The sequence below is a fragment of the Butyrivibrio proteoclasticus P6B7 genome (assembly GCF_000622085.1).
Lineage (GTDB): Bacteria > Bacillota > Clostridia > Lachnospirales > Lachnospiraceae > Butyrivibrio > Butyrivibrio proteoclasticus_A.
This window is the reverse complement of record NZ_KK211396.1, coordinates 52,374-99,088: the sequence shown is the minus strand read 5'-3', so window position 1 is coordinate 99,088 and position 46,715 is coordinate 52,374. Positions and strand designations below refer to the sequence as shown.

Annotated in this window: 36 protein-coding genes; 8 read left to right on the top strand and 28 right to left on the bottom strand. The window is 42.9% G+C overall.

From position 1 onward, the window contains the following. Nucleotides 1–288 precede the first annotated feature (288 nt). Complete coding sequence (locus tag T541_RS0117730) at nt 289–693, top strand: hypothetical protein (RefSeq protein ID WP_026653909.1); 405 nt, start codon at nt 289–291, stop codon at nt 691–693. Nucleotides 694–809: 116 nt separating this feature from the next. Here the strand turns inward: T541_RS0117730 and T541_RS0117725 are convergent, their stop codons facing one another. The 3 genes from T541_RS0117725 to T541_RS20290 form a co-directional block, all read right to left on the bottom strand. Beyond that, entirely contained in the window at nt 810–2,057 is a 1,248-nt protein-coding gene (locus tag T541_RS0117725; RefSeq protein ID WP_026653908.1) for a DUF6591 domain-containing protein, read from the bottom strand. A 432-nt stretch (nt 2,058–2,489) separates the two neighbouring features. Then, nucleotides 2,490–5,222 carry a hypothetical protein gene (locus tag T541_RS20945; RefSeq protein ID WP_026653907.1) on the bottom strand — a complete coding sequence of 911 codons (2,733 nt, stop codon included), beginning with the start codon at nt 5,220–5,222 and terminating at the stop codon, nt 2,490–2,492. Between the two features lie 63 nt (nt 5,223–5,285). Then, entirely contained in the window at nt 5,286–7,397 is a 2,112-nt protein-coding gene (locus T541_RS20290; RefSeq protein WP_051538346.1) for an efflux RND transporter permease subunit, read from the bottom strand. Between the two features lie 240 nt (nt 7,398–7,637). On the opposite strand from T541_RS20290, the gene T541_RS20285 reads away from it, so the two are divergent. Further along, nucleotides 7,638–8,288: a TetR/AcrR family transcriptional regulator gene (locus T541_RS20285; RefSeq protein ID WP_051538345.1), complete on the top strand. Its 651-nt coding sequence runs from the start codon at nt 7,638–7,640 to the stop codon at nt 8,286–8,288. Between the two features lie 62 nt (nt 8,289–8,350). Here T541_RS20285 and T541_RS0117705 read toward each other — a convergent pair whose 3' ends face one another. The 7 genes from T541_RS0117705 to T541_RS0117675 all read right to left on the bottom strand — a co-directional run bounded on the left by T541_RS0117705 (nt 8,351) and on the right by T541_RS0117675 (nt 15,997). Then, on the bottom strand, nt 8,351–10,411 hold the full coding sequence (locus T541_RS0117705; protein ID WP_026653906.1) for an FAD-dependent oxidoreductase: 2,061 nt from the start codon (nt 10,409–10,411) through the stop codon (nt 8,351–8,353). Next, nucleotides 10,395–11,135 (bottom strand): hypothetical protein, encoded by a 741-nt coding sequence (locus tag T541_RS0117700; RefSeq protein ID WP_026653905.1) that lies wholly within the window; start codon nt 11,133–11,135, stop codon nt 10,395–10,397. Before T541_RS0117700 ends, T541_RS0117705 begins: the two co-directional genes overlap by 17 nt. A gap of 17 nt (nt 11,136–11,152) precedes the next feature. Beyond that, nucleotides 11,153–11,320, bottom strand: coding sequence for a hypothetical protein (locus tag T541_RS21535; protein ID WP_155839578.1), 168 nt, complete (start codon nt 11,318–11,320; stop codon nt 11,153–11,155). Between the two features lie 17 nt (nt 11,321–11,337). Next, on the bottom strand, nt 11,338–12,132 hold the full coding sequence (locus T541_RS0117690; RefSeq protein WP_026653903.1) for an acyl-CoA dehydratase activase: 795 nt from the start codon (nt 12,130–12,132) through the stop codon (nt 11,338–11,340). Between the two features lie 110 nt (nt 12,133–12,242). Next, on the bottom strand, nt 12,243–14,018 hold the full coding sequence (locus T541_RS0117685) for a 2-hydroxyacyl-CoA dehydratase family protein (protein WP_242840804.1): 1,776 nt from the start codon (nt 14,016–14,018) through the stop codon (nt 12,243–12,245). After that, nucleotides 14,018–15,214, bottom strand: coding sequence for a 2-hydroxyacyl-CoA dehydratase family protein (locus tag T541_RS0117680; RefSeq protein ID WP_026653901.1), 1,197 nt, complete (start codon nt 15,212–15,214; stop codon nt 14,018–14,020). Before T541_RS0117680 ends, T541_RS0117685 begins: the two co-directional genes overlap by 1 nt. A 21-nt stretch (nt 15,215–15,235) precedes the next feature. Further along, the gene (locus T541_RS0117675; protein ID WP_026653900.1) at nt 15,236–15,997 is read right to left on the bottom strand and encodes an AAA family ATPase; all 762 of its coding nucleotides are present in this window, start codon (nt 15,995–15,997) and stop codon (nt 15,236–15,238) included. A 279-nt stretch (nt 15,998–16,276) separates the two neighbouring features. On the opposite strand from T541_RS0117675, the gene T541_RS0117670 reads away from it, so the two are divergent. The 5 genes from T541_RS0117670 to T541_RS0117650 all read left to right on the top strand — a co-directional run bounded on the left by T541_RS0117670 (nt 16,277) and on the right by T541_RS0117650 (nt 20,168). Further along, nucleotides 16,277–17,506 carry a 2-hydroxyacyl-CoA dehydratase family protein gene (locus T541_RS0117670; protein WP_026653899.1) on the top strand — a complete coding sequence of 410 codons (1,230 nt, stop codon included), beginning with the start codon at nt 16,277–16,279 and terminating at the stop codon, nt 17,504–17,506. Further along, nucleotides 17,503–19,188, top strand: coding sequence for a 2-hydroxyacyl-CoA dehydratase family protein (locus T541_RS0117665; RefSeq protein ID WP_026653898.1), 1,686 nt, complete (start codon nt 17,503–17,505; stop codon nt 19,186–19,188). Before T541_RS0117670 ends, T541_RS0117665 begins: the two co-directional genes overlap by 4 nt. A 199-nt stretch (nt 19,189–19,387) precedes the next feature. Beyond that, nucleotides 19,388–19,615 (top strand): hypothetical protein, encoded by a 228-nt coding sequence (locus T541_RS0117660; protein WP_026653896.1) that lies wholly within the window; start codon nt 19,388–19,390, stop codon nt 19,613–19,615. Nucleotides 19,616–19,669: 54 nt separating this feature from the next. Beyond that, complete coding sequence (locus T541_RS0117655) at nt 19,670–19,885, top strand: hypothetical protein (protein WP_026653895.1); 216 nt, start codon at nt 19,670–19,672, stop codon at nt 19,883–19,885. Between the two features lie 94 nt (nt 19,886–19,979). Beyond that, entirely contained in the window at nt 19,980–20,168 is a 189-nt protein-coding gene (locus tag T541_RS0117650) for a CooT family nickel-binding protein (RefSeq protein WP_026653894.1), read from the top strand. 462 nt (nt 20,169–20,630) lie between these two features. Here the strand turns inward: T541_RS0117650 and T541_RS0117645 are convergent, their stop codons facing one another. The 13 genes from T541_RS0117645 to T541_RS0117585 all read right to left on the bottom strand — a co-directional run bounded on the left by T541_RS0117645 (nt 20,631) and on the right by T541_RS0117585 (nt 39,566). Next, nucleotides 20,631–22,190 carry a sodium:solute symporter family protein gene (locus T541_RS0117645; RefSeq protein WP_026653893.1) on the bottom strand — a complete coding sequence of 520 codons (1,560 nt, stop codon included), beginning with the start codon at nt 22,188–22,190 and terminating at the stop codon, nt 20,631–20,633. Between the two features lie 254 nt (nt 22,191–22,444). Beyond that, nucleotides 22,445–24,754, bottom strand: a complete 2,310-nt coding sequence (locus T541_RS0117640; RefSeq protein WP_197025190.1) for a glycogen/starch/alpha-glucan phosphorylase — start codon at nt 24,752–24,754, stop codon at nt 22,445–22,447. 188 nt (nt 24,755–24,942) lie between these two features. Continuing rightward, nucleotides 24,943–25,932, bottom strand: coding sequence for a LacI family DNA-binding transcriptional regulator (locus T541_RS0117635; RefSeq protein ID WP_026653891.1), 990 nt, complete (start codon nt 25,930–25,932; stop codon nt 24,943–24,945). 209 nt (nt 25,933–26,141) lie between these two features. Continuing rightward, a complete protein-coding gene (locus tag T541_RS0117630; RefSeq protein ID WP_026653889.1) occupies nt 26,142–26,708 on the bottom strand; it encodes a hypothetical protein in 567 nt (188 codons plus the stop codon). 55 nt (nt 26,709–26,763) lie between these two features. Beyond that, entirely contained in the window at nt 26,764–28,017 is a 1,254-nt protein-coding gene (locus T541_RS0117625) for a sensor histidine kinase (RefSeq protein WP_155839577.1), read from the bottom strand. Further along, nucleotides 28,018–28,680 (bottom strand): response regulator transcription factor, encoded by a 663-nt coding sequence (locus T541_RS0117620; RefSeq protein WP_026653887.1) that lies wholly within the window; start codon nt 28,678–28,680, stop codon nt 28,018–28,020. Between the two features lie 37 nt (nt 28,681–28,717). Next, nucleotides 28,718–29,485, bottom strand: coding sequence for an ABC transporter ATP-binding protein (locus T541_RS0117615; protein WP_026653886.1), 768 nt, complete (start codon nt 29,483–29,485; stop codon nt 28,718–28,720). A 72-nt stretch (nt 29,486–29,557) separates the two neighbouring features. Then, a complete protein-coding gene (locus T541_RS0117610; RefSeq protein ID WP_026653885.1) occupies nt 29,558–31,930 on the bottom strand; it encodes an ABC transporter permease in 2,373 nt (790 codons plus the stop codon). Nucleotides 31,931–32,383: 453 nt separating this feature from the next. Then, nucleotides 32,384–33,190: an MBL fold metallo-hydrolase gene (locus T541_RS0117605; RefSeq protein ID WP_026653884.1), complete on the bottom strand. Its 807-nt coding sequence runs from the start codon at nt 33,188–33,190 to the stop codon at nt 32,384–32,386. Between the two features lie 71 nt (nt 33,191–33,261). Further along, nucleotides 33,262–34,095: a hypothetical protein gene (locus tag T541_RS20280; protein WP_034467909.1), complete on the bottom strand. Its 834-nt coding sequence runs from the start codon at nt 34,093–34,095 to the stop codon at nt 33,262–33,264. Nucleotides 34,096–34,460: 365 nt separating this feature from the next. Continuing rightward, on the bottom strand, nt 34,461–37,307 hold the full coding sequence (locus T541_RS0117595) for a SpaA isopeptide-forming pilin-related protein (RefSeq protein ID WP_081780020.1): 2,847 nt from the start codon (nt 37,305–37,307) through the stop codon (nt 34,461–34,463). A 189-nt stretch (nt 37,308–37,496) separates the two neighbouring features. Then, nucleotides 37,497–38,351 carry a sugar phosphate isomerase/epimerase family protein gene (locus tag T541_RS0117590; RefSeq protein ID WP_026653881.1) on the bottom strand — a complete coding sequence of 285 codons (855 nt, stop codon included), beginning with the start codon at nt 38,349–38,351 and terminating at the stop codon, nt 37,497–37,499. A gap of 60 nt (nt 38,352–38,411) precedes the next feature. Then, the gene (locus T541_RS0117585; RefSeq protein ID WP_026653880.1) at nt 38,412–39,566 is read right to left on the bottom strand and encodes a Gfo/Idh/MocA family protein; all 1,155 of its coding nucleotides are present in this window, start codon (nt 39,564–39,566) and stop codon (nt 38,412–38,414) included. 255 nt (nt 39,567–39,821) lie between these two features. Here T541_RS0117585 and T541_RS20940 point away from each other — a divergent pair, with 255 nt between their 5' ends. After that, nucleotides 39,822–40,664: a helix-turn-helix domain-containing protein gene (locus T541_RS20940; RefSeq protein WP_026653879.1), complete on the top strand. Its 843-nt coding sequence runs from the start codon at nt 39,822–39,824 to the stop codon at nt 40,662–40,664. A gap of 54 nt (nt 40,665–40,718) precedes the next feature. Here T541_RS20940 and T541_RS0117575 read toward each other — a convergent pair whose 3' ends face one another. The 5 genes from T541_RS0117575 to T541_RS21750 all read right to left on the bottom strand — a co-directional run. Next, nucleotides 40,719–41,294: a hypothetical protein gene (locus T541_RS0117575; RefSeq protein ID WP_026653878.1), complete on the bottom strand. Its 576-nt coding sequence runs from the start codon at nt 41,292–41,294 to the stop codon at nt 40,719–40,721. Between the two features lie 762 nt (nt 41,295–42,056). Then, nucleotides 42,057–44,636: an ABC transporter permease gene (locus T541_RS0117570; protein WP_026653877.1), complete on the bottom strand. Its 2,580-nt coding sequence runs from the start codon at nt 44,634–44,636 to the stop codon at nt 42,057–42,059. Then, on the bottom strand, nt 44,633–45,328 hold the full coding sequence (locus tag T541_RS0117565; RefSeq protein WP_026653875.1) for an ABC transporter ATP-binding protein: 696 nt from the start codon (nt 45,326–45,328) through the stop codon (nt 44,633–44,635). Before T541_RS0117565 ends, T541_RS0117570 begins: the two co-directional genes overlap by 4 nt. Nucleotides 45,329–45,460: 132 nt before the next feature. After that, nucleotides 45,461–46,528, bottom strand: a complete 1,068-nt coding sequence (locus tag T541_RS0117560; protein WP_026653874.1) for a sensor histidine kinase — start codon at nt 46,526–46,528, stop codon at nt 45,461–45,463. After that, nucleotides 46,498–46,715: hypothetical protein (locus T541_RS21750; RefSeq protein WP_034467905.1), on the bottom strand; the 218-nt coding region annotated here is incomplete at its 5' end. The genes T541_RS21750 and T541_RS0117560, both read right to left, overlap by 31 nt.

Genomic DNA, 46,715 nt, shown 5'->3' with positions numbered 1-46,715 from the left:
GATTCTGAACACTCACGTGTTAGGCACAGAAATGCCTAAAATGAGGTGGCTCAGGGACCTCATTGACCAAAAGCTTGCATAAAGAAAGAAACCAGAGGCTGGCGTTCCATGACAGATAAAGTAGTCATTAAGCAGACCAAGGGTCAAAAGCGAAACACCGGGACTTTCGCTTTTTCCAACGGAATTTAGGGTCATATGTTGGATGATGGACAGGCTTGGTGTATAATTACGGAAACAGATCTGATCTTAAATGATTCCAGGTGAACTCCACCCTTTTGTTTCCGAATTTTGATTTACGCTATCCAGTTGGATAAAGCCCTTGAACAGTTTTTGAACAAAAACTATAATGAAGATGAAGATTTGGAATTGCTTGCTTTATTTGCTGCAATAGCAGATATCAACAACGAACAGGTCAGAAAAGAACTGATGGATTCACCTCTCATTCAAGGCATTTATAAAGACGCCAAAAAGTTATCTTTAGATAAGGAGGCTCAGCTTATGTTATTTGGAGAAGAATTAGAAATAATGGATAGAAATACTGATATTCTTTATGCAAAAAGAGAAGGGCGAGCCGAGGCAGATGAAGAATACAAAGAGATTATCGCTGAGAAGGACTCTATCATCGCTGACAAAGAAGCTATTATTGCTGAACTTCAAGCAAAAATCAGACTTTTAGAAAAAACTCAGCATTGAAATAATTCAAAAATTCAATAAAAGCAAAAATGAGCATTTCACCATACGTTGGTAAAATGCTCATTTTTTACTAAGAACATTTTTTCAACAACTCTTACCAATAAAGAGTGCTACGTTTATTCTGTGATTTCCAATAGTTTTTTGTTTACCCTATTCATGACCTCCATATAATACTTAGCATCATCCTTAGACATCTCATCGGCATCATATTTTTCAACAGTCTCAGAGAAATCCATATATTTCTGCATGATTTCCGTATAATCTGCCAACAATCCGATGTCTGAAGGATTGGCATTATACTTTTTCATAAACTCAACATACTCATCCATAAATGCTTCGTAGCTATCTAAAAACTCCTTTAACTCAGGATCTACGCCATCATCATTACTCGCTTCTTTTTGCAAATCAACGTGTAATTCGTCTGTTGTAGAATCATAGCCATTCCCTATATACTTCACCGATTTAACAATATCCTTATATACCTGAAGATTATCATTTGTGTTCTCAATAAGGAATACAGTGACAAAACCCAAAAGCGTTTCTTCATCATAATAAACTGTATAATACTTGTTATATTCATCCCCATCAACTTTTGCAGTTTTAGTTTTTAAAGAATCATTGGAAATGTTAACAATACTAACGCCATCAGATTGCAAATCTATTTCTTTTTCAAAACTAGCCAATACTTTTTCTAAGCTAAATTCCAAGTATTCATCAAATGCGCCTCTAACTGTTTCCTTAGTATCTTCTGAAGCTCCAGACTCGTTAAGCAATTTAGTAACAATGACCAACCCCATTCCGTTTTCTTCATCCGAATATACTACAGCACCTTGATTTTCTTCCCCTTTAACGAATGATCCAGGATATTCGAGTGTAAAGCCTGAATACTCGGCTATTTTTGTCTCGTCCGCATCTACTCTATCAAGTTTTACATTAAGTTGCTTTTCTATAAGTCCAACATATTCATCAACACTTTTATTACTAGTATCATCAGAGATTTTTACGAACATCTCATCTTGCCAATCTGTATCCCCAACGCCCATAAAATTCAATGTAGAACTATTATTTCCTGAGATGTCAGCATAAATATCATATCCAAGATTTGTGCTATGAAAAACTATTTTATTGTCAACATATTCCCATGAATCACCAACTTCTACATTAGACCAATCTTTCCAAAAATACTCAGCACTTCCATCAGAAAACAATGTAATACCACTACCATGTAAGCCTATGTAAGTTCCTGCAAAATTCAATTCTTCAAAAACTATACTAGTATCGGCTTTCTGTCCTGAAGTATCACCACCCTTGCCACATCCAACCAAAAGAATTAGCACAATAACAAGAGCAAAACTCTTCTTCATAGTATTCACCCTTTCTATAACGCAATTTCATTATCCAGTATTATTGTATCGGAATATAGTAAAAGCATCATAAAAATTGAATTAAAAAACACAGAAATGTTTTACAAAACACGTTTTTAAAGACTGTTTTTCTTGGATATTTGCAGGAAGTTAAGGCGCAAGCGAATTAGTAATATAGTTTTTCATAAATAGCATAGCCCAAAGGTGTACGTTCGGAAATGCGCTGTTCTCGGACGAGGATGATGATTTTCAAAATGAATAAAAAAGCAAATGCCGATTTCTATGAGCAACGTCGAAATGAGGCATTTGCTTTTTTATGAGTTTTAGAAAATCACACCGCAGACGAAAACAAGTATTTCCGAATGCACACCTTTAGGGCTATTCGTAATGAAGGGCCGTCGCACTAATATGTGCGACGGCCCTTTCTATCTATTACATTTCCTTAGCTTCAACAGCCTCAGTCTTGATAATGAACTTAACGCTGCTATCTACATCTTCATCTGCACCAGCAAATGTTTTGTAGTTGCTGCCTGCTTCCTGAACAGCCTGAACTCTGTCAGTAAAGTCTGTAAGATCTCCGTTGAATGCCTCATAAAGCTTCTTAATACCCTCTTCGTCAAGCTTTACAACACCATCAAGAAGTTCCTGAACACCGTCATCAAGTTCAACTACGCCGCTATTAAGCTCAGATACACCATCATTGAGCTCGCCAGCACCATCATTGAGCTGTCTTGCGCCATCGCTAAGATCATAAGCACCGCTTACAAGAGCATCATTGTTAGATGTAAGCTGCTGTGTTCCGTCATAGAGCTGTGAAGCACCACTGCTAAGATCACCAAGTCCGCTGTCAAGAGCTACTGCTCCGTTGTAGATTGTCTGAATACCACCAGCAAGCTTAGCATTTCCTTCTGCTACAGTAGCAGCACCCTCAGCGAGGATCTGAAGAATTGTCTGACCAGCAATATTTGCAGGTGCATTAAGCTTAGCAAGATCAGATCCAGCAAGGCCAGCATATACAGAATGGATTGCTGAATAAGCACCACCAGCTGCACCGGCAACCTGATAGTAATTCTGAGCATCAGTTAAGTATCCACTGAACTCTGCAGCTGAATAGCCTGGAGCTGCACTTACTGTAACTTTCTTCTCCTCAAGACCTGTTGATGTTAAGTCATCTCCAAGAAGTGAAAGGTCAAGGCTTGTTGTCTCAAATTCCTCATCTTCCTCATCTTCCTCTTCTTCATTATCAAGGTCATCATCATCTAAATCGTCGTCATCTATGTCATTATCAGAAGCGCCATTTCCTGCTCCTGTAGAACCTGAATTTCCAGCAGATCCTGAATTTCCATTACCACTGTTGTCTCCAGTGTTTCCGTTTCCACCTTCATCACCGGTATTACCGTTTCCGCCTTCGTCTCCAGTGTTTCCATTTCCGCCTTCGTCACCAGAACCACCATTATTTCCAGCTCCGCTGTTGTCATCAGTATTACCATTTCCGCCCTCGTCAGATCCGGCACCAGCATTGTCATTAGCTGGGTTAGTAACTGTTCCAGTTTCTACATCAACTGCATTCTCACCACTATCTTCTGATGGAATGGTAGATGCTGTAGTTGTAGTAGTTGTTGGAGGTGCTATAGTTACAGTTCCATCAGATATCTTACTAAGCATATACATAGACTTTAAGCATCCCTGTCTCCATGCATTTGCATATGCAACATTTGAAGGAAGTCCAAGAGATGCAAGGCAAGCACCAAATGTTTCTACATCAACTCCCTCAGGCACAGACAGAGAATAATTAGGGTCTGTGCTGGAAAGCCAAGCAGATATAGCCTTATAGGAAGCATCCTTTTTAGCAAGATCCTGCATCATAGTAGGAAGTGTGCTAAGTCCCTGTGCAAGCTGGCTAACACCTGCGCTTACCTGAGCAGATCCCTCAGCCAACTTATTCGCACCATTCACAAGATCAGCCTCATCCATACCGTTCTTAAGCTGGTCAGCGCCCTCTTTAGCAGCCTTAGCGCCATCAGCAAGAGCCTTTGCACCGTTATCTACCTGTGAAACGCCGTCTGTATATGTAACTACGCCATCATAGAGATCCTGAGTTCCATCATAAAGAGTGCTTGTACCATCAGCCAGCTCCTGAGTTCCGTCGTAGAGCTCGCCTACACCATCTCTAAGCTCTGTAGTACCATCCTTAAGCTCCTTAGTACCATCTACAAGCTCTGTAGAACCGTCATTGAGATCTTCCATATCTTCCTTAACTTCATCAAGCTTCTCAGAATCAGCCACATCTGAAAGGCCGAAATCAGAAAGAACATCTGAGCTTGCCATTGTGATTGTCATTCCAAGCTGGAAGTCTGTTGTATCTGCAGTAACCTCGAAGGAATCAGAAAGCTTAGTCTCAAGCTCACCGGACTCCTCAAGCTCATCAAGCTTCTCCTCATCAAGATCAAGGCTTTCCTTAAGACCAGGAGTTGCAACACCCATAACGATGTAGCTTCCGCCATCAGAAATAACCTTACCATTTGAAATCTCTACATTTGAGAACTTATCAGCATCAAGCATAAGCCCTGAAACCATAGCAAATGGTGTGTAAACCTCGATGTCCTTGCCATCTACATTAACTGTCTGCTTGCAGTTGTTGGTATATTCGAACTTGATTGTTACTCTTCCGCTCTTACCAGCCAGATCTGCAGGAGAAATCTCTTTTCCATCAAGTGTATAAGTAACCTTCATGGATACTGGAAGCTCCTTGTCTGTTGTGCCCTGATAATAGATATCAGAACCACCTGCGTTCCAAGTAACTGTTCCATCCCCGTTATCTGTGAAGGTCTCATTGCCCTTTACATTGACGATATTCTGAAGTTCTGTTGTATCACTAAGCGCTGCAGCAGCGTTGGCATTCTTGAGCCACTCGCTTACGATTACGTCGTTAACAGCACCGTTTGCATCAGCTGTAACATAAACTGTCTCAACCTTGCCAGCCTCTGAATCTCTTGATGAAGAAGCTGCTGCGCTTACAAGGCTCTCCTCCAGCTCTGCTTCCTGAGCTGTCTCCTGTGCTGCCTCTGTGTCCTCTGTCTTAACTGCACCGCAGGCAACTGTCATAACTGCCAGCATTGTAGCCATTATTACTGAAAGTGATCTAAGTAAATTTTTTCTAATCATACCTTTGTCCTCTTTTCTTAATCTATTGTCATAGCTCTTTTTACAGTTAAAAGAACTAGCTCCTTAGGCTGCCTGATGCTTGTGGAAGCCGTGATGTCCGTGATTATCTGTGTTAATGCCCTTCATGCCAAATGTGGTCTTCATGATCAGCTTATCGAAGATCATGTACATGGCAGGAAGTACAAGAAGTACAGTAAACATACTGATGATGGCGCCTCTTGCCATAAGGTTACAAAGTGAACCTATCATATCGATACTTGAGATAAGGCCAACACCGAAGGTTGCAGCGAAGAATGAAAGGGCGCTGACAACTACTGACTTCATGCTTGTAGAAAGAGCTATGAGTGTAGCTTCCTTCTTGTCATGGCCTGCGTTACGCTCTGTCAGGTATCTTGTGGTCATAAGGATCGCATAGTCTACTGTTGCACCAAGCTGGATAGTTCCGATTACTACTGATGAAATGAAAGGAATTGTTGTATGTGTGTAGTAAGGAAGACCCATGTTAATGAATATCGCAAACTCAATAACTGCCACAAGAATGAATGGCAATGATACTGACTTAAGTACAAATGCGATGATCAAAAATACCAGACCGATTGAAACTACGTTAACAACCTGGAAATCATGGTTAGTAATTGTGATAAGGTCCTTAGTACATGGTGCCTCACCTACAACCATCGCCTTAGGATCATAGCTCTTTACAACGCTGTCTACCTGCGCAATCTGGTTGTTGATCTCATCAGAAGCGATCTTATAATCTGTTGTCAAAAGAACCATCTTCCACTCGTCACTTTCAAGCTTGGAGGAAAGATCCGCTGGAACAAAGCTCCTTGGAACAGCTGGTCCTAAGATTGAATCTGTACAAAGAACTGAAAGGATTCCGTCTGTATCCTCAAGCTCGTGAATCATCATATTCATTGAAGCACTGCTTAAATTCTTATCAACAAGAAGCATGTAGGCTGAGTTCATATCGAACTTCTCATCAACTTCCTTTGCTCCCTGAACACTTTCAAGCTTATCTGGCAGAGTCTGTGTCAGATCGTAGTAAACGCTTGTGTGGTTGTTGCCGTAGATAGCTGGGAATAAAAGAGCTAAGAACAGCACGAAGAATACAACATAGCGCTTAGCAACAAACTTAGGAATCTTGTTAAACTCTGGCATCAGAGGTTTGTGCTTAGTCTTCTCTATAAGATTGTCAAATACAAGGATCATACTTGGAAGGATTGTTACGCACCCGATAACACCGAATACAACACCCTTAGCCATTACAACGCCAAGATCAAGACCCAGTGTGAAGCTCATGAAACAAAGAGCTATGAAACCAGCAACTGTAGTGATTGAACTTCCGATAACTGACTGGAATGTAGCTGTGATGGCGTTGGCCATAGCTGAATTCTTGTCAGGGTTCTTCTCCAGCTCTTCCTGGTAGCTGTGCCACAGGAAAATTGAGTAGTCCAGTGTAACACCAAGCTGAAGAACTGCACTAAGTGACTGGGTGATAAAAGAAATCTCTCCCTTAAATACGTTGGTTCCCATGTTGTAAACAATTGCCATTCCTATACTAAGAAGGAAGAACAATGGGATAAGGTAAGAGTCCATTGTAAGTGAAAGAACTATTACTGCAAGGAGAACTGCGATTCCAACATAGATTGGTGTCTCTGCCATTGCCATGTTCTTGGTATCTGTAACGATGGCGCTCATACCACTCATGAAACACTGCTTGTCAGAAATCTTTCTGATCTCTTCAATTGCATCCATGGTGCCATCTGCTGATGTACCGTCATCAAATACGATGAACATCATTGTGGCGTCGCCGCTGTTAAAGGCGTCATACACTTTACTTGGGATCATCTCCATTGGAATTGAGAGATCCATGATTGAGTCGTACCAGATTACATCTGCAACGTGGTCGACCTGTTCTATATTGGCTTTGAGATTAGCAACATCCTTCTCCTCCATGCCCTCAGCCACATATAACACAAAAGAGCCTGTGCCGAACTGATCAAGAAGAATGTCCTGACCCTGCATGGTCTCAATATCCTTAGGTAAATAAGTAAGGATATCGTAGTTAACTCTTGTGTTAAAGTAACCGATTGCTGCTGGAACAAGAAGTGCCACTGCTACGATTAAGATAACATACCTTAGCTTTACAATTATTTGTGAAAGCTTATTCATAACCTGCCTCCTCTGATAACTTTTCAAAAAATTATCGTCTTTTTTAGATTATAAAAAATGACCACTAGTCATTTTCTATAATTTGGTATATCATAAAAATGACCGTTGGTCAATTTCTTTTTAAAAATTATTTCAAAAAAGATTATCATGATTGAAATCTTTTTATAGAAGCCCATATTTAGGGCATTTTCGGACACAGCCTACTTATGTTAAAATGGTTATGATAAATGAGGAGAAGCTATGGGAAAAGAAAAAGTAGATGCTAATAAAAAGCAGAAATTTGAAAATCTCTTAAACACTTCCTTTGAACTGTTTACGTCGCAGGGACTTCAAAAGACATCAATTTCAGACATCGTTAAAAGTGCTGGAGTTGCCAAGGGAACGTTTTATCTATACTTTAAAGATAAATATGATATTAGAAACAGGCTTATCGCCCACAAATCAAGTCTTCTATTTATGGAAGCCTACACCGCACTAAGGAAAGCCAGAATCAAAGATTTTGACGACAGACTTATCTTCATAATGGATTATGTTCTTGATGAACTTGCAGCCAACAAGGGGCTTCTTGCTTTCATATACAAAGACCTCTCCTGGGCAGTATTCAAAAAAGCTCTCACTACACCGGCTCACAACGACGATGTAGACTTTGGTGAAGTGTACCGCAAGATGATAGATGAATCCGGTAAAACCTTTAAGGATCCTGAAGTCATGCTCTTTCTGATAATAGAGCTTGTTGGATCAACCGGTTACAGTTCAATTATGTACAATGATCCTGTATCCCTGGAGGATTTAAAGCCCCACCTTGAAGTAAACGTAAGAAATATCATTAAGCAATACACAGTAGAAGAAAAAGAAGAAAAAGAAGAAAAAAAAGAAAAGCCTAAAAAATAAATAGAAAGGCCCCGGCAGGATATGATTCCTACCGGAGCCTATTTATTTTGAGAAGTATGGCATCAGATCTTCATTGCAATATCCCAAGCGCCCCAAATGGCTGACTTAACATTGCCAACCTTCTTACAATCGCCAAGGAGATATACATTCTTGGAAGCCTTTAATAGAGGCGTTGCATGATATCCAACGGACATGATAACGCCATCTGCCTTAAGCTCCTTAACTGTACCACTCTTAGTGTAGATAGTTACACTATCCTCTCCGATCTTATCAACACTGGCCTTCAGATATACAGGCACCTTGTTGGTCTTGAAGCAGTCGCGAAGATAGCTTGTGTTAGCAAGACACATATTCTTAACTGCGATAAGATCATCCTTCATCTCCACGATCTGTGGATGTTTACCCTTGCGGAAAAGATCCAGCGCAATCTCACAACCTGTAAGACCACCGCCAATGATAACTACATTATCGCCAGGATCTTTTTTGCCAAGAAGATAATCTGTAGCATCCATAGCCCTGTCAGCCCCAGGAATCGGAATGTGATTAGCCTCTGCACCAGTAGCTACGATGTAGGCATCAGCCTCTGGAAGATTATCCTCCTTGATCTCAGTATTCATGTGAACTTCAATTCCAAGCTTCTGAAGCTGGCGTTTCTGCCACTCGATAAGCTCCTTATCTTTTTCCTTGAACTCAGGAGCTGCTGCCGCAATGAACACACCGCCCAGCTCATCTGTCTTTTCATAAAGCACCGGCTCATGGCCGCGAAGAGCAAGGATTCTTGCAGCTTCCATTCCTCCGATACCGCCACCGATAATAGCAACCTTCTTAGGCTTATCTGTAGGAATAACTCTATACTTACCGCTTTGCATACTGCGTGGATTAACAGCACAGCGGCACATTCCAGCGGACTCAGAAAGATCCTGGTCATTGGCGCTGTTGCCGTGCTTAGTTAAGTTAAAGCATGCGGTATGGCAGCAGATACAAGGACGGATATCCCTCTCCTTATTCTTTTCAATCTTGGTAACCCATCTTGGATCAGCCAGGAACTGTCTTCCAACAGCCATGGCATCTATGCCGCCCTCACGAATGGCCTTAGCTCCCACTGAAGGCTCCATCTTACCTGCGCAGACCACAGGAATATCCACAAACTTCTTGATATGCTCCACATCCTTAAGGTTACAGTTCTGTGGCATATACTGTGGTGGATGAGCCCAGTACCAGGCATCATAGGTACCATTGTCGCAGTTAAGCATATCGTAACCTGCGTCCTGAAGGTACTTGGCAGCCTTCTCAGACTCCTCCATATCACGTCCAATCTCCTCAAAGTCCTCACCAGGCATAGCACCATACTGAAACTCCTTGGTCATGGAACGAACTGAGTAACGAAGGGAAACAGGGAAGTCCTCTCCGCACTTAGCCTTGATTTCTTTTACAATCTCAACAGCAAAGCGGTATCTGTTCTCAAAGGATCCGCCATATTCATCAGTACGATGGTTGGTGTACTTAAGAGTAAACTGATCAAGAAGATATCCCTCGTGAACAGCGTGAACCTCAACACCGTCGACCCCAGCCTCCTTGCAAAGGCGTGCAGTCTCGCCAAAGGCATAGACAATATCATCAATCTCCTTCTTGGTAAGAGGCCTTGTCATGATATCGTCAGCCCATCTGTTAGGCAGAACTGAAGGGGCTGCTGTCAGATACTCAGGGTCAATATAGAACTTGGAAGCCTTTCCCAGAGTCTTGTTTCTGATAAGCATAGCCAGTGGCTCTGTCAGGGCAAAAGACCTACCAAAGCCTGCAGTCATCTGCACAAACATCTTAGCTCCTGTGTCGTGGAGCTGATCCATAAACACCTTAAGTTCTTTGAATTTCTTTTTATTCTGATAAAGCCACTTGCCGCCCAGCATATCCTTAACCGGCGCAATACCTGGGATTACCAGGCCGCAGTCATTCTGCGCGATCTTAAGAAGGAGCCTTGCTGCCTCCTTATCAAAATGGCTTCCCCCCGGCTCCATCCAACCAAAAATACAGGTTCCTCCCATGGGTGCTAAGACAATCCTGTTCTTGATCTCAAGATTTCCTATCTTCCATGGGGTAAAAAGAGCTTCATATTCCTGCTTCATTTTTTCCCTCCGTTTTCCTCTTACCAAGATGTAATTCCTTCATACCTTCTACTTCGTCGCAGAGCTTCTTCATGCTGCAGTGTCCGCAATCGGTAGGCATTCCGTCCAGGATATGGGTCAGGGTCCTGGTGATAGAGTCCACCTTGTCCGCATTCTCCATAAGCTTTTCCACCAGCTCTTTTTCCGTAATGAATATCACACGGACATGTCTAACTTCTGGAAGAGCCTTGTATTTCCTGATGTACAGACCTCCTACCTTGGCAAAAGAAATCCCTGCTTTCAGTGCCTTCCTTGAAATCCGGACCTGTTCCTGATTGGACTTGGCTGATACTCTAACCATGTAGCCTGCAGGAAATACGTGGTATCTTACAAACTCAAGATTGCGTATGGTCTGGAAGGCCTTCTCCTGGTCCTTGTCCTCCTCAAGATCCTCAGTCTCCAATATCACGATCCTTGCAAAGGCCGTAGCCCCCGACAAAGAAGCAATATCTTTTCCATAAACCAGCACCTCATCCCCGGTCACCTCCCCCGAGGTGGTGACACAGGTGTAGTTCACGGAAGGCAGGCCAGATCCGCCTATTTCAAGGGCAGCATCCCTTAGCATTATAAATTCACTGTTTCCCACATCCTTCCAGGAGCCGGTCTCAGACAGTTCGTAGCTCTTACAGCTACTCTCCGCCAGAACCTCCCTGGTGTGGGCGATCACGTTGTCATATAGTTTCATCTAGCAAGTTACCCCGGTCAGAATCTGATGTCTGCTTTCTTTTTGTCAAAAATCTTGTTGACTATGGTGTAAAGCCAGCCCATCAGCTTCTGGTCCAGATTCCAGAAATATATAACAAACAAAATCCCAGTGATGATCGTCAACACTTTAATGATCGTACCTATTACTTTAAGTACTTTACCCATATAGCTTTTTCCTTTCCTTATCTGGCAAGGCCTTTCTGTCTCGCATATTCTGCTGCTCCCAGGGCACCCATAAGCTGAGGGTCAATTGAGAGCTCAACTACCTTAAGCTTAAGAACCTGCTCGATAGCAGCCTTAAGACCATCATTCTTAGCACATCCGCCGGTAAGAGTGATGGAATCTGTAGCGCCAGCCTTCTTACTCATAACAAAGCATCTCTTGGCAACAGCCATTTCGATACCTGCTGCAATCTCGTCCATAGGCTTTCCTTCACCAACAAGAGTGATAACCTCAGACTCAGCAAATACGGTACACTGAGCAGTGATAGGAATAACGTTCTTAGCCTTAAGAGACAGCTTGGAGAAATCCTCTAAAGACATCTCAAAGCTTCGTGCCATAGCCTCAAAGAAACGTCCTGTTCCGGCAGCGCACTTATCATTCATAGCAAAGTTCTTAACTGTTCCATCTGTATCGATGGCAATACCCTTAACGTCCTGTCCACCGATATCGATGATAGCCTTTACGCTTGGATTAGTTACGTGAACACCCATGGCGTGGCAGGAAATCTCGGATATGTTCTCATCTGCAAAAGGCACCTTGTTACGTCCGTAACCTGTACCAATGAGATATGTAAGGTCCTTGGAGCTGTTTAATCCCTCGACCTGTCCAATAACCTCTTTCATTGCCATCTCTGCTGATTCCTGAGCAATGATCTTACTCTTTAAGGTGGTGTTAGCCACCATCTTGCCATTTTCGTCGATAATAACCGCTTTTGTGTAGGTAGATCCTACATCACATCCGCCAAAATATTTCATATTGTCCCCCTTCATATAGTCTGAATGTTTTATGTTGCTGTTGTTTGTAATTAGTGGTGATAATACGAATTGCTCCGCTTCGCTCTCGCCATGCTACAGCCATTTGTAAATCACCAGGTGGTGTCATCCTCAAAGTCTTCCAGTGATGGATCCACTGGCTCAGCCTTCATTACTGTTCTCATGAACTCGTTAACCGTCGCCCTCATATCTTTTCTGGAAACCGTTCTAGGATCCATAAGATCGTGGCTTACCCACAGGAGCTTGATTCCCCTCTCACGAGCCTGATCTTCAAAAAGACCTTGTACAGTAGCCATATTCTTACAGGAAACATGCTGGTACATAAGAACGAAATCCACGTTCCACAGTTCACACTGTCTCCAGAGCTCGGTTACAACGTGATCATATCCGCCATTGGTATGTCTTCTCATAACCATTCGCTCATAGAGTCTTGCCAGATCCTTAAAGGCCTCGTCTTTGTTCTCTGTTTCCAGCGGCTTGGTGAAGTTCAGTGACTCCATCTCAACCAGGATATCTACTCCCCAACAGTTCGCCATCCAGTTGGAGAAGTTAGCATAGTAGTGAGCTGGAATTGACCAAACCAAAGCTCTGTACTTCATCTTGCCACGCCAAGGCTCATCCTTTTGCTCATAGGCCTTCATCATGATCTTATCCACCTTCTTGAAGGTAGAAATGATTCTAGGATCAAGGCCGCCGTCCATTTCGTAGTTCCACTTTCTAAAGAGCTCGTAACAAGGACCGATAAGCTGTGGATTAGGAGTCTGGTTGATCTCCCACTTATTAAGCTCGTACTTGGTTTCCATGTTAAAGCGCTTCATTGCTGCGAAATACGCATCCCAGTTCCACTTTGCACCGGTGTTTTCCTCGATGAACTTAATGCAGCCCTGGATATCTTTTACCGCCGCATCCATGATGGATTCGTCCTCATATCTAACTGGGAAAGCCAGGTGATATGTAGGAAGATCCTTGAACCTACGTCCAGTGTAGGATGACGCCATTACTGAACCATCACAAGGCATTGAGCTTGAAATAAAGCATGCTCCCATGTGAGGAAGGGCGTCCACAACTGCTGCTCCGCACTCAGAGGATGGAACAGGACAGGTATCCGATGGAAGTCCGTAGGACTCAACAGCATCGATATACGGCATGCAGGCCAGCTGATCAATCTCTGATAAAAGAAATACCGGCATCAGCTGATAAGGTATTCCAATCAGGTCAGGGAAGCCTGCCATGATCTGGGACATTGTCATTTCATCAAAAAGAACTATCTTCTTAGAGAGCTCTTTACTATTACCAACCTTTTCATCTGCCTTCATAAGGAGCACCAGGTTCTCTGCAACATATCTGAATATTGCGTAGATCAGTTCGTGGTGCATCTTAAGGGCTCTTCCGCGAAGTCCCAGTGTGTTCTTATCCATGAAGGAGTGACAGCAGAAGTATGAGATCATCCATCTGTAGTGCACAGCGCCCATCATGGCTGGAACCAGGTCCTTGGAGAAGGTTGCAAGGAGCATTCCCCACATCCTCATCCACTCGTAGAAGTCAACGCCTGTGTCCTTTACGCCTCGCCACTCACGGCGGACTGTAGCCATCTTGCCTGATGCGTATAGCTTACCAAGCTGTTTCTCGCCGTTAAGCACAAGATCTTTTACCTCGTCTGGAGACATCTGCTTAAGGAGATTAAGCTCATGGTTCAGACGCTTCTTGATGCCCTTTGCGTCCTTACCCATGGACTTTGCCACCTCTTTAAAGTCCGTCTCCTTGATGATATCGCCTACGATTCCGGCGATTTCCTTCATATTCTCAGCCTGGGCCTTCCAATCTATATTGTCTTTTAATCTAAAATTCTTGGGATCAATGTATTTCATCACATTACCTCCCTTAGCTTTCTGATCTTCTTGATCTCCAGCGCCTCAACAAAGGCCTGGAATCTGGTCCTTAGCTGTCCGGAATTGTGAACGTTGTAGGACCTGTCGATGGAAAGTGTAGGCCAGCCATACTCTTCAGTCATGATATGGCTTGCAAGAGGTCTTTCAAAGGCCCAGAAATCGCAGTACTTGATCTGCTCGTAGATAACGCCGTCAGCCTTAAACTCTTTTGCCAGCTTATCCACTGTATCCTTTCTCTGCTGAACCTTCTCCTCCGCCATGTATCTTGGGCACTCGCTTGTCAGCATGTAATGCCTTGCGATCTGCCTTACTACATCTTCATCGTCATTAAGAACGATCTCTTCTCTTCCAGGGAATGAGCCATAGCAGTATCTGTCAGCCACCACCATTGCTCCAGACTCCTCAAGAAGTCTTGTAAAGTTAAGATCATCAACTTCAGATCCAACTACCACTACCCTTGCTCTAAACCAAGGCTTTTCGTCCGGTTTCCTGGTCTTAAGCTCTTCTAAGGTCTCGCGAAGCATCGGAAGAATCTTACTTGTAGGACTGCAATAGCTTACAAGACAGATAACATGGAACTCGTAGCCTGTTATCCTTGGATTCTCTTCCTTTCTGAATTCTCCGATCTCAGTAATTATACGGCACATCTCGTTATGCTCTTTTACCGCTTTCCTGATGGCATCGTCGGATACGTCAGTACCCAGCTTTTCATGCATAACATCAAGAAGTCGAAGGCGCATCTGTGTAGCAACCTGATCGAAGTTATACTCTTCAACCTTGTATGGAACATCCGTATGTGTCACGAAAAAATGGGGTTTTTCGTTACACTTAAGGATTTCCAGATGCTCATAGCACCTGTTCATGGCAGAGCAGGCATCAACGCCGGCAATACCGTCAAGAAAGCCGTAGCCTCCTTCTATGCCATTCTCCAGTAGAGATCTGGCAAATTCGCAGGTGTAGTTGGACATATAATATGTGGAAATATCGATGGAACCTACCCTTGGGGCTCTCATTCTCACTGAGAAGCAGTTATCCACGTTCAAAAGAACTTCCGGCATGTGGTAACAGGTGTAGCCAATCGCATACTTGCCCTCTTCCTGCGCATCTTTTACCAATGAATTCTGTGCATCTTCCAGCATCTTTTCAAAGGTAATCATGTACTTTAAGTCCTGCAAGTCTTCCTCCCTTCTGCTGCCTTATATCAGCCCAAGGCCCCGCAAGGCCTGTCTTGCTCCATTTAAAACAATGGCACTGTCATCGAGTTCAAATACGCTCCTGCCCTCGATGTCGTTCTCGGTCATGGCATCATCCTGTGGAATTACCGCCACCACAGGCACTCCTCCAATCTCTTTTTCTTTTACCTTATCTGGAAGTGGCGCTCTGTTCACCACAAGACCGATCTTGTCATACATAACAAGCTCATCTGCCACGTTCTTGATGGTCTCGATAATCTGAAGTCCCTTGCGGCTTTGATCAGAAACGCAGACAAGGTGTGTGACCTTTTCAAGAACTCTTCTGTTAATCTGCTCGATGCCAGCCTCTCCGTCAATGACCACGTAGTCGAAGTCATCCACCAGCATCTCAATAACTTTTCTAAGATATGTGTTGATAGCACAATAACAGCCTGCCGCTTCCGGGCGACCAATGGCCAGAAAGGCAAAACCGTCTTTTTCAATCATGGAATCATAAAGCTGGAATTTAGCTTCCGCCAGAATATCCTGAGCCTCCTTAAGCTTGTCTGCCACGTCCTCAGTCATCTTTTTCCTGATTTCATCAAGTGTGTGCTCTGGCTTAACGCCAAGGGCAACAGACAATCCCACAGCAGGATCAGCATCTATAGCTAGAATTTTAGAATCCGGATAGTTTTCTGTAAGAATGCGCACGATAGACGCAGAAAGAGAAGTCTTGCCAACTCCTCCCTTTCCAGTGAGCGCAACGATCTTAGTATGGTTTCCCATTACTATCTCCCCCAAAAACGTAATAAGAATATGTTGCCAATTAAAATGAATCCCCATAGATATTGTAATTCATTTTCTTTATTAATCCTATACTTAATTACAAAAATATTCCCACAAAAATTCGAAACTTCCTCTTTAGTTTCCAAAAAAATATGCTATCATTAATTATGTGTACGGAATAGGGTCCGTACTGCGTTTTTTTCTTATGGCGAATGATCGATACTGGGGAATCACCGGACATTTTGGTATCGACAAGTTTATGATGGGGGTAAATTTCATATGAAAGATCTCGTGCACATCTTTGAGCTCGAAGACCTTTTGCAGGAAGCCAACAATGAGCTCATCCGTCAGGCGAAAGCGGATGGCAAGCGCGTTCTGGGCTATACCTGCTATTTCATGCCGGAAGTTTTATTAGACCTTCCTGGTTGCGTTTCGGCACGTCTCCGCGCTCCTCGTAGTTCTTCTCCAGAAATGGCAACATATTACATGACTAACCGCACCTGCATGTACGGCAGATGTTTGTTAGAGCGCGCTCTCGAGGGAGGCTACAATTTCCTTGATGCTCAGATGGCAACTGAGACCTGTACGGTCACCTGCCGCTTCCAGGAGCATCTTCAGCTTATGGACATCATTAAGAACCCTGATTTCTTCTGCGAGTTCACCGATGTTCCATTCAAAAAGAACGATAATTCCATTGAACACTACGAAACTCAATTACGTCACCATGTTCTCGATAAATTAAAGGAACACTTTGACATCGACACCAGTGATGAAGCTCTTTTACAGGCAATCAAAGAGCACAACGAAATCTGCCGCCTCATTACTGAGATTGGCAGCTACCGTAAGCTTGACGAGCCCACCATTACTGGAACTGAGTTCTCTATAATAATGCTTTCAACTTTAGTTTGTCCTAAATACCTGATAATAGATAAGCTCCGCGACATCGCTGAGCAGCTTAAGACCCGTAAGCCTGATGAGAAAAAGACCTACAGATGTAAGGTAGTTCTTGCAGGCTCCGAGGAGGATGATCCTAACTTCGTTAAGCTCATCGAGGAATGCGGCGCTTTGGTTGTGGCTGACAGGCACTGCTACGGCTCTCTTCCAGGTCGTGAAGAGATCGTGGTAAAAGAGGGAGAAACTCCTCTCCACGCAATTGCCCGCCACTACTTAGAAACCAGCAACTGCCCACGTTTCATGGAACAGCACGTTATGCGTGAACGCAAGGACAGGCTTGCGGCCATTGCCAAGGAATACAAGGCAGACGGAATCGTCATTTCCCAGATGAAGTTCTGTGAGTATTGGAGCTATGAGCGTACCATCGATACTCTGGTACTTCCTAAGGACTACGGCATTCCGGTTTGCTCCATCGAAAAGGAATACGTCAACAACGCCGTTGGTCAGCTAAGAACCAGATTCCAGGCCTTTGTTGAAAGTATCGAGCTTAAGAATATTCAAAGTGGTAAGACAGGTGTAAATGATTCTTCCACTAGGAAGGAGGCGACAGCGTGAAGCTATTTGAATTCAAAAAGAAATATCATGAGCTTTTCGTTGTGGAGAAGCGTCCGGAAGATAAGGAAAAGCCCCGTGATGTAAAGAAGGCATTTAATGATTTCTGGAATGGTAAGCCCCATGAAGAGAGACGCCTTGGCGATCTCTATGTTGGCGATACCGGATTATACAAGCATCGTGAGTGGCGTGGCTTTATGGATACCATGTACTACTTCAACATGGTATGGCTTTACAACTACGCTCACATGGTAACAGATATCGTGAAGTACGGCGACGGCCCTCAGAGTCTTGTGGACTTTGCAAAGGGTGTATGGCGCTATCGCTGGATGGGTCAGACCTATCTCTCTGTTATGCACTGGTTCGACAGAGGAATGGAAGGTATGAGAGGCGAAGCACTACGAGCTTCAGCATGGCACTATCGCGGTATGGTAAGTGAGACTATCCGCCAGTTCCAGCGTATGTTCATCGCTGATAAGAAGCTCCACGGTGGCAAGGAAAACAAGTATTGGAAACAGCATATTGCCCACAACGAGACAGTAGGAGGTAGTTTCTTTTACCCATTCCGTCAGGACCTTATTGATGTGCCCCTTGAGATGATCACCTACTTCGTTTCAGTGCACGTTAATAACCACACTGTTCTTAAATATATCGACGCAGCCCAGTCCATCGGACTTCCATCAGATCCATGTCCAATGTGTCAGGCCGAGTATGGACTCTTCGTCGAAGACGATTATCCAGACTACGCACCTACAATGATTACCAGTAACGAAGCCTGTGACGGCTCAGTTGCCACCAGCGTGCTTCAGGACTGGTTCTTAAATCGCCCATTATATGCTCTTCCACAGCCTATGCGCTATGACGATCCTCTTGTTCAGAAGCATGCGCAAAAAGAGATCGAGGGCTGCTGGAAATTCATCGAAGAGCAGTATGGTGTTAAGTTTGACTGGGATACCTACGTTAAATATGCTGAGTCCTTTAACAAGCTCACCGAGTTTGAGTGGGAGAAATGGGACGTGGCAGCTAATACCGAGAACTATCCTATCAATGGTGTTGCTCAAGCTCTTTATCGTATCTACTACTCTCAGGCCGGCGACAGACCTATCTGGCACGAATGTGATGAGCATGTTCGCAAGATCATGAACAAGACTGTTAAGAAGAACATCATCACCTTCCCTAAGACAAGGCACCGTGCCATCGCCTGGAGCTGTGCACCATTGTACTACTCCAACTGGTGTACTTGGGCTTATAACTGCTGGGGTATCAACTGTGTCATCAACATGGATTCTCTTATGTTTGACCAGTACCTTAGAACAGATACTTACGAGCACGCTCTTGAAGACCTTAACTGGATGAATGAGAAAGCTCCTATGAGAGCCATGGCCGTTGGTGGTCACGAGCACATCCTGTCACTGTTTGATTACATGGAACGCTTCAACTGCGATATGGTCATCATGTACGACCAGCTTCAGTGTAAGGGAATGCAGGGAATCCACGGCGTATTCGAGGATGAGTTCAGAAAGCGCGACATTCATGCTATCTGGGTTCCACACGCTCTTCCAGATAAGCGTACTGTATCAAGAAAAGAGATCCGCAAGATCATCAGTGACTACATGACAACAGTAATGCACGAGGAGCCATTGGATCCAACACTTGTGGAATTTGATGACGATAATAGCTGGTGAGCAGAGCACTTAACGAGCTGTGACTACTTGGCGAGGTTCTTACGAGCCTAGTAGGAACGTGTTCTGGCGAGCAAAGCGAGAGCAGAACTACATTATGCGAGCTTAGTGCGAGCCATGGGTGAACACTTGACGAGGTATTTTCGAGTCTAGTGAGAATCCCATTAGCCATAAATATTATGACAATAATGAGGAAATAGATATGAAATCAATAGGCAAGTTTATATTCAAGTTAATGAAGATCGGCGCCGTGATCTACGGCATCCTATTCGCCGTATTCTACTTCGACCTGGACGGCAAGTTCCTGTACTACATCTGGGAGCCCATGATGGTCAAGCATTATGACAACATGAAGCGCCCTGACAACACAGGCATGCCATACGGTCTCAAAGATAAGGTAGCTCCAGCGGAGTACACTGAAATTCTATAATGTAACTAAATCCGGACGTGAACATATAATACTAAACGCAAAGGAGAACACACTATGGTACACACAGCAGACAAAACTCACGCACTACTTCATCACATGTATGAACACAACGAGAGCCACACAGAAGAGCTTGTAGAAATTAGAGATGCTCTTATTAAAGAAGGCGAAGAACTGGTAGCTGAGAAGGTTACAGAGGCAATCAACCTGTATGATAAGGGCAATGCAATACTGGCTGGCGCTCTCTCACTTCTTGGAGATCATGAAGAGTGACAATCACAAACAAGCAAATTATATGAACATGAATTAGTTATCATATAATTGCTAGATTATAGTGATAAACTAATGAATAATCGAGGTTTATGAAATGTGTCTATCTACAGTAGTAAAAGAATCTAATCCAGATGAAGTCCTGATGGAATATGTCAGCAACCTGCGAGTTGACGGCGATACCATCATCTTGACTGACCTTATGGGCGAGCAGAAGGTCATACGCGGAACCCTGGCCTTTGCGGACCTTACCGGCGGCAAGATCAGGATCAATTGCGTGGATTAAGTAATTTCAACAATACAAATTCAAAGATATGTTATAAAACAAAAAGTCCTATGAGCTTTGCAATTATGTTTGCATAAGCCATAGGACTTTAGTTTTTGTTTAGATCTATTATTTACGGCTTTTCCTGCGTTTTTGTAAATAAAGATGTCCAAATAAAAAACGCGCTACGTCTGGATTTTCATTTTTGCTAATCAAGCAGTAAGAAATGACCTATATTTGCTTGTGGACTCATTTTTTCTTGCCAGTTTTACTGCTTAAATCTTGTTTCTGTAGATTCAGCCGTAGGATTAATCCAGAATCCATCCACAATCTCCGATTCCCTACTGCTTTTTTCTATAGAACTCAAATAAAGACGTAAGCAAAAAAAAATCAGGCATCTTTTTTGGAGAAATTGGAAATAAAGCCGTAAATCCACCACAAGCTCCAGCTAGAATCCGCAAGTATGACCATTTACGAAGTCGCTCAAGAAACCATCTCTTCCTCATCATCAGAAAGTGAGCTGGTCTGGTGTACAGTAACTGTCTTGTCATAGCAGGAGAATACGAAATCAATGTGCTTCTTATCAGGCTTCTTGGTGAAGAGTGAAACCACTGGAACAATAACAAGTCCTGCCACCATGCAGAATGCACCAGCATTGATAGGAGACTGAAGCATAGGTGGGAAGCTTGGACGAATGAACATGTTAAGAAGCATCACTACAGTAGAGAATACGAAGTTAGCCCACACTGCAGCCTTTGTTGTACCCTTCCAGTAAAGACCATAGAGGAATGGCGCCAGGAATGCACCAGCAAGAGCTCCCCAGGATACTCCCATGAGCTGAGCGATGAAGGTCACATTCTGCTTGTACTGAACAATTGCGATAACAACAGATATAGCAACAAATACAACGATAAGAAGTCTCATGATAATGAGCTGTTTCTTTTCATTTAGATTTTTTACCACATGGTCTTTTAACAGATCCAAAGTCAGTGTGGATGAGCTTGTAAGTACCAATGAGGACAGTGTTGACATTGATGCAGAAAGAACTAAGATAACAACCACTGCGATAAGAATACTTGGAAGACCTGCAAGCATTGTAGGAATAATGCTGTCATAACCACCAGCTGCAAGATCTACCTTATCGGAAAAGAGCCTTCCAAATCCGCCAAGGAAGTAACATCCGCCAGCTACTATAAATGCAAACACTGTAGAAACCACTGTTCCCTTTGAGATTGCCTTCTCTGAATGAATAGCGTAGAACTTCTGCACCATCTGAGGAAGTCCCCAGGTTCCAAGGGATGTCAGAATAACAACAGCAAGAAGATTGATTGGATCAGGACCAAAGAAGGAAGCAAATATTCCTGGAGCTGTTGAAACGCTCTCATCGCTTATTCTAGCAAGGCCCTCAAGGGATGCCATGAATCCGCCCTGACTATTAAGAACTGACACGATAACTGCAATGATTCCAAAGATCATGATGATTCCCTGGATAAAGTCGTTGATAGCTGTGGCCATGTAACCACCGGCAATAACGTAGATTCCGGTAAGTACAGCCATTGCAATAACACAAACTGAGTAATCAATATCAAAGGCCATTCCAAAGAGACGTGAAAGACCGTTGTATAAAGATGCTGTATAAGGAATCAGGAAAATAAAAGTGATGATGGCAGCGGCGATTTTAAGAGAATTGCCACCAAATCTTGCAGAGAAAAACTGAGGCATTGTAGCAGAATCAAGATGCTGAGTCATGATCCTGGTGCGACGTCCAAGAACTCTCCATGCCATAAGTGAGCCGATAAGGGCATTTCCAATACCTACCCAGGTGGCTGCAATTCCATATTTCCAACCAAACTGTCCGGCGTAGCCTACAAAGATAACTGCAGAAAAGTAAGATGTTCCATAAGCAAAGGCTGTAACCCATGGACCAACTGATCTTCCCCCTAAAACAAATCCATTGATGTCAGTGGAATTCTTTCTACAGGTAAAGCCGATATAGAGCATCACTGCAAAGAATGCCACGAGCATTGCAATTTTGATAATCATAACTCTCCCTCCAAACATAGCTTTTTTCTCGTAATTCCAATTATACTATGGGGATATTGGGGGAATCTATGAGGCAAAATCAATAAACTTTAGCGGTTTAAATTGGTAAAACTGCACACTGATAAAAAGCGCCCGGCACAGGCCAGGCGCTTCCTTATGTTGCGTGGAGGTTTCCTCCGACATTAACGATTATTTCATTTACCACCAAGTATTCTATTGCAATCCGTATCTACATCTTGCAATTCAACACATCATTAGTTCAGATGCCAAATATCTCTGTTATACTCAGCAATTGTTCTATCTGATGAGAAGTAGCCAGCCTTAGCGATGTTTGTAAGCATCATCTTCTTCCACTTATCTCTCTTCTCATAATCAGCGAAGATCTCATCCTTCTTAGCGATGTAGCTCTCAAGGTCGATAAGAGTCATGAACCAGTCCTTATTAAGGAGCTCATTATAGAGTCTCTCAAGGTTCTCTTTGTGACCAACCTTAAGGCACTGCTTACTTACGATGAAGTCTACAGCTTCCTTAACTACCTTACTCTTCTTGTAGTAATCCTTAGATACATAATCAGCCTTCTTGTAGTGCTTAATTACCTCGTCAGCGCTGATACCAAAGATGTAGATGTTGTCATCGCCAACAAGCTCGTGGATCTCTACGTTAGCACCGTCGTCTGTACCTAGAGTTACAGCACCGTTAAGCATGAACTTCATGTTACTTGTTCCAGAAGCCTCCTTAGATGCAAGAGAGATCTGCTCTGATACATCACAAGCTGGGATAAGCTTCTCAGCATAAGTTACATTGTAGTTCTCTACCATAACAACCTTCATGTACTTGTTAACATCAGGATCGTTGTTGATGATCTCCTGAAGAACAAGAAGAAGATGGATGATATCCTTAGCAATTACATAAGCAGGAGCAGCCTTAGCACCAAAGATGAATGTAAGAGGTCTTGTAGGCTTCTTGCCACCCTTGATCTCAAGGTACTTGTGGATGATGTAAAGAGCATTCATCTGCTGTCTCTTGTACTCGTGAAGTCTCTTAACCTGAATATCAAAGATTGAATCAGGATCAACCTCTACGCCCTCATGCTCCTTAAGGTAAGCTGCAAGCTCTTTTTTCTTGCCCATCTTGATAGCCTCAAGCTGGTTGAGTGCCTCCTCATCATTGATGTGATCAAGGAGCTTCTCAAGCTTCATAGCATCCTTCTTGAAGCCATCGCCGATTGTCTGTGAAAGGAAATCAGCAAGAGGATGGTTACAGGAAAGAAGCCATCTACGGAATGTGATACCGTTTGTCTTGTTGTTAAACTTCTCAGGATAGATCTTGTAGAAGTCGTTAAGCTCACTATCCTTAAGAATATCTGTATGAATAGCTGCAACACCATTTATTGAGAATCCGTAGTGGATGTCGATAAATGCCATGTGCACCTTCTTCTCTTTGTCGATGATCTGAACCTTAGGGTTCTTGTGCTTAGCGCGAACTCTCTTATCGAGCTCCTTGATGTAAGGAACAAGCTGAGGAACTACCTTCTCAAGGTACTCAAGTGGCCATGTCTCAAGGGCCTCAGCAAGGATAGTGTGGTTAGTATAAGCACAGGTCTTGCTTACAACGTTGATAGCCTCGTCGATATTGAAGGCCTTCTCCTCAACAAGGATTCTGATAAGCTCAGGAATGATCATTGTTGGGTGCGTATCGTTGATCTGAATAACTGCATGGTTATGAAGCTCGTGAAGGTCGTACTGACGCTCCTTCTGCTCTCTTAAGATGAGCTGAGCTGCGTTGGAAACAAGGAAGTACTCCTGGTAAATTCTAAGGAGGTTACCTGCCTCGTCTGAATCATCCGGGTAAAGGAAAAGAGTAAGGTTCTTGTCGATCTTAGTCTTATCGAAGTCGATACCCTTCTTAACAAGGCTCTCGTCAATTGACTCAATATCAAAGAGACGAAGCTTGTTAACTCCAGTGTCGTAACCAACAACGTTCATATTGTAAAGGCGAGAAACCACCTTCTTCTTACCAAAAGCAACCTCGAAGGTTGTATCTGTCTTCTCAAGCCATGACTGCTCTTCGATCCAGTCGTTCTTCTCTGCGTACTGAAGGTGATCCTTGAACACCTGCTTGAAAAGTCCGAAGTGGTAGTTAAGACCGATACCCTCACCAGCCATTCCAAGAGTTGCAATTGAATCAAGGAAGCAAGCTGCAAGTCTTCCAAGTCCGCCGTTACCAAGGGATGGCTCTGGCTCGCACTCTTCAACTGCTGCAAGGCTCTTGCCGTTCTTCTCAAGAATAGTCTTAACTCTGTCGTAAACTCTCAAATTGATAAGGTTGTTAGAAAGAAGCTTACCAATAAGGAACTCCATAGAAATGTAGTAAACCTTCTTCTCCCCGTTATAAACTTCAGCAACATCCATGAGTCTTGTTGTCATATCAAGAAGTACGTAGTATGTCTCACGGTCTGTTAAGTCCTTAAGTGTCTTACCAAACTTCTCCTGAGCAAGTCCTTCAAGCTGCTCCTCAAGGTTGAGTACAAGTACATCTCTCTGCATGTTAGTATGCTTTGCCATTATCTCTCTCCTCTCGCTTTCCAGGTAAAAGAGCTATCTCTTTTCACCCAGCAATTAGTTTCGTTTATTGTTTCATGGAAAACGTTTTCTTTAATCGATGTAACTACCTTACCACAGGAAAACGTTTTCCGCAAGTGCATTTTTATAATTTTGTCAAAAGAGCTGTCTCTATCAGTATTTATCGTTGTTCAGACAATAATATCCTCGTACTTAATTCTCACCAGTGTATGCTTCATGACCACTTTCCGTCCGGCCTCACCAGACAATAGTCGTGAAAGCTCCTCCACTGCTCTTCCGGAAATCTCCACAAAATCCTGCTTAACAGTGTTCATCTGCTTTCCTACATAGCCCATGAGAATGATTCCATCAAAACCGCAAACCGGTCTGAAAATATCCATATCTATAAGAGCCTTCATAGCACCGATGGCCATAATATCTGATGCACACACGACGCAGTCGTTGTTCTTGGAAAATCTCATGGTAAGCTCTCTTGCACGAAGCTCTGAGAACTTTCCGTTTCGCACTGTCAGCTTAAGCTTCTTTTCATCAGCAAGCTTCCTGATGCCCTCAAGTCTTTCAGCTGTCACGTAGCCATCTTCATCTCCTGCCAGATACAAGATCTTTTTACACTTGTTCTCTGTAATGGTCTTCTTGGCAATGTCGTACTGGGCCTTGGCATGGTTAACGCCAACTGATGAAGTATTCTCGTTGACCATTGGCGCATCCACCACCACGATCTTGAATTCACCGCAGTCGATGAGCTTATGTAATATCTTGTCCTTGGTGGTAAGCCCGTAGATGATGATGCCACGAATTCCCTGGGATCTGAAGTAGTTCTTTACCTCGTCCAGAGTCATATCCTCGATCATAGAGGTGAAAACCGTGATAACATCCAGCTGAAGCTCCTTAGCCTTGTGGACAGCGCCTGAGATATACTGCATGTTGATCTCGTCGCTGGCCTGGGTGCTTAAGTTGAGCTTGATAAGAAGAGCTACTCTTCCGGTCCTCTTGGATGAAAGGGTGGCTGCCACTGTATTAGGCACAAAACCAAGCTTTTCCACCACCTCGTTGACCTTCTTTCTGGTAGCTTCACTGACATTAGGATAATTATTTAAAACCTTGGAAACGGTTGAGATTGCAACCCCCGCTTCCTTTGCAACATCTTTAATTGAAACCATCACATCTCCCCGAAATATCTCATATAGTTACCTGTTCTCAGTGTAAAGCGCCGGCTGTTTCCACAGCAAAGCGCAATATATAAATAGCCACAAAATAAAACAGGCGCATACGGAAACCGTTTTCCGCATACACCTATATACTATCGTTACGCACTCTATTTGTCCACTAAAGATTTCATAAACAATATGAAAACAGCATTTTCACGACCTTAAACCGTCACAAAGAACATAATGATCATTCCTCTTACAATAATGACTGTGGCAACTGTCACAACAACTAACCCTATGGTCAATGCAATATTATCAACCACTCTTCGAACCTCATCAGTTGTGATGATTCCAAGGGTTGTCAAAGCCTTTGATACTGACAGAGAAACGTGGAGCGTTATCACATAGTAAAAGACAATATCCACGATCAGAATTGTCACAAAAAGCTTGATATTATTGGTCTCTGCGCTGGATTTGTATAGATCAAAGGATTGGATATGTAAGAATAATAGTGGGAAGAAAAGGGATGCTGAAGTCCTCTGAACCACTGTTTTCCAGTTCTTCTTAGGATCATCCATAGGCCTGTCTCCGTCTCCAAAAAGAAATACAGAGAGCATGCCAAATACAGAATGCACAAGGACTGTCGCCATTAATGGAGTTGAAAACAGCCATTTAAACGCCGGATTATAATACATCGTAAAATAGCAAAAGGCGTTATAAGCAACATGCATTATCAAAAGAACTGTTGTCAGAAGTGAAAAGCAGGCATTGAGCTTTTTGATTGTCATAGTTCGTCCCCATCACATAACACATAAAAAACTGTCGTAATAATATAATACCATATCACTTCGAACAGACAAGGGTAACCTTCATAATTCCGTCATCAATTTCCGCAAAAATATCTCCACGCATTTTATTCATAAGTTTCTTACAAATATATAAGCCAAGACCACTTCCGCTGCGATTCCCCACATTAGTTCCCCGGTAGAAGCTCTCAAATATGTGCTCAAGCTCCGTCTCCTTAAGCTCACACCCAGTATTTGAAACCGTCACAAGCCTTGCTCCATCTTCATCTCTAAAATCAATGGAAACCTGCTCTCCGTCGCCATATTTAATAGCATTCTCCATAAGATTCTGCATAACTTCTGTGAATCTATCCTGATCGCCGTAGATAAGGGCATCGGTATAATCGCCGATCAAAAACTTTGTCCCCACCTCATCAAACTTATCAAAATAGTATTTCTCAATCTCTTTTACCACATTAGAAAGGTAGAACTCGCCGTTATTAACCTCAAAGCTCATGAAATCATCCCCGGCGGAAGTGATGATCTTAGAAATATAGCCCTCAATCTCATTGGTCTTTTCATCGATCTTCTCTGCGATCTCAGCCTGTTTGTCCGGATTCTTGTACAGGTTCTTCTTCATGGCTGCGGCATACAGCTTGATGGCAGAAAGGGGCGTCTTGGTATCATGGGAAAGGGATAAAAGAAATAGATTCTTCTCCTTTTGAAACTCAAGATTCTTCTGTTTTTCCTGCTCAAGCTTCTCCCTGAGCATATCAAGTCCCCACAGGAACTTACCAAAATAGTGATTCCTGTTCTCTTTAAGAGGTGTTGTGAGATTTCCCTTGGAAAGCTCAATAGGATAGTCCGCAATCCTGCAAAAGCCCCTGATTATCACAAGGTAAATATATAACATGATAAGAAGAACTGCTGACAGCACAAAAGCAAGGACAATATTCATTCTCCTGATACTATCCTTGTGCTGCGCAGTCTTGTCCACTTCGTACTCAATGCGGTAGAGCCTGCCATCTACTTCCCTGATAACATAGGAATTATCCACATCGTAGAAGTCAGCTCCGCTCTCATCATAGGCATACACCCCCAGTATGGTGTTAAAGCCTGATAAGTCAGGTGGATACTGCCCTTCAGTGAGAGCTCTTTCTACCCTGCTGATCTCCACCTTATAGATATTCTCCTCCATGTCCCAGCTTTTGATCATGGCCAGCTCTGCGATGGCAATCACTGTTAAAAGAGCTATCATAAGTGCCATACACAGCTTGAAATATGCAGCTTTTATGCTTCCTGTGTTTTCCAATTATTCGTACCTGTATCCCTTCCCCCAGACAGTTACTATTTTCTTGGGCTCCTTAGGATTATCTTCAAGCTTATCCCTTAATCTGTTTATATGAACTGCCAGAGTGTGGAAATCCGACTCACTGTCAGTTCCCCAGATGGCATCAAAGATATACTGCTTCTGCAGGGTATGCCCCTTGTTCTCCATAAAGAGTTTCATCAGCTCAAACTCTTTAGCCGTGGTTTCCAGAGCAGTTCCCTTGTAGATGATCTTCTCCTGCACCACATCCAGAGTAATGTCCCCATCAATCATGGTATCTGTTGCCAGTCTTCTCTTAAAGATTCCCTTTATTTTAGCCAGCAGAATATCGATATCGTAGGGCTTTTCTATATAGTCATCTGCTCCGGATACGATGGCTGAAAGTTTGTCGTCCTTGGCAACCTTGGCACTTACCATAATGACTGGGGTATTGGATTTTTCACGGACCTTGTTAAGAATATACATTCCATCAAGGCCCGGAAGCATAATGTCCAAAATTAGGAGGCGGGCGCCATACATTTCATAGCGCTCAAGGGCCTTGGTGCCATCCTCAACGGCAGAGACCACGTACCCCTCTGCCCGGAGGAAATCCACCAGCACATCGCTTAATTCTTTATTATCTTCAACAATAAGGATATCTATCATCCCACACTCTCCTTAAATAGACAGTTCTTTTACCAGATTACCAGCCCATGTCCATAAGCCAGTTATTAAGCTCAATCTCACGGTCCCTAAGCTTAGAGCTGTCATCAAAGCGTCCAAGCTTGTATTCGCCCTGAATGTTGCCGTCAACTATGTAGAGCACGCGGCTACACTTGGCAGCCACCTTAACATCGTGAGTAACCATCATAATAGTGGTTCCCTCGTTGTTGATCTTAACCAGTTCGCTCATAACCTCGTCTGAGGAGGTGCGGTTAAGGGCTCCTGTAGGCTCATCTGCAAAGATTACCTTAGGCTTATTGATCATGCTTCTGCAGATGCAGGCCCTCTGGAGCTGGCCTCCGGAAACCTCATTGATGTCATTGTCGGCAATGTTCTCGATTCCCAGCTTTCTCATAAGGGCACGGCCTCTTTTTTCCGTGTCTTTCCTGCTCTCAGATATTTTCTTTGATTTTACAGCAGGAAGGATGATGTTATCAAACACTGTCAGGTTCTTCATCATATACATCTGCTGGAAGATAAAGCCCATCTCATCAAGGCGCACATCCGCCATGTCGTTCTCTGACAGCTCTGATAGCCTCTTGCTGTTAAAAGAGACTTCTCCTGCAGACATTTTGTCCATTCCGGAAACGGTGTAAAGAAGTGTGGATTTACCTGACCCGGAAGGACCCATGATGCCCACCATTTCTCCCTCTTCGATGGAAAAAGATACATTTCTTAAAACGTTGTTCTGCTTTCTATTTACAACATAAGTCTTGCAAAGATCGTTAACTTCAATTACTTTACTCATGATTTTTACCTCATCTTTCTATATCTAACATTCACTACTACTCATGTATTCATCCAATTCTTCTGATGGCATTTACTCAATATTGCCCATGGCGTCTGCGTGAATTGTTCGCATATACTGTGATGTTATAAAGGCTGCAACCATCACCACCATAGCCAGCATTACAGGATAGCTTACAAATACTTCAAAAGGTCTTATCTCATATACAATTCCGGATATAGCCCCCATCACTGCAAAGATCCTGTCGCACACAAGCTTTGTAAATGGGTAGCTAAGAATTGATGCTATAACCTGGGCAATCACAATTACCACCAGGAATCTCAAGGTGTGCTGTGATGATACGCTTCTACTCTTAAAGCCAATAGCCTTCATAAGTGCGATCTCGCCGGTTTCTTTGGTGATGAAGGATCTCTCCATCAGCACCGCGATAAGTGCAGATATCAAAAGAGATATGATAAGTACCATGTTCTTGGCCATATTCACTGAGGCTGCTGAATTAGTGGAAACGTCCACAAAGTCCTTGGCATTAAAGATCTCATCTGTCTTATAAATCTCTTTTAACTTCTCGATTCGCTCATCGATGACGGCAGCGCTTGGGTGGTCGTCGAAATCAATCTGGAAGGCAAAGGCACTGGCTGCGTCGCTGTCCTTGATATCCACGTTCTCGTGGAGTCTTCCGGTCTTTCCAAGCTGGTTAAAAGAAACAAATGTGGCTGTTACAATGTATTCCTTGGTTTCTCCGCCAATCTCGATCCTAACCTTGTCACCGATCTTAGCTCCAAGCTCATCCAAAACCTGAGGAGTGAAGGCAACCTCGTTCTCATAAAGAGGTGCTGTTCCCTTTTCATACTTGTAGTCTGTGGTCTTTGTGGCGCTGCATCTTTGCATAACGACCTTGATCTTATTGTCCTTATATTCAACTGGAAGCTGGTACTGAAGCTCTATGTGTACCTTTCCTGGCATGTCGTTTTCTGCAAGGGTATCCTCGATTTCTTTTATCATGCGAGGAAGCGTCTCTTCATCAGTGTTTCCCATTGTCTCCATGATCTTGTCGGTTGAACTGTAGTAAACATCGCTTCTTGTGGTGCCAAGCAGGAACAAAAGCTTGTCACTCATAAGAGTATTGGCTGTTGTTGCCAGCATCTGGATCAGCAAAAGACATATGGTAAAGGTAACGATCATGCTGGCGTACTGCTTAGGCTTACTGAAGACATCGTTAATTGCAAGGAACAGGTTACTGCTTAGTCTGCTCTTATGGAGCTTTAATACGGACTTGCTGTTATAACGTTCGCCGGTTTCACCGTTTCTGACTGCATCAATAGGTGAAAGGCTGCGGATGCTTCTGGTGCAGTAATAGCAGAACAGAAGAATCACTGCCACAACTGCAATTGCTGTAAGGATGCCGACAAAAATCTGGTTGTCGTTTCCAAGTACCATCTGGTCCGAAACGCTCTTAAGGAGCATCTCTCCAAAGGGGATACTTCCTATGTAACCAAACACAGCGCCAACCAATGCGATGGACAGGTACTTGATCATGTACATATTTCTGATGGAGGTGTTTCTAAGACCTACAGCCTTCATTACGCCTATTTCCCTGAAGTCTTCACTTAAGGTGAATTTGATGGTAAATGAAAGCATTGTAAAGGCCACAAGGATCAGACATACGCTGACGATCAGGAGGATTCCGGCTGTGATCATATCAAGCATGAAGGTAAGCCTAAGGGTGCTGGCTGGCTGCGCAAATAGAGCATTTGGCACTTCCGCAAGCTGAGCTGTCAGCTCCTTCATATCATCTGTATCAATGTAATAAACGCTTCCACAATCGGCATTTCTTACTTTTTCATCACTAAGGATTGTCTGAACATCCTCATCGCTCATAAGCATTCTGGGATTTCCCATAAATGGTGATCCAAGAAGGGCATCCTTAAGATATCCATCAATGACAAGATTTACTGTTACGCCTTCAATCTCCATGGTGATCTCATCACCAATCTTGGTCTTATCTGGATCTGCGAGGATTCCTCCCACATAGACATGCCCTGGTTCAAGCTCATCGATAACGTGATTACTTCGATCAAAGTACTTGAGTTTAGCGTCATCTACAGAGGTTATAAGTCCTGGGCTTTCGAACTCAGCATATTTTCCCCCGTCTTTTTTAAGGGTTTTTGCTGAGAAAAAGATTATGCTTTCTTTTCTGACTTCTTTGACTGCGTCTGCGTTATTAACTATATCCTCTGTGGGATCTTCGCCGTTTGAATTAAGGGTCAGAATAACATAGTCAGACATCTGTGCTTTTTCGAAGAAATAATCAATTCCTCCAAAAACAGAGATCATGTTGTTGATGCTGCTGGCTGCAAACATCACAGAAAGAAATACGAATATCAGAAGAATGATATTCATGGTCTTTTTTCTCTTCAGATCTTTTTTTAGAATTCTGAAAAACATATCGTTACACTCCTTCCGACTACACCTTTGATGATACCACATAAAGGTGCAGCTCTTTGTTATGTAACGAGTATAATTTACAAATTATCAAATAATCCTCAAATGAGCTTGAAGTCAATGGGGACGGTTCTCTTTGACTCCTTGGCGAAGGTGGTGAAGTGCCAGAAAGTGGGCTGGGGCCTGCCGTGGTTTTTGCCCTGTTCGCGTTAATTTTGCTGTGAGCTTCTAAGGCTCATATTAGAAAAATGTCTCATTTCACAGTCGTTTAGGACACTCGACATTTTTCTAATATTTCACCTTGAATCTCATCAGCAACATTAAATGCCTCACAGTGCTAAACCCACGGCAGGCCCCCAGACCACTTTTCTGGCACTATTTACGCTTGCGTAAGGAGTCAAAGAGAACGTTATTTAGAATCTTATTTCTGCTTTGTTTTGACGGATTTTTGTTATCTCAAGCTTTTACTATGATCTTGTCCATATAATCAGGGATGTGGCATGTTAACCTTCCTGAATACTTGGCATCTATGAAGTCTGCGAATCTTTTTGGATCCTCACCATTATGAGCAAACATATCAAAGTGGCCAGGAATAACGAGCCTTGTTCCCACCTCTGCTGCAAAGTCTGCTGCCTCCTGATAGGTCATATTTCCAATACAGTTATCTCGATAGCGCACAGCATCTCTTCCGTTGATGGGAAGAATTTCTGCATCGATCTGGCCATAGCTCTTTATCTTAGGGAGCATGCCCTCGTATCTTACGCTATCTCCTGCGTGGTGGATCCTGACACCATTTCCCTCTATGATGTACTGAAGATATGGGAATAAACCTGTCTCCGGATCCTGGTCAAGAAATTCATGGGAAGCTGCCACAGCTGTGATTGTGATGTCTCCAATTGTCACGGATTCACCATCATTGAGGCCTACGGCGTTTTCTCTTTTCACCCCGTCTGCAAGTACTGATTCCATGTGGGCCCTTGGGAAGATGAACTTAGGCTTCTGATCTCCAGCCCAGATCTTCCAGGCATCATGGTCTATATGATCAAGGTGATTATGGGTTCCAAGATATGCATCTATTCCTTCCATTTCCTTTGCAGGAATCGGGGCCCTGGCAAGTCTTTCTATATCATCTGAGGCAAAGTAGTCCACTGCAATCACTGTCTGTCCCATCTTGATGATAAAGCCCATCTGCCCCAGCCACCAAAGAGCTGCTGTTCCCTGGGGCGTAGTTGTATTCTGAATTTCCTCTAAGTATTTGTTCATGTTACAATCTTCCTCGAATATTATAATCAATAAGTCAAAGAACCGCCCCCATTGTCCCAGCATATAAAAGCTTACTTCTTAAAAGTACCATGTTGAAGAACAATCTCATCAGTATCTCCATATTCAAATGATCCTGAATTGTACGTTTTATAGAATTCGGATTCATTAAAACCGACGCTTTCGATGGCGATGCGTACTTTGCCTTTTTCTTCGAAACAGACATATTCGAAAGATTCTTTGTTACCATTATTATCGAAGGTTACTTTACCGTTCTCAAAAGTGATAGTGGCATTATCATCTTCACATGTATATGTGCCGTTGGGCCCAATACTGTAGTCCCCTACGTAATAAAAAGTTTTGTATTGGTAAACTAATGTCTTATTATTTTCATCAAATTTGATTTTATCAGGCTCCTCATAAGATTTTTTGAGGTTTTCAAGCCTTCGATCAATGCTATCAGAAAAATGATCTTTTGCATATTCTTCATAAAAAGCTATACATGCGTCGGTCAGTTCAAGAGTATCCACATCATAGACTATTTCATTGTCCTGGAGCTCGAAATTTACTGTAAATTCCGCGCCTGTATTGGACCATTTAAACTCATTACCACTGAATGTCAAGATGATTGAACCATTAGTGTATCTTCCCTCAAGCATGGTAGCACCATTTGATGCATCCTTAGAATCTTCATCTGATTCTTTGTCTGAACCTTCATCTGATTCTTTCTCTAATTCTTTCTCAGATTCTTCATCTGATTCCTTCTCAGATTCTTCATCTGATTCTTTCTCTGATTTCTCATCAGATTTACTAATTTCAACATCTTTTTCAGCCGAATCAGATGCTGCGCCACAACCTGATGCAATGACTGCTGTAGCTAAGAGTAGTGCTATAAACCTTTTCTTCATAATTAAGCTCCCTTGTATTAAATTTATAATAATAAATGTAAATCATTTATTATTGGCTATAGATAATAAAACTCCTTCTGACAAATCCTATATCATTAAGCTCAACTTTCAAAAAATGGAAATGTATGCCTTACTGAAGCTGGATTTGATGATTACGGAAATTGTAACATTATATGATGTGGGTGTCAAAAAAATGTGACACTGGAACTGCCCCCATTGGTTCCTCTGGATTTCATCCACTTGATAAACTTAAGCTTAAGCATAAGAAGTGTTATTCCACGTAACACATAAGGTACACAATAAAAGAGCCACCTTAGCATTTATCTCGCTAAGGCAGCCCTGAAAGTCAGCAATACACTCAATATTCAGTTTCTTCTCTTATTCTCATCTAATCCCAGCATAAGCAGATATATCACCCCACCGGCCATGACAATCCACAGGACTCTGCCATCAATGTCGGTAGCCAGCAAATCCCCGGTATTTCTGTCTCTGTTTCTGCCCTTGGCACTTCCAAAGTGCTCAGCATCCACATCTTCGTACTCGCCATCTCCTGGAGGAGTTCCTGGTGGTGTACCAGGTGGAGTACCAGGAGGCGAATCCGGAGGAGTATCTCCCGGAGGCTTGTCATTACCCGGCGGATTATCTGGAGGTGTGTCGCCACCTGGTGGAGATGGTGGTGATGGCGGCGTTGGAGGTGTTGGCTCATCGCCGTTGTAGATTATAGGAATAGCCGTTGAACCGTCATACACAACCGTAGCATACAGTTTACCTGTCAAATCAGGATTCAGGTCGTAGCTGACAGAATGGTCTATATCAACTGTAACTATCACGCTCACATACTTAGTTGGATCTTCCACCTCTGTGATGGTGTAATAATACTTTCCTGGATAAAAGAACTCTATCTCTCCAAAATATATAGTCTCTGAATCTCCAACCTCCATATTTCCAGTACTAATAGTATTGGGAGCCGTAGTATAAATATCTGCTTTAGGCATTGGAATATCTGTTACAGAATCGCCCATTCCATCCACAAGTGTTCCACCAGTTAAGCTGGTGGCACCATCTGAAGAAATAACAAATGAATAGGTGCCTGCACTTGCAGGCTCTGTCAACTTCTTGGTAAGTGTTACCTTAACACTTGGCGCTTTATAATTGTAGATAATACCTGCATCGAGACTTGCCTGATCTCCAACATTAGCAAGTTCTTCCGTAACACCATCTACATACACGATAATTATTGGAATACCATAAGCCTGTTCATCTGTAATTATCACAGTGTACACATAAGGATTGAGTGCATAACCGCTCTTAGGCTTTACTTCCACAAGCTTATATGTACCGGCTGGCAATCCCTTTACTGTAAAGATTCCATCTCTGCTATCCTGATCAGCTGCGTATTCATCATCGTTGACAGTCACATTATCTTTTATAATCCTTGAGGAATTATCCGGATATGTAAGCTTCCACCAGCTGTCTGCAATAGCAAGATCTGTCTCACTATCCCTCTTAAGCCATGTTAGATTACCAAACTGTTGGAATACGATATGACCGTTAGTTCCAATGCCTCCACCTGAGAAATAAGCAGTGTTATTGCTCATGATAAGATTAACGTGATTTGGCGTACTTGGATCATTATCCATAGCTGCAGCCTTTTTCTGAGCCACTGTACCATCTGCATCATCAGAAATCACTGCCTCCAAGGCCAGCGCATGGGCATCATCCGTACTTGAATCCTCATCCGGGTCTAAAGGATCATATTTCCTATCGGTTCCATCAGTAAAATCACTTTGATAATCACTTCTGTCTCCATCGATTCTAAATCCACTATATTGGCCAGTTGGATCTATAGTGTTATATCTACCGTAGTAATAATATCCTGTGGCATTGTTGGCAGGTCTACCATCTTCTCTCCATATAACATTTGTACCAGTAAACCAATTCGCAGCCAGGTTAATTGAAGACTTTGGTCCTCCACTGGATTTATTAGGATACATGATTGCAAAATCATTTCCTGCTGCAGAGCCAATATAGGTTTTCCTAACGTCAGGATCTGATGGTCCCCCTGTGAAGTCAAAAAAGATCTCGGGATACTGATAAGTTAATCCCCCGCTTCCATCAGAAATCAAGTTTCCATCATAGTCAAGGTTAGCGACATTATCAAATACTGCTGCAAATCCCAGTGTACTGAAATCGCCCTGACCTGAAGGGCATAACCATATTCCACCACCAAAGTGACCTGCTTTGTTATCATGGATACAGGATTTTCCAAAATAGGTTATGGAGTTTTCTTCGGTATATACAGCCCCACCAAGCTTCTGGGCAGTATTATTCTCCATTACCCCCTTCAAAATATAATTATCAGTGCCTGAATTAACAAACACAGCTCCTCCATAGCTTCGAAGGGATGTATTGTTAGTAAAGTTTCCACCAAGCACCTGAAGTCCACCACTGGTCCAGATGGCTCCGCCTCCAATACTTATCTGATTTGCTATATCAACTAATGCCTGAAAGCCGCCTTCATCAACAGAAATTCCTGCAGTATTTCCAGTGAAAGTTCCACCATTTATAATCAGCTCCGAAGGATCTGTTGGGGATGAAATTTCCACAAATTTCTCCCATTTTCCTGACAGAATCGCTCCACCACATTCAGCCTTGTTATTGGAAAAAGTTCCGCCATTTATTGTCAGCTTTGAACCATAGGCATTCATAACACCGCCGAATTGTCCAACGTTATTGCTGTATGTACCGCTCTCAACAATGGCTTCAGCCCCATTTTTTATTACAATAGGCGAAACAGTTACATCTGAAGCTCTTTTTGTACAATCAAAGTTTTGAACCGTGATTCCACCACTAAATGTGACTTTAGCCCCAGAACCACTTATTAAAAAGAGCTGTGCCTCCGAGGTTTTATCAGTTGGATAGCCGCTTCCATCAAGTACCCCACCACTTAGAGTTATTTCTTTTGAAATTGTGATCACATCATTGATATAAAATGTGCCAGAAAGGCTGATAGTATCCCCATCTGCCGCGCTGTCGATGGCTGCCTGGATTGCCACTGTCATATCATCGGAAGTAGAATAATCACCGGCATTTACCTCAATAGTATTAGCAGCGTGGGATATCAAAGGATTTTTATTTGCACATAGTATCGATAATGATACCAGAATAATTGCTAAACAAAGGCTCCCTCGCCTGTTTAAGCGTTCCCCCATAGTAACCCTCAATTAACACCTATTTATTCCCGTCAGCAAAGAAATGTTTCCACATGTCGTAATAGTCAAAAATAGAAAAACGATAAGATATATACAATATCATGTATATATCTTACCGCTAAAATACAATATATTCAAGGACTCATAATTATCCAAAGCCTTATAATCTGCCATTAAACAAGGCGATTCTCACTCCAAAATCTTAAGTAATGCAGAATGAGCCAATGTAAAGGCTTCAAGTCCAGTTAGCTTCTTGCCTTCGCCAGTCTTAATTGATACGGCTGCCTGCTCAAGGTCTGCAAAGCCCACAAAATCAAAGAGGTGAGGCTCAAGTGACAAAAAGCCATCAAAGCCTTTGTCAAAAAGCTTTCCAAGAATCTCAGCAACGTTGCCGTCACCAAGACCTGCTGGTACTACACTTCCGTCCTTCTTAAGGGCATCCTTGACGTGGACATAAACAATGAAGTCTTTTAACAGGTCATAGGCTTCAAGAGTATCCTGCCCGCACTGAACAAAATTGGCAAAGTCAAAAATTGCCTTGAAGTGCTCACCATAGAATTCATCCATAATCTCGCGGCACTCTGCTGCCTTATCGCCATAGATTCCCTTCTCGTTCTCATGAAGAAGCACCACGTCGTTGCTCTTTGCATAGTCAGCGAATCTGCCAAGGCGGTCAAATACTTCACCCTTATACTCAGCATGCTTATCCTCTGGAACGTAGAAACTGAACATTCTGATATTAGGCGTTTCCATCATGTGGGCAATCTCTGTAGCTCTTTTAAACTCTTCAAAGTGTTTTTCAAAAGAGTCTGTTATCCCGATCTTACCTAGTGGAGATCCAAGGGCTGACAAGGTGATCCCCGCATCATCAAGCCTTTTCTTAATCTCTTTTACCTTGTCATCTGTATGGAAAATCAGGTTGTCACCATCCACGCCCCTCATCTCAATGTGATTCATGGAAAGGCCCCTGATGCCGCTTATCTGCTCCTGTAAATTGTTTGAAATCTCATCGGCAAAGCCTGTAAGTTTGTAATTCTTGCTCATGCTATTTCCTCTTGTAATTGTTATGTATTAGCTGATCATATGTATTCAATTGAGACCACATCAGTAAGTTCCCGTAGTATCGAAGACAATGCCCTTATCCTCTTTAAGCTTAGACGTAGCCCTTCTCTTATCCAGCTCTGCCAGATAAAGATCCTCATCAAATGGAATCTCCACAGTTTTATCAAGCCAGGATGAAAGGTACATGGCGTTAGAAAGAGTAAGTCCGTTGATGCCTTCTGCGCCTTCTGCGATCAGTTCACCCTTTCCAAGGATCTTGTTTGCAAAGGCCTTGAAAACTCCGATGTGCTGCTCGTTCTGTCCGTCAGTCTCAATCTCGATTCTTGTAAAATCTGGCTTTTTGAAGCCCTCCTTCTCGGTCTTGCAGTGAGTGAGTACGCTTTCAGATAGCTTGTCGTAAAAGAGCTTGTCGTTCTCGCATACTATCTTGCCCATTTCAAAGGTAAGCTCCAAGCGGTTTGTGCCTGGGGCATCGCCGGTAGTTGTGACAAATACACCGGTTGCGCCGTTTTCAAATTCAAGATAAGCAGTCACATCATCCTCAACCTCGATGTCATGCCACTTTGCATTATGACAAAAAGCTCTGACCTTAGTAGGCATGCCGCAAAGCCACTGAAGAAGATCAAGCTGGTGAGGGCACTGATTGATCAGTACTCCGCCGCCTTCTCCTGCCCAGGTTGCCTTCCAGCCTGCTGCATCGTAGTAGCTCTGAGTTCTGTACCAGTCTGTGATTATCCAGTTCATGCGCTTAAGCTGGCCCAGCTCGCCGCTTTGAATCATTTCATGAAGCTTTCTGTAAACGCAGTTGGTGCGCTGATTGAACATGATAGCAAAGACCTTATCACTCTTTGCTGCCACCTCATTCATTTCTTTAACCTGCTTAGTGTAGACTCCTGCCGGCTTTTCGCTGAGGGCGTGGACACCGTGAGTTAAGGCGTATTCTACAAACTCAGGATGGAAGTAATGTGGCGTTGCAATAAGCACTGCATCTACTTCTCCAGAATCTATCAGCTTCTTGCCGTCGTCGTAGCATTTAAGGTCCTTAGACAGCTCTTTTGCTGCGAACTCTAGTCTCTCAGGTCTTACGTCCGCTACGGCTGTCAGCTCTATGTCTGGCACCTTGCCCTCTAAAAGGCTCCTGGCGTGGTTGGTCCCCATGCCGCCAATTCCGATTATTCCAAGTCTTACCTTCTCCATGTGAACTCCTTCTTATTCTCTACTCATTTCTTGGCCAGTTCTCTGTTCATTATTCTCTACATGCTTGCGTAGATTATTAACGCTCTTAACTTTCATTTTTCCTGCTAAAAGTATTGTATAAAGAATTATTGAGATATAATATGTACATAAAATACTTGATTTATGTAATTTTCCGACCATACACTTATACTATGATGGCTTGACCAGTAATAATTCAGCAACCGAAAACCTATACCATACCGCTGGAGAACACTAATGAAAACAACCAAACTATCACAAGAGCATCCCTTCATAACCCAGGCCAGCCCATTTAATTTGGCTTACAGAAATGACTCTCCAAAAGTTCCCATAGGCCCGCATTCTCACGATGCAGCGGAGCTCTATCTTACTCTGTCAGACCTTCCAGACGTTATCCTTAATGACAGGGTTGTGGAAGTGCCCTCTGGGACGCTGATTATTGTGCCGCCTTTTTGTGTGCATCAGCTCTATCACAGGAAGGACGCGGTGTATGAAAGATATGTTCTTAATATCCAGGTGAAATGGCTTGAGGATGTGTTTGGAAATTCGGATCAGACGGTGTTTTATTTACGGAAAGATGCAGAGCCTACCCTGATCACACTTAAGAATGCCCAGGAAAAGCGCATAATGAAAGCTTTAGACAAGCAGCTAGGGCACAGAAATGCCTGTACCCCAGAGAGTTTGGCGGATTTCTTTTCTCTTTTAACAGAAATAGATGGCGTGGTAAATTCAGTTGCTCCTAGGAAAGAGGCGCTATATCGGGCTTCGGAGGCCCAAAGGAAGGTCAGCGAGATCATCGCCTATATCCACGACAATATCTACGAAGGCGTCACAGTCTCCTCTTTGGCTGACCACTTTAACTTTAACCCAGACTACATCTCAAGGCTTTTTAAGAAGCATGTCCACACATCCCTTGGTAACTACATCACACTCCTTAAAATGAGTACCGCTCAGAATCTGCTAAGAGAGGGTTTCTCCGTCCGAGAAGTTCAGGAAAAGCTGGGCTACTCAAGCTACGCCTACTTCTTCAAGACCTTTAAGAAAAACGTAGGGGTTTCGCCTAGCCAATATGGAAAATAAAGTCAATGGGGACGGTTCTAGTTGACTTGTTTTTGAAAAATAAAAGCTGGGAAATCATCCCAGCTTTCTTCTGCGTTTATAGTAATCATATTGATTATGAGTCTCAATCTTGCGAGCCACGCCTTTTGCCCATCTCCATACAATAAAGCCTAAAACAAAGATTCCGGCCAAGATGGAATCAACTATTGTAAACAGATGGATGTACTCCACATCCCCCTGCTTAATTGATACCCACAGTATCCAGCCAAACAAAAGAAGTGGCAAAATGTTGATCAGCACAAAGGTAAGGCCTGCAACACTTACATCTTCCCATTTCTCTACTATAGTCTTGTTAGCTTTGTAGTATCTGACATGTGCAAGAAAATCCGCCAGATTCCCCAGGCCAGCTAAAAACAGTGTTATGCCAAAGAAGAAGTCTGCTGCTATTCTGCAGTACATAAGATAGTCACTGTAATCGCCGCCCTTAACAAGATTAACGATCAGCACTATTCCACGTATTATAAGAACTGCAGAAAGGAAAAAGTACATAAGAAAGTATACTTCCTGTCTGCCTCTCTTGGGGACATTGGGATCATATTGACCTTCATCCATTATTTTCTTAAACAATCCCATATGATCTGTACCCAACATACATAGCCATAATCTCCCGATTACATTTCATACGAGGAACACTAACATCCAAAAAACATAATATACTAGTTGCAAAACAAATAATTAAAGCCAAAGTAGCATTCATATCTATCCTCCCGTAATTGCTTTCACTATATATACAAATACAGGCGCGAATTTGTTGCAAAGAACACAAATACAGAAAATAAGGCAGTATCGCGTTTTTTCTGTACAGGTTCTATTTCGTATATACCAAAAATACAGAAATACAAGGAACACCCTTGTTTTTTCTGTACAAGCTCAATTTTGAAAATGGAGAAAACACAGAAAATAAAGGGGTAGTACTGATTTTTCTGTACCAAGAATAGCTATGCAAATTTCTACACCATCTATAATACAGAAAAACTGGGATGAACTCCCAGTTTTCTGTATTAGTCGTGCTCAATATGTTATTAGCCATACAGAAAATTTGATGTACACCTAGTTATTTCTGTATTTCAAGCCATTTCATTTTTGTAGCTGTACAGAAAATAGCTGACCACATCCTCTTTTTCTGTGTTTTCGCGCCTCCCAAAATAATCTAAAGGTTTCACCGTACAGAAAAATCAACCAATACACGTATTTTCTGTATTTTGCCAGGATATTCGTATTTTGCCCGAATTATCCCAGACATCTCCTAGTAATCACTAATACATAATCCAGTCGCTTGCTAATCATTACCTTCTAATTAACAATCAACTTCAGCACCACTACCTGACTCGCCCCCAGTTCAGCGCAATCCCATTACACTGCGTCTTCTTTAAGTGCATCAATGATATTGTCATCTTTAATTTTGTTGATACTAAGCAGCATGCTAAGGCCAACTACTGCAAATACTACTGCCACTACGATTACATACATAAGGTAATCAGGATCAAAGGAGTAGAGCTTTGAATCAAAGGAGTTGTACATAAGGTAGCTAAGGATCAGTGAAATTGGAATACCGTAGAGAAGAGCCTTGATTCCATAAAGAAGAGTCTCAAGTCTGATCATCTTCTTAAATCCGCCGCTGGCCATTCCAATTGACTTGTACATGGCAAACTCTTTTCTCCTAAGAAGAACGCCTGTTGAAATAGTGTTAATGATATTGGCAATGGCAATCAGTGTAAGGAGGGTTGAAAAACCATACATTGCTGTCTTAAGCATGAGAGTTACTGTATCCATGGCTTCTGCCAGATTTGAAAGATCTGAGCAGTAGTAATTATGATATCCATCCTGCTGCAAAAGCTCATAAATTCTGGCATGTACCTCCTTAGGATTATCTGTCTTTACGCCAAAGTCCAATGAAAGCTTGTCCGCTGGTATTACTTCCGCTGCCTCCTCAAAGTAAACTGACTTTGGAACATACACCACCATAGATCCCTTGGGAACAAAATCAAGGACAAAATTTCCTGAATCATACTCAACAAAATCTGCCACCTCTACTGCTGGAGGGAAGCCCTCTGTCTCATCGTAGTGAAGGCTCTGACCCAGGATTCCTGAATTAAAGACCTCACTACTTTTCTTTTCGTGGAACATGTCATTTAAAAGGACACCGCGTAAAGTTCCTGAATAGTATTTCTCTTTTTCCAGACCGTTGTCAGCAAGGAGCTTATCAAAGTACTGATCATCAATAACCACCACAGCCATGGCGCCAAAATCCACGTTCTTGAAATTATCTGTGAGGTAATCTCTATTGGCAATGTCAGTATTAGCCAGCACTGCATCGGGATCATTGGAGGGTTTCTGAAATAAAAAAGAGATCATGTATGCGCAGTAAACATCCTCAACATCATCCATGGCAACTATGGCTTCACGAAGCTTATCGCTTTCTTCCAGGGAACAGGAAGCAATCACGCTGTATGGAATATTAAAGTCATAGGAATTAGCTCTTTGTACTGAGTTGCAAACATAGTTGATGGAAAGGAAAAGAATTACTGAAACCGCGATGGATACTGTGATGACAGTTCCCTTTACACCATTTCTCTTAATGTTCTTGTATGCCAGTTCTCCCTCATATCCAAAAATCTTACGAATCAAAGGATTAACACGGAGCTTTCTAGCCTTAACCTTAATGACACTGCTCTGTCTAAGGGCATCGATTGGCATTATTCTGGCTGCCTTAAGTCCGGGAATAAGGCTGGATATAAGAATTGTAAGGCCTGAGAAAAAGATGATCAGAGCTACCACATGAGGCTCACATACAATAGGTATCGTGCCTCTCATTCCTTCTGCTCCAGCCAGGATATCTGCAGCCAGGATCTTACTTCCAAGGATAGCAAGCGTTATTTTTGTTCCTATATATCCCATCAATAATCCCAGAGGAATACCGATAAGTCCCAGGATAAATCCCTCGTAGTAAATTGAAAATCTCTTTTGCCTTGATGTGGCTCCAACGCTGGCCAGCATGCCAAGATAGCGCATTCTCTCTGTAAGAGACATTCCGATGGAGTTAAAGATAAGAACCACTGATGTTGCAATTACAATGGCTAGAGCAACTCCAAGGAAAACAAACATTTCACTGTATGCTCCTGAGCTTCCCTCCAGAGCAAAGATACTGATGAAGTATTCAGAGTTGTATTCATACTTCTGGATACCGTACTTCTTAACAAGATTCTTGATCTGCTTAATGGAGGAGGTATCGCACTTTGCAAGCATCATGGAAACTTCAGCATCTTCCTGTTCAGGATAATACCCGTCATCAAGACCTCTTAATATATCCCAGTCCTTGGTAGGCCTGTTGCCATGAAGGATAGCGGTAATTATGCAGGTATCCACAGACTTTGCCTCAAACTTTTCCTCGGAGCGGTAGTTACCACCAAGGTAGTAAAAGCCTTCCTCGTCGTTTTCCATATATCTGTATCCCTGTTCAAAGGTAAGGGTATCACCAACCTTAAGGTCCAGGTTATTTTCCTTAAGAAAGGCTTCTTCCACTGCGATCTCAGATGAATTCTTAGGAAGTTCGCCCTCATAGTCGCAGATCACACGCATCTCATAGCTTGCTTGGTTGGCGTGATCGATATTACCAATCCTGAATCTGTCGGGCTGGTCATTTATAAGCCTTATTCCGGTTTTCTCTTCTTCCAGGGCTCTAAGTCCCACGGTCTTTAAGGCATCATCCTGTAAGAGACCTTTATACTGCTCCTCAGAAACCTCCTCAAAAGCTGCGTGAGCATATCCTGAAGTCAGGATCGAGATCTGTCCAAAGAAGCTAAAGAAAGAAAATACTCCCAGCAAAATAGCGCTTATAAGTGCTGTAGATGTGGCAATTCCCAGGATTGTTACGATAGATCTTTTCTTGTTCTCAAGAAGGTGCTTGAGAGTCAGCTTTGATACGATATTCATGATGCCATCACCCCAGCTTTCTTGGAATCACGAGTGATCTGACCATCCTCAATTGTAATGACTCTGTCTGCAGAAAGAGCTATCCTCTCATCATGAGTGATAATGACAACTGTCTGGTTATTTTCCTTATTGAACTTGCGTAAAAGAGCTATGATCTCCTTACTGTTCTCAGAATCCAGGTTACCCGTTGGCTCATCTGCCAGAAGGAGAGCTGGGTGATTCATAAGTGCTCGTCCAATTGATACTCTCTGCTGCTGTCCACCTGAAAGCTGGTTAGGAAGGTGCTTAAGTCTTTTGGAAAGTCCAAGCTTCTCCACTAGATCTTTTAACAAAGCCTTATCTGGCTTCTTGCCATCAAGAAGAATAGGCAGTGTCAAGTTCTCTTCTACATTAAGAATTGGAATCAGGTTGTAGAACTGGTAGATAAGGCCGATGTTCCTGCGGCGGAAGATGGCCAGCTTTGTCTCGTCAAGCTTACTGATATCAGTTCCTGCGATATTCACAACACCTGATGATGGCACATCTACGCCTCCAAGGATATGGAGCAGTGTTGACTTTCCGGATCCGGATGGACCTACGATGGCCACGAATTCGCCCTGCTCTATGTCAAAAGAGACATCTTTAAGAGCGTCAACTCTTGTCTCCCCTGTGCCGTATACTTTGCATAAGTTTCTAATTTCAAGAATGTTCATTGTTGTTACTCCTTTCCTGTAATCTGATATCAGATTACAGGTCGCATATTACAATCAGGTGACTATTTTTATTACTTTTTTGTCACATTCAGAGACAAGCTGAAATGCTTGAATTTCCAAGTCTTGTCTGTATCAGATAATTGTCTTGTAGAAGCGGATAAAGAACTTAGTTCCTACCCCCTCTGTACTCTCCACAATTATGTCTCCATGCTGGCTTGTAATGATGGTCTTAGAAAGGGCAAGTCCAATTCCCACACTGTCCTTCCCGGCATTCTTTCCCTTATAAAAGCGCTCAAAAATATGAGGAATATCCTGCTTAGCAATACCGCAGCCGGTGTCCGCCACCACAATCTGCTTGTAGATGTTGGTATCTTCAAATGCCACAGAAAGCTTTCCGCCCTCCTCCATGTGCTCGATGCAGTTCTTTACTATGTTCTGAATAGCCTCAATGGTCCAGTTGCGGTCGCACTTGATGGTCTGGTCGTCTGCTGCACTGGCATTGTTGTCATCAGCTATTCCAGACATATTCACTGAATAACTGATATTCTTCACATCCATCATCACTTCAAAAGGCTTCAGCACATCTGCAACCATCTGACTTGCCTGTACTTCTTCTGGCTTCATGGTAATTGTTCCCGCATCAATCTTGGAAAGCTTAAGCAGCGTCTGAATAAGCCAGCTCATGCGGTCCAGCTGATTGGACTGAGTCTGAAGAAATTCCTGTCGCCTCTCCTCATCGCTCTCCGTCTTAAGAAGATCATTCATCACCATCATGGAAGTAAGGGGCGTCTTAAGCTGGTGACTGATGTCAGCAATAGCGTCCGCCAGCGCCTTCTTATCATTTGACAATAGCTCTTTTTGATAATTCAGTGTGGATGTGGCCTTGTAGATGTTGGTCTTAAGGAGCGACAACTCTCCCTCCTCCTGATCCAGGATGCTAGGGGCTTCCTCCCCTGCCAAGACCTTCACCAGGTATGTGCTCAGGGCGTCAATGTCCTCGTACCGCCTCTTAGTAGCCACTGTAAAAAGAGCTATGAGTACCCCGCCCAGAATCAGGCACAGGATAGCTGCCATGGCGCTGCATATTCCTTTTTCTTTTGCTTCTGCTGCCCCAACTAGCGCATATCCAAATATAGAAAGAGCAACTGTAACCACAGTTGCCGCAATTATCATCCATCTAAATTCTTTATTTTTGTACATTCACTTCTCTCCCAGACTCCATTACTTGCATTAAGCCTACTAGTTATGCTCTTATTTTCTCTAATGGCAGGCTTGATTTGTGACTTTCCTTGTTTAAGCCTGCAAATCTTGCTTTTGTTTTCTCTGATGGCAGGCTTGATTTGTGACTTTCCTTGTTTTAAGCCTGCAAATTTTACTTTTTCTGTCT

Excerpts from the sequence above, each read along its gene's own strand:
- T541_RS20940 (WP_026653879.1), top strand. The coding sequence starts at position 39,822 with ATGAAAACAACCAAACTATCACAAGAGCATCCCTTCATAACCCAGGCC.
- T541_RS0117575 (WP_026653878.1), bottom strand. The coding sequence starts at position 41,294 with ATGTTGGGTACAGATCATATGGGATTGTTTAAGAAAATAATGGATGAA.
- T541_RS0117725 (WP_026653908.1), bottom strand. The coding sequence starts at position 2,057 with ATGAAGAAGAGTTTTGCTCTTGTTATTGTGCTAATTCTTTTGGTTGGA.
- T541_RS0117590 (WP_026653881.1), bottom strand. The coding sequence starts at position 38,351 with ATGAGCAAGAATTACAAACTTACAGGCTTTGCCGATGAGATTTCAAAC.
- T541_RS0117565 (WP_026653875.1), bottom strand. The coding sequence starts at position 45,328 with ATGAACATTCTTGAAATTAGAAACTTATGCAAAGTATACGGCACAGGG.
- T541_RS0117615 (WP_026653886.1), bottom strand. The coding sequence starts at position 29,485 with ATGAGTAAAGTAATTGAAGTTAACGATCTTTGCAAGACTTATGTTGTA.
- T541_RS0117700 (WP_026653905.1), bottom strand. The coding sequence starts at position 11,135 with ATGAAACTATATGACAACGTGATCGCCCACACCAGGGAGGTTCTGGCG.
- T541_RS0117690 (WP_026653903.1), bottom strand. The coding sequence starts at position 12,132 with ATGAAATATTTTGGCGGATGTGATGTAGGATCTACCTACACAAAAGCG.
- T541_RS20285 (WP_051538345.1), top strand. The coding sequence starts at position 7,638 with ATGGGAAAAGAAAAAGTAGATGCTAATAAAAAGCAGAAATTTGAAAAT.
- T541_RS0117630 (WP_026653889.1), bottom strand. The coding sequence starts at position 26,708 with ATGACAATCAAAAAGCTCAATGCCTGCTTTTCACTTCTGACAACAGTT.
- T541_RS20945 (WP_026653907.1), bottom strand. The coding sequence starts at position 5,222 with ATGATTAGAAAAAATTTACTTAGATCACTTTCAGTAATAATGGCTACA.
- T541_RS0117570 (WP_026653877.1), bottom strand. The coding sequence starts at position 44,636 with ATGAATATCGTATCAAAGCTGACTCTCAAGCACCTTCTTGAGAACAAG.
- T541_RS0117645 (WP_026653893.1), bottom strand. The coding sequence starts at position 22,190 with ATGATTATCAAAATTGCAATGCTCGTGGCATTCTTTGCAGTGATGCTC.
- T541_RS0117640 (WP_197025190.1), bottom strand. The coding sequence starts at position 24,754 with ATGGCAAAGCATACTAACATGCAGAGAGATGTACTTGTACTCAACCTT.
- T541_RS0117660 (WP_026653896.1), top strand. The coding sequence starts at position 19,388 with ATGAAATCAATAGGCAAGTTTATATTCAAGTTAATGAAGATCGGCGCC.
- T541_RS0117605 (WP_026653884.1), bottom strand. The coding sequence starts at position 33,190 with ATGAACAAATACTTAGAGGAAATTCAGAATACAACTACGCCCCAGGGA.
- T541_RS0117650 (WP_026653894.1), top strand. The coding sequence starts at position 19,980 with ATGTGTCTATCTACAGTAGTAAAAGAATCTAATCCAGATGAAGTCCTG.
- T541_RS0117635 (WP_026653891.1), bottom strand. The coding sequence starts at position 25,932 with ATGGTTTCAATTAAAGATGTTGCAAAGGAAGCGGGGGTTGCAATCTCA.
- T541_RS20280 (WP_034467909.1), bottom strand. The coding sequence starts at position 34,095 with ATGAAGAAAAGGTTTATAGCACTACTCTTAGCTACAGCAGTCATTGCA.
- T541_RS21535 (WP_155839578.1), bottom strand. The coding sequence starts at position 11,320 with ATGGGTAAAGTACTTAAAGTAATAGGTACGATCATTAAAGTGTTGACG.
- T541_RS0117585 (WP_026653880.1), bottom strand. The coding sequence starts at position 39,566 with ATGGAGAAGGTAAGACTTGGAATAATCGGAATTGGCGGCATGGGGACC.
- T541_RS0117675 (WP_026653900.1), bottom strand. The coding sequence starts at position 15,997 with ATGGGAAACCATACTAAGATCGTTGCGCTCACTGGAAAGGGAGGAGTT.
- T541_RS0117670 (WP_026653899.1), top strand. The coding sequence starts at position 16,277 with ATGAAAGATCTCGTGCACATCTTTGAGCTCGAAGACCTTTTGCAGGAA.
- T541_RS0117595 (WP_081780020.1), bottom strand. The coding sequence starts at position 37,307 with ATGGGGGAACGCTTAAACAGGCGAGGGAGCCTTTGTTTAGCAATTATT.
- T541_RS0117655 (WP_026653895.1), top strand. The coding sequence starts at position 19,670 with ATGGTACACACAGCAGACAAAACTCACGCACTACTTCATCACATGTAT.
- T541_RS0117620 (WP_026653887.1), bottom strand. The coding sequence starts at position 28,680 with ATGATAGATATCCTTATTGTTGAAGATAATAAAGAATTAAGCGATGTG.
- T541_RS0117685 (WP_242840804.1), bottom strand. The coding sequence starts at position 14,018 with ATGAAATACATTGATCCCAAGAATTTTAGATTAAAAGACAATATAGAT.
- T541_RS0117705 (WP_026653906.1), bottom strand. The coding sequence starts at position 10,411 with ATGAAGCAGGAATATGAAGCTCTTTTTACCCCATGGAAGATAGGAAAT.
- T541_RS0117610 (WP_026653885.1), bottom strand. The coding sequence starts at position 31,930 with ATGTTTTTCAGAATTCTAAAAAAAGATCTGAAGAGAAAAAAGACCATG.
- T541_RS20290 (WP_051538346.1), bottom strand. The coding sequence starts at position 7,397 with ATGAATAAGCTTTCACAAATAATTGTAAAGCTAAGGTATGTTATCTTA.
- T541_RS0117560 (WP_026653874.1), bottom strand. The coding sequence starts at position 46,528 with ATGTACAAAAATAAAGAATTTAGATGGATGATAATTGCGGCAACTGTG.